Below are 57,671 nucleotides of genomic sequence, written 5' to 3'. Positions count from 1 at the left end.
ATCAGCGCCGATCAGATCGTTGTTGCTACCGGCTCCCGCCCGGTAATCCCTGAGGTCTACGCCAATTCCGGTGTGAAGTACTACACCAACGAAGACATCATGCGGATGGACCGCCAACCAGAAAGCCTGATCATCGTCGGCGGCGGCTATATCGCCATGGAATTTGCCCACGTATTCGATGGCCTCGGCACCAAGGTCACCGTGGTCAACCGCAGCGAGACCTTGCTGCGCCACCTCGATTCCGATATCTCTTCACGCTTCAACGAAATTGCCCGCGAGCGTTTCGATATACGGGTTGCTAACGGCACCAAGCTGGAAGAAACCGACAAGGGCGTAAAGCTGAAGCTCGATAATGGCGAAACCCTCGAGGCAGACGCCATCCTGGTAGCCACCGGCCGCAAGCCAAATGGCGATCTCATGGATGTGGACAAGGCCGGCATCAAGCTGCTGGACAATGGCCGCATTTCCACCGATGCTCATGGCCTCACGGATGCAGAAGGCGTCTGGGCGCTTGGCGATGTCTCTTCGCCCTACATGCTCAAGCACGTCGCCAACGCCGAAGCCCGCACCATCCAGCACAACCTGCTCCACCCAGAGGATCTGCAGGATCTTCCGCACGACAATGTTCCTGCCGCCATCTTCACCCACCCGCAGATCGCCTCTGTGGGCTTGAAGGAAGAAGAAGCGCGGGAGCAGGGCTTCGATGTCACCGTAAAGATTCAGAACTTCGGCGACGTGGCCTACGGCTGGGCCATGGAAGATACCACCGGTATTTGCAAGCTGATTGCGGACCGCAAGACGGGCCAGCTCTTGGGCGCCCACCTGATGGGCCCGCAGGCTTCCACCCTGATCCAGCAGCTGATTACCGTAATGGCCTACAAGATCGACCTGCGGGACTTTGCCCGCAAGCAGTACTGGATCCACCCAGCCCTGCCTGAGGTCGTAGAAAACGCCCTCTTGGGCCTCGAATGGGACTAAGGCACCGTAGCTAAGATTCCATAGTAAAAGCCGCCTCCCTGGCCACGCGCAAAGATTCATGCGCGGCGGTTAAGGAGGCGGCTTTCGCCGTGCCTAGGCCTTGAAGAAGGGCCCTAGCGATTAATCCTCATCTGGGATGGTCAGGATTTCATTGCCATCATCGGTGATGACCAAGGTGTGCTCGAACTGGGCGGTGAACTTACCGTCCCGGTTCTGCACGGTCCAGTCATCATCCCAAATATCGTAATCCAGCGAACCCAGGTTGATCATCGGCTCTACCGTCAAGGTCATGCCCGGTTCCAAGATGTCGCGGTACGTGGTGGAATCGTGGTGCAAGACCACCAGCCCATTGTGGAAGGTGGGTCCTACACCGTGACCGGTGAAATCGCGCACGACGTTATAACCAAAGCGCTTGGCATATGACTCGATAACGCGGCCGATAACGTTAATCTCGCGGCCAGGCTTTGCGGCCTTAATGCCGCGCATCGTTGCCTCTTTGGTGCGCTCTACTAATAGGCGGTGCTCCTCTGATACGTCACCGGCCAAGAAGGTGGCGTTATTATCGCCGTGCACGCCGTTTTTATAAGCGGTGACATCGATATTGACGATGTCACCTTCTTCAATCACGGTGGTATCCGGAATGCCGTGGCAGACGATTTCATTCAGCGAAACGCAGCTACCCTTGGGAAATCCCCGGTATCCCAAGGTAGATGGGTATGCGCCGTGATCACACATATACTCGTGCGCCACGCGGTCGACCTCATCCGTCGTTACGCCAGGCTTTACGGCCTTGCCGGCTTCCTTCAGCGCGTTGGCCGCGATCTTGCAGGCCTCCCGCATCTTCTCAATCACTTCGGGGGACTGTACAAAAGGCTCGCCGATGGCCTCTTGTACCTCGTCTTTCCACACATATTCCGGGCGCTCGATATCTTCTGGCACCGGCCGGATGGGGGTTGGTTTACCTGGCTTCAATTTTCCACGAGTACTCATAATTGCCCATGGTAGTCCTCATACCGCGTAGCGCAGTATCCGGGTATCGCGTCCGAGGCTGCGGATTACTCGACCATCGGCGCTGGGCCATCATTGGGACGCGAGCGGTAATCATCCAGCTTCCGCAAGAAGTTATCCGTAATGGCTACCGAGGATTCAGAGCCACCGCCCAGCACGACGAGCGTGGCGAAGGCGATATCGTCTTCTTCCCGGTAGCCCGTAAACCACGCGTGCGAGCCTTCATTGATCTCGGCCTCACCAGTCTTGCCGTAAATGGTTCCGCCTGCTTGTATTCCGCGAGCGGTACCGCTGGTGACCACCTGGCGCATCATGCCGCGCACGTTATTCAACACGTCCTCGGGAATCTGCGCCGGCTTATCCGAGGCCTTGGTCTCGCGGCCCTCAATAAGCGTCGGCGTTGGGGTCTTTCCCGCCGCCACAGAGGCAGAAACCATAGCCATGCCGAACGGACTGGCAAGGTCGTAGCCCTGACCATAACCGGCTTCGGTACGCTCCAGTACTTCCTTGCCCTCCGGAATCGAGCCGGTCGTAGTGGTGAGCCCGGGGATTTCATAATCCACCCCGAAGCCAAACTTCTTGCCGGTTTCCTTCAGCTCACCGGGTGCCAGCTTGGTAGAAATATCCGCGAAGGTGGTATTGCACGATTGGGCGAAGGCCCGGCTTAACGGCACATTGCCGAGCGAAAACGCGTTGTAGTTGGTCACCACGCGGCCATAGATATCCATCGTGCCAGGGCACGGAACGATGGTATCCGTGTTCAGGTTTTGTTTTTCTACGGCCGCAGCGGCGGTAAGGATCTTGAAAACCGAGCCGGGCGGGTATTGGCCTTGCAAGGCGACGTCGCCGTCTTCGTCCGCCTTCTCGGTCTGTGCGACGGCCAGGATATCGCCATTGGAAGGCCGGATGGCCACCAGCATGGCCTGGGCGTCCGAGCGCTGATCCACTGCCTCTTGGGCCGCGCGTTGGACGTCATAATCCAAGCCCACCTTGATGGAGGGGGCGGCCTCGGGCGCATGCTTTTCGACATCGGAAAGCGCCGCACCGTTCTCATTGACGACGGCAATGGACCAGCCGGTCTCGCCGTCGAGCTCGTCATTGACGGCCGAGCGCACGCGCGATAAGAGATCGGGTGCGAGGCCGCGGTCCCGGGTCACCAGCGCGGGTTCTTCATTAATGCGGACGCCGTCCATCCCCTCCATCTTGGCGCGGATGACGGACTCCTGCTCTTCTGTATAAAGGCCCACCGAATAGGCAGAATCTGCCTTTTCTAGCTTTTCGGCGAGCTCTTTGGCGTCCACCTCCGCGATCGAGTCGTCCTCGCGGTGCGCCGCAGCAAGGGCGCTGCTGACCTTGGAGGCCGTGGGGCGGACATCGGAAAGCGAGCTCGTATCCACGATGACACGGTAATTCAGCCCGGGGCTCATCAGCTCCACCCCGTTGGAGGAGACGACGCTAGCGCGCGTGGCTTCCAAGGCGCGCAGCTCCAAATGCTGGTGCGCACCCAGGTCCGGGTGAATAATGCTGGGCTTCCACCGCACCGTCCACTCATCTTCGGCCTTGGTCAAGGTCATCTGCGTGGTATAGCTCAGGCTGCGATCCTTGGGCAGATCCCACGTGACCTTATAATCCGCCGTGGCCACGGTTTCGTCCTGCTTTACCCCCTCGAGCTCAATATCGAGGCCCTCTGCCTGCAAACCCGAGTAAGAAGCATCGAGGGCCTGCGTGGCGTCATCGGGGGAATCCGTAAGCTCTGCCAAGCCCTCGTTATTTCGGCTCTCCATGCCTTCAATGAACTCTTCTGCCACCGGCTGTGCAGATACGGGCTTAGGGGTACAAGCAACCACACCAGTTGCAGCAAGCGAGACTGTAGCAACCAGTGCGAATAACTTCTTCATGCTTTGGCACATTAGCAGCGCACGCAGCAAAAAAGACTGCCCCACACCGAGGTGCAGGGCAGTCTATTAATAATTAGCGTAGAGGCGCGCGGCTTACTGCGTCACGCGGACATCGGCCTTAGCGCCGTCCACGGCTTCGAGGCCTTCCTCATCCGCAATGCGCATTGCCTCTTCGATGAGGGTTTCCACGATTTTGTCTTCCGGCACGGTGCGCACCACTTCGCCCTTGACGAAGATCTGACCTTTTCCGTTACCGGATGCCACGCCCAAGTCTGCGTCGCGGGCCTCGCCCGGCCCGTTAACGACGCAACCCATGACAGCAACGCGGATGGGAAATTCCATGCCCTCGAGGCCGGCGGTAACTTCCTCCGCCAGCTTGTACACGTCCACCTGCGCGCGGCCACACGACGGGCAGGAGACGATTTCCAGCTTGCGCGGGCGCAAGTTGAAGGACTGCAGAATCTGGTCTCCCACCTTGACCTCTTCTTCCGGCGGGGCGGAGAGCGAAACGCGAATCGTATCGCCGATGCCTTCTGCCAAAAGGGCGCCGAAGGCGACGGAGGACTTAATGGTGCCCATGAACTTCGGGCCCGCTTCCGTCACACCCAAGTGCAGTGGGTAATCGGTCTGCGCGGCCAGCTGGCGGTAGGCCTCCACCATCAGCACGGGGTCAGAGTGCTTGACGGAAATGGCGATATCGCCAAAGCCGTGCTCCTCAAACAGGCCCGCCTCCCAGATAGCGGACTCCACGAGCGCTTCTGGGGTGGCTTTGCCGTACTTTTCCAACAGGCGCTTATCCAACGAACCGCCATTGACGCCGATGCGGATGGGGATTCCCGCATCGCCAGCGGCCTTCGCCACTTCCTTAACGCGGCCATCAAATTCACGGATGTTGCCGGGGTTGACGCGGATTGCCGCGCAGCCAGCATCGATAGCCTGGAAGATGTACTTGGGCTGGAAGTGGATATCCGCGATGACCGGGATCGGGGATTTCTTGGCGATGGCCGGCAGCGCCTCCGCATCCACCGGCTTAGGGCAGGCCACGCGCACGATATCGCAGCCAGAGGCAGTAAGCTGTGCGATTTGCTGCAGGGTGCCGTTGATGTCATGGGTCTTGGTATTAGTCATCGACTGCACCGAAATTGGGTAGTCAGAACCAACGCCCACTGGGCCTACGTGCAATTGCCGCGTTTTCCGGCGCGGGTGCAATACTGGCGGAGGCCCGTCAGGAATTCCTAGACCGATAGGACTAGACATGAATGCTCCTTATTTCTAGCTCGTGGCTCGTTGCTAAATGTTATTGCACAATAAGTGTTGAACGTCCCCACTCTAGCACTAGATGGTTAAGCGCTAAAGTGCGCGCTCGCGCTGTACACGTGCGCTAAGCGTTGGGCGCTCTACTCACGCCGAGCGGCGGGCACAGGGGCTAACGAACCTAGCCAAATAGCCTGATCGGATTGACCACATCCGCGATGATTATCACTACGCCCAGCGCCATAAGTAAGGCCGCCATGACATAGGTAATGGGCATAAGCCTGGTGTAATCGGCCGGACCCAGCGGCTGCTTGCCCATCAATTTGCGAATGCCATCGCGGATCTTCTCATACAAGATGACCGCGATGTGGCCGCCGTCAAAGGGCGGCAGCGGAATGAGGTTAAACAGAGCGAGGAAGAAGTTCAGCGTCGCCAGCATCATGAAGAACGATGCCCACAGGGAACGCTCCACGAGTTCGCCACCAACCCGCGATGCACCGACGACAGACATCGGCCCGTTGACATCCCGCTCGTGGCCAAAGATGGAGGCCACCACGCCCGGTACCTTAGCGGGGAATTGTTTGATTCCTTCCACCGTGGCCTCGAGCGAATAGGTGGTGAAATGCCACGTTGCGGGGACCGCCTGCGTTGCTGAATACTTCTCGACGATGTCGAGGACCTCATTGCTCAGCCCGATCGAACCGGCGTCGACCAATTCGCCCTGTTGATTCAGGCGCTTGACCGTTTCCAATTCGATGGAGAAATCTTTTTCCTCACCGTCTCGCTCTACTGTAAGAGTCACGGTCTCGCCGGGGCGCTGCATGACCTCATCGCGCAATTGCGTAAAGGAATCTAGGTGCTCGCCATCGAGCGCGAGAATGATATCGCCTTCCTGCACACCGGCCTTACCAGCGGGCCCGTTCCCGGTGCATGATTCCAGCTCCTGGTTTTCTTTTTGGTCAGCGGTGCAGGTTACCTCTCCCACCCGCGGGCGCACATCGGCATCTGGGTTGGGTAGCCCCGCAGTCATCGCCACGAAATACAAGATGACAAAGCCGAGGATCAGGTTGACGCCGATACCACCTGCAAGAACGATGATGCGCTGCCACCAAGGCTTTTTGTACATTGCATAGGGCTTTTCTTCCTCCGTAAGGAATTCATCCTGCGCGGTCATCCCGGCGATATCGCAAAATCCACCCACCGGGAACGCGGCTAGGCCGTATTCGGTATGCCCCTTGCGGAAGGAGAAAACGCGCGGGCCAAAACCAATGAAATACCGGCGCACCCGCATACCAAAGGCGCGGGCAGTAAACATATGCCCTGCCTCATGGAGTGCCACGGTCAGCCCGATGCCAAGGGCGAAAAACACGATGCCCAGCAAATTTGCCATTAAAGAAAGCTTTCTAGTCAGCTAAACGGTCAATGCGCGCATTCGCGCGCCTGCGAGCCTCACCCTCTACGGCGAGGATTTCATCGAGGGTAGAGACTACACCAGCAAACTGGGAAGACTCCCCGAGGATCTCGCCTACAACATCAACAATCTCTGGGAAGTGGATGCGACCAGACAAGAAGGCCGCAGCGGCCTCTTCATTGGCCGCGTTATAAATCACTCCAGTTCCCTGCGCCGCGGCCTCGCGGGCGAGGGATACGGCGGGAAAAGAAACATCATCAAGCGGCTCAAAATGCCACGTATGCGCTTGTGAAAAATCGAGCGCCGGCTGCGCCCCCGGCACACGCTGGGGCCAATTCAGCGCCAGGGAGATGGGCAGCTTCATCGACGGCGGCGAAGCCTGGGCGATAGTGCAACCATCTTTAAAAGTGGCCATAGAGTGAATGACCGACTGCGGGTGAACTGTGACATCGATGCGCTCTGGCTCAATATCAAAAAGCAGCGTGGCCTCAATGAGCTCGAGCCCCTTATTGATCAAGGTGGCGGAATTCAGCGTATTCATCTGCCCCATGGACCACGTGGGGTGCTGCGCGGCTTGCTGCGGGGTAACGTCCCACATCTGCTCACGCGTCTGGCCGCGGAAGGGGCCGCCCGAGGCCGTGAGGACGAGCTTCGCCAGCTCGCCCTCTTCGCCCGCGCGCAGGCATTGCGCCATCGCAGAATGCTCCGAATCCACGGGGATGATCTGGCCTGGCCGCGCGGATTTCGTGACCAGCGTGCCGCCGGCAACCAAGGACTCCTTATTCGCTAGTGCGAGGTACTCGCCCATGTCCAGCGTGGCTAAAGTGGCCTTAAGCCCGAGGGAGCCCACTAGGGCATTGAGCACGGTATCGGCGGGAACCGAGCGCACCAGCTCTTCTGCAGCACCATCACCAGAAAGTACCGTACCGCCTAAAGCCGCAGAAACCTCCGCAGCCGCCGCAGGCTGGGCCACAGCAATGTGGTCAAACGAAAGATGGAAACTACGGGCCTGCTCAATGATCTGCTGCGGGTTAGAGCCGCCCGCGGCAATGCCCACGACCTCGAATTTATCGGGGTTATCCGCAATTACTTCTAATGCTTGCGTGCCAATAGAGCCGGTGGAGCCAAGGATAAGGATTCGCTGAGTAGTCACCCCTCTACCCTAGCGGTCATTTACCGCGCCCTGCTATGGGGTGGAGCCGGTCAAGCAGGCGGGGGTGTTTAATCGCCTTTGCAGCCACGATGTTTTAAAATAGGTGTCAGTCAAATGGCATTGGTGTGCCCCCTCGATTAATGGACACACGCGATAGCGAAGGAGAGCAAGTGTCTTCCCACAAGCCGGTACCGCAGGTTTATGACGGTGTTTCTACCGAAGATGTTCCATCCGCAGGCTTCGGTTGGTCCCGCATCAGCCGCTCTGGTGTGCAAATCGCGGGTTGGATCTCCGTGATCTTCATGATTGGTTTCAACTTTGGTAACCACAAGGGCCACGTGGAGACCGTCTGGCTCGTCGCCCTGACCGTCCTGTTGGTTGTGGGCCTGCTCATCTTCACCTTCGAGCCGAAGCTCAACCAGGTGCGCACCATCACCGCTAATAATAAGCCGGCCGACCACCAAGAACGGGACTGGACTTATGACCAGAAGACCGTTTCTGGCGCCTACACCGAGTTGACCGACTCCCAGCTGCGCGCGTTGAATATCGAGCCTTCCCGCGTAGCCCACCTGCGCGTTGACTCCGCGTCCGACGCTGCCGAGGTAAGCTCCGGCAAGCACGCGCTATAATCCTAGCTACGGAAAACCGCCGATCCTCCTCATTGCGAGGGGCTCGGCGGTTTCGTGGTTTTACCGGGTACGTAGCCGTACTGCGTTTGACTGCACCGCACGTGTAAACGCAGAATACAACGAGAAAACCACCTAAGCACTTATCCAAAAATGCCTAGGTGACTGTGACAGCGGGCTCTTAGGCCGACATGTCTTCTCGTTCATCGGCGGCAAGTTGGCCACAGGCTGCCGCGATTTCATCGCCCTTAGTATCGCGCACAGTGCACGGCACTCCTTGTGCTTGGACGCGGCGCACGAATTCATCAAGCCGCGTCTTAGGAGCTGCGTCCCACTCCGAGCCAGGGGTCGGGTTAAGAGGGATCACGTTAACGTGCACCTTGGAGCCGAGCTTCTGGTGCAGCTTGCGGCCTAGCATATCGGCGCGGAAATCCTGGTCATTCTTATCCCGGATAAGGGCGTACTCGATAGATACGCGGCGGACGGATTTATCGGCGTAGTACCGTGCTGCGTCGAGGACCTCATCAACGGACCAGCGGTTATTTACCGGAACCAGGCTATCGCGCAGCTCATCATCCGGGGTGTGCAGCGACACCGCAAGCGTGCAGGCAAGGTCTTCGTCCGCGAGCTTGCGGATGGCAGGTGCCAAACCCACGGTGGATACGGTCACATTGCGCTGCGAGAGCCCAAAGCCCGTTCCATCCTGGCCGGTAATCTGGCGCACCGCCTGGACCACGCGCTTGTAGTTTGCCAGCGGCTCTCCCATGCCCATGAAGACCACATTGGATAAGCGCCCGCCTTCGGCCGCCATTGCTGCGGCTGCGTGGCGGAACTGTTCGACGATTTCGCCGGTAGAAAGGTTGCGGTCTAGTCCGCCCTGGCCGGTAGCACAGAACGGGCAGGCCATTCCGCAGCCAGCCTGGGAAGAAATGCACAAGGTAGCGCGGCCAGGATACCGCATCAGAACGGACTCCAATAAGGTGCCGTCGTGCAAGCGCCACAGGGACTTGGTGGTTTCCCCATCGTCGGTAGAAGTCGTACGAATAGGCTTCATGAGCTCAGGGAAGAAGGCCTCTTTGACTTCCTCGCGCTTGCCGGCGGGGATATCCGTCATCTCTTCGACGTCGTCAGTGAGATGCTCATAGTAGTGCTTGGCAATTTGCTTAGCACGGAATTTAGGTAGGCCAATTTCTGCGAGCTTATCGATGCGCTCGCTTTCAGAGAGATCTGCAAAGTGCTTGGGTGGCAGACCGCGCCGCGGCGCGGAGAAGTTAAGTTTTACTGGTTGAGCCATAATAACGCCCATCTTTCCACGGTTTACCGGTACTTTTCCAATTGGGAAGGCCTCAATTTATAGCCAAGTGGAATTTTGGAAGGGTTTACAGAAATAATGGACACATGACCAATCCGAAATACCCCGAAGATGACTTTTCCGCCTCCAATGATGAGGCCACCGCGGCAGGCGATAATGCCGCTTTGGCCGAAACCGGAAACAAGGAAGTCTCCACCGGTGCCGGCGCCGACGCTGGGACCACCGAGCCCGCTGCCGCACCACAAAAAGCCCAAGGCTCGTTCGCCGCTAGCACTTGGGCAGCGCTCATTGTCGGCTTCCTCTTGCTGATCGTGTTGATCATCTTCATCATGCAAAACCAGCAAGAAGTGCCGATGAACTTCCTGGGCTGGTCGGGGCAGTTCCCAGCGGGCATTGCCTACCTGATGTTTACCATCGGCGGCGCGCTCATCATGGCGCTTGTGGGTGTGTGGCGGATGCTTGAATTGCGCCGCCAATTGCGTAAGCAGGCCGAAGGCTAAAAGAGCCGTACCGCCGCTCTCCTCCCTGCCCTCGAGATATTTCCGGTGGCACAGGGGAAGCGGCGGTTTATGCGCAGCAGTCCTTATACGCGGTGACTGCGACTCGGTTTAGACCGCGAAATTTGCCATGAGGCTCATGGCCACCCAGGTAACCATGGCAGAGGGAAGCATGCCATCAAGGCGGTCCATCAAACCACCATGCCCGGGGAGGATGTGGGACATATCCTTAATGCCCAGCTCTCGCTTAAACTGCGATTCCACCAAGTCACCCAACGAGGCGCAAATCACAAGGCCGAGCCCCATCAAGGCGCCTATCCACGCCGAATGATGCAAGAGGAAATGGACGGACACGGCACCAACGATGACGCCGAAGCCAATAGAGCCGCAAAAGCCCTCCCAGGATTTCTTCGGGCTCACGGCCGGTGCCATGGGGTAGGAGCCAAACATCACGCCGACGATATAGCCGCCCGTATCGGAGGCGACCACGCACAGCATAAAGACCACGATGGAAGCAGCGCCGCTGGCCACCGGGGTAGAAATCAGCGATAGCATCGCAGCAAAGGTGGCGAAAAGCGGAATCCACGTCAGCACGAAAATGCCGACGGACATGTCCCGCAGATAATTGATGGGTGGGCGATGCCGCCCATTATGGAAAAGCCTGCCGAACATCAAAATGAGTACGGCGGTGACGTAGACGGCCACGAGGCCGGGCGCGCCAAGCGGCCAGGAAATCCACACCATGGCCTGGCCCAAGATGATTAACAGCGTGCGCGGGATATAGTACGAGTTCTCCCGCAGGCGGGTAAGAACTTCCCACATGGCCCCGCCGACGGCGACGGCTACCACCGCATACCAGGCCAAGGGGCCAGCCCACACGGCGAGGACAACGAGGGCGCCGAGCCCCACGCCTACTCCAATAGCCGCCGGTAAGTCACGGCCAGGGCCATTTTTCGGCTGCGGCAATCGGCGGTTCAAGGCGTCACTCACCGTGACCGGCTCCTTTCACTTGGCGTTGTATGCGCGTCGCGGGGCTTATCTATTTCCTATACAAAAATACTACGTACAGAAAAGCGCCGCCGGCCGAGGTGGGCGCGGCGGCAGCGGAAAAGGCCTAGACCTCCATCAATTCGGATTCCTTGTTTTCCACCAGCTTGTCAACCTGCTCGACATAGCCAGCGGTAATCTTTTCCATTTCCTTTTCTGCGGCAAGGACCTCATCCTCGCCCTCTTCGCCATCCTTTTGGAGCTTCTTCAGCTGTTCCATGGCCTTGCGGCGGATATTACGGATGGCAATCTTGCCGTCCTCGCCCTTGCTCTTGGCCAGCTTGACCATTTCCTTACGGCGTTCCTCGGTCAACTGCGGAACGGTCACACGCAGTACGTGGCCATCGTTGGTGGGGTTAACGCCCAGGTCCGAATTGCGGATGGAGTTTTCAATCTCTTGGATCATGGACTGCTCGTATGGCTTGATGAGCAACATGCGCGGCTCTGGCACGGAGATGGTAGCCATCTGAGTAATCGGGGTCGGCGCACCGTAGTACTCCGCGATGAGTCCGTTGAACATCGCCGGGTTCGCGCGGCCGGTGCGAATGGTCACCAGCTGCTCGCGGGTGTGCTCGACGGAAGCGGTCATGTGTTCTTCGGCTTCGAGCTGAATGTCATCGATCATGAGGCTGAATCATCCTTCAACGTTGAGGGGTAGCTGTATAAAAGGTAGCAGGTTCTGTGCCGTTTTAGAATTAGAACTGCACCAGCGTGCCGATAAGCTGGCCGCTTGCGGCGCGGGCAATATTCCCCTCTTCCAAGAGGTTAAAGACCAAAATCGGCATGTCATTGTCCATGCACAGGCTAAAGGCGGTTGCATCGGCTACCTTGAGCCCCTTTTCAATAACCTCGCGCGGAGTGATTCGGGTGTAGAGCTCCGCATCGGGGTTCGTCCGTGGGTCGTCGGAGTACACGCCATCAACACCCTTGGCCAGGAAGAGGACATCGGCTCCGATTTCCAGGGCACGCTGCGCGGCGGTGGTATCCGTGGAAAAGTACGGCATGCCCATGCCGGCACCAAAAATAACGACGCGGCCCTTCTCCAAGTGGCGGTCAGCGCGCAGTGGCAGGTATGGCTCCGCGATTTGCGCCATGTTGATAGACGTTTGCACGCGGCAATCAACGCCCTTTTGCTTCAAGAAGTCCTGCAGGGCCAACGAGTTCATGACCGTGCCCAGCATTCCCATGTAGTCAGACCGGGCGCGGTCCATGCCGCGCTGTGAAAGCTCTGCACCGCGGAAGAAGTTGCCGCCGCCGATCACCACGGCGATTTCGATGCCCTGCTCGGCCACTTCAGCGATTTGGCGAGCGACGTTATCGACAACGTCCGGGTCGATGCCAACCTTGCCGCCGCCAAACATTTCGCCACCGAGTTTCAGCATTACTCGTTTGTATCCGGTTCGCTTCTCGTCTGCAGAAGTCACGCCTTCATCGTCTCCTTTTGCGGGGGCTGATTTATTTCTTTTCTATCTTACCTACACTGCCCTCGCTTCCCCACACCGCACCGCGGCCCGGCAGCCGCCCCTTCCCCATTGCCCCTAGACAGCAGAAAAGCCCACCGAGAGGGTGTACCTCCCGTGGGCTTTAAAGGCTAAAAAGCGGCTGAGGCTTAAGCGCCAACCTCGTAGCGGACGAAGCCGGTGATGGTGGTGCCGACCTCTTCTGCGACCTGCTTGACGGTCTTCTTGTTATCGGACAAGGAAGCCTGCTCCAGCAGAACAACGGACTTGTAGAAGCCGTTCAGGCGGCCTTCCACGATCTTTGGAAGCGCAGCCTCAGGCTTGCCTTCCTCGCGAGTGGTGGCCTCAGCGATGGAGCGCTCCTTCTCGACGATCTCTGCAGGAACGTCTTCGCGCTTCAGGTACTCAGCGTTCATAGCTGCAATCTGCAGAGCGGCAGCGTGTGCGCCTTCCTTGTTGCCTTCGTAGGAAACCAAGACACCGACTGCAGGAGGCAGGTCAGCGGAGCGCTGGTGCAGGTAGACAGCAACGTTGTCGCCATCGACGGTGACTGCACGGCGTGCCTGCAGCTTCTCACCGGTCTTTGCGGACTCCTGGTCAACGAACTCGGAGACCTTCTGGCCGTCGATCTCTACGTTGTTGAGTTCTTCCGGCGAGTTAGCCTTGGCTGCGGCTGCAGCTTCAACAATCTTCTTAGCGAAGGACTGGAAGCCCTCGTTCTTTGCCACGAAGTCGGTCTCGCAGTTGATCTCAACCATGGTGTTACCGGATACGGCAACGAGGCCCTCGGTAGCCTCGCGGTCAGCGCGCTTGGACACGTTCTTTGCGCCCTTGATGCGCAGGAATTCAACGGCCTTGTCGTAGTCGCCGCCGTTTTCTTCCAGCGCCTTCTTGCAATCGAGCATGCCGGAGCCAGTTGCTTCGCGCAGTGCCTTCACGTCTGCAGCAGTGTAGTTCGCCATAGTTAGGGCGATCCTCCTTGAAAATCAGTCAGTGTTCGTTGAGACAGCGTAGCCGAAGAAGCGGTCTCGCGCCGTCTTTGGGTGGGGGTATCTACCCCAGTTTCCTTCATCAATGCGATTGTACGGAGGCTAGGTTTAGCCGCCTCCAGCATAGATAAAAGTAACCCCCACCGCCGTAGCACACGGTGGTAGGGGTTAGGTAAACAGCCTTGTACAGGAATTATTCCCTAGCTGCCCCACACCAAAATGTGCGTGGGGTATTCAATTAAGTGCAGTTAAGAAAGAATCCTCACAAGAGGCAGGCCTACTGTGCAGGCTTGTCTGCGGGTGCTTCCTCAGCCTTTTCTGCAGAAGCAGGATCGGATGCGGCTGCAGCAGCCTCAGCATCGCGCTGTTCCTTCTCTGCGGAATCGCCGGCAGCTTCCTTAGCGGCTGCGAGCTGGCGCTCCTCGCGAGCCTTCTTGCCCTCTTCGACGGCGGAAGCCACGATGCCGGACAGCAGCTTGGTGGAACGGATTGCGTCATCGTTGCCTGGGATCGGGAAGTCAACGTCATCCGGGTCGCAGTTGGTGTCCAGGATGGCAACAACCGGGATGTTCAGCTTGTGGGCTTCCTTAACCGCGATGTGCTCCTTGTTGGTATCAACAATCCACAGTGCGGACGGGGTCTTGGCCATCTCGGAGATGCCGCCCAGAACGCGCTCAAGCTTGGCGCGCTCGCGGTTGAGCATCAGAACTTCCTTCTTGGTACGGCCCTTGTAGCCGTCCTCGCGCTCATCCATTGCCTGAAGCTCCTTCATGCGCTTCAGGCGCTTGGACACGGTCTGGAAGTTGGTGAGCATGCCGCCCAACCAGCGGTGGTTAACATAAGGCATGCCGACGCGGGTTGCTTCTTCAGCAACTGCTTCCTGCGCCTGCTTCTTGGTGCCAACGAAAAGGATGGTGCCACCGTGAGCGACGGTTTCCTTAACGAACTCGTATGCCTCATCGATGTAGGTCAGCGTCTGCTGCAGGTCGATGATGTAGATGCCGTTACGGTCGGTGAAGATGAAACGACGCATCTTCGGGTTCCAGCGACGGGTCTGGTGACCAAAGTGCACACCAGCGTCGAGGAGCTCGCGCATGGTTACAACTGCCATGATTCGCTCGCTTTCTTTTAATTGTCTTTCGGTTTTCCAATTGTGCGGTGTTTTATTCCGCACCCTAGCAACGAAGGCCCTGCCAACACCTTGTTTCCAAGGACCGCGTCAGCTGTCGGACCGCCACACCCTTAACTCAGGATGCGACAACTTCGTCGCGCGTAGTCAATGCCTCCGTGAGGGTTAACTCCCAGCGGACGCACTGCTATGAAAGACAATAATCCCAGCCAGCTGGATTTTCCAAACCGAACAAGCACTTTTCCACAAGTTTCTTTGAGCGTTTTACCTCGGTTGTCACTTGAGTTTCTTCCGCCCCACCGCTGCTGGTTTATCCACAGCCGGTCCACCTTTCGCCGGGCATTATTGACCGCAGCGCACCACACTGTGCCACATGCACTTATTGCCACGACCACGAAATACCGCCGCTTGCCGATGCCCCCTTATCCCCACCCTCGCCACCATCCTCACTGGTGCGCTAGTGCTACTGTGCGCCGCGCCCGCTGCCGCATACGTCGATCCCGCCTCGGGTAAACCGCGCCCGGTGCGAGTGCTGCGCGGCTTTGATAAGCCCGAGCATAAGTGGAGTGCGGGACACCGCGGCGTCGATATGGCCCTAAGAATTGGCGGCCGCGTCGTCGCCGCCGAATCCGGCACCGTCGCTTTTGTCGGCACCGTCGCCGGAACCCCGGTCATCTCGATCGACCATGCAGATGGCATACGCACCACGTATCAACCCGTGCACGCGAGCGTCACCCAAGGCCAAGCGGTGCACGAGGGCCAAACTATAGGCAAGCTCGCCCACCCAGTAGACGGCACACCAGGGCTGCATTGGGGCGCCCGGATTGCCAAGGACAGCTACATTGACCCCTTAAGCCTGCTGGATATGCCGGTTATCCGCCTCAAGCCTTTATAAGAATCACTCAGGCCCGCGGGTGGGCCTGGGAATAAACCTGCTTTAGCCGCTTTGCGGAGACATGTGTATAGATTTGCGTGGTACTCAAAGACGAGTGCCCCAGTAACTCTTGGACCACGCGCAGGTCCGCGCCGCCTTCTAAGAGATGTGTAGCCGCAAGGTGGCGCACCCCGTGCGGGGTTAGGCCACTTGTGCCGGTGACCGTGGCGGCTTTGTCCACGATGCGCCGCACCTGGCGCTGGTCAATGCGCGCTCCCCTGCTGCCTACAAAGATGGCCTGGGTATCTCCCCGCGCCATTTCTTTACGCCCGCCGTCTATCCACTGCTGCAGGGCATCGGTTGCGGCGGCACCAAAGGGCACGACCCGTTGCTTATTTCCCTTACCAGTAACACGTGCGGTGGACCGCTTAAAGTCCACGTCTTCTATATCGAGGCGGACCAATTCCGCCACGCGCATTCCGGTGGCATAGAGCAACTCCAAAATCGCGCTATCGCGCTGAAAATGCGCTTCATCGACAGAAACGGCGTTGCCCACAAGTTCGCCCGCCTGTTGCGGGGCCATCACCGTCGGGAGATGCTGTCCCACCTTCGGTGTTACCAATCGTGCCGCAACATCGCGGCTTAGGTAGCCTTCCCTTTCCGCCCAGGTAGAAAAGGCTTTAACTGAGGCTGTCCTGCGCGCCAGCGTTGCGCGCGCCTTTCCTTCTGCGACCGCGTTTCCTAGCCACTGGCGCAGGTTATTGAGGTTAAAGTCCGCAAATGCATCGATGTCTTGGGCCAGGTTTTTTAAGTCCGCGCGGTAGCCACGCACCGTGGCCTCCGCACGGCCCTTGACGTGGAGTTGGAAGTCCGCGAAGTCCTCGATAGCCTCGTCCATCTGCCCGACCGGGCCACGACTTACTGCGGCCTTCCATTTATCACTCATACCCCACGAGTTTACTTGCTTTTCAGCCCATCTCTAAGCGAACCCAGTTATTTCCCTCCCGCACGATCACACACATTTTCTCTAAGGCAAGCAATAAGTGGACGGTGAGGGGCAGGCGGAATCCCGCGTCCCGCGCAATATCTTCAGCAGTAGCCGGAGGGCTTCCTGGCGGCGGGGTCGCATCAAAGACTCGCAGCTCATTCCGCGATAATCGCTGCGTTAAAGACGCCGCAAAATTCATTTCATACTGCGCCTCCGGATCAACCGTCCCGGCGCGGCCCACCAGGGCGCGGACTTCGTCGGCGCTGGCGACCAACTGGGCTCGTCCATCCTGGATGCGCTGGTGGCACCCGAGCGAACCGCTCGTCGTAATTGGTCCCGGCACGGCCATGGCAACGCGCCCCAAGGCTTCTGCCCAGTTGAGGGTATTAAGCGCGCCCGAGCGATATGCCGCTTCCATGACCACGATTCCTTGGCTTAGCGCAGCAACAAGGCGGTTGCGAATGAGGAAGCGATGCCGCTTGGGTGCAGTCTCTGGAGCGAATTCGAAGACGATGCAGCCATTATCGGCTATCTGATCAAAGAGTCCACCGTTGCGGGCTGGATAATTCTTATCGATTCCGCACGCGGCGACCGCGACAGTGCGCCCCGCATTGTGCAAGGCGGTCTCATGCGCCACGGTATCTACCCCCAAAGCCCCGCCGGAGACGATAGTCCACTGATGATTCACTAGGCCTGAGACCACGCTTTGGGTTGCCTGCCACCCGTAGCGCGAAATGGCGCGCGTGCCTACGATTCCAACGGCCTGCCCTACCTCGGGTTTAAGCGCTGAGCCGCGTACCCACAAGCTATGTGGCGGCACCGCTTGCTCATCGAATGTGGCCGGCGCATCCGCGCCATTCTGGTAGAAGCCAAAGGCAGAAGAAAACGCCTCGGCTGGCCACTCGGGGCTATCGGCAGTGATCAATCGCGCCCCCACGCGCTCTGCGGCGGCGAGGTCTTCTTTTTGCCGCACCCAATCAAACCGCGAGGCGGTGCGGGCTAAAAGAGGACCGATCCAATCGGCTCGGTGATAAATCCCGTGGGCAATCTCTTCGGCCGAATGATGTTCCAGCAAGGCCTGCAAGGAGGCGGACGGGCCTTCCACCACGCGATTGAGATATACCCATGTGGCAAGTGGAGTCGATAAATCAAGATCGCTCATGCCGAAATCCTCCCTACCGTCTGGCTCGAACGAAGGTCGAGGGCTTGGCCCACTTCCGCAAGATCGGGTGTGGAGCTGCCGTGCAAATCCGCCAAGGTCCACGACACGCGCAGGACGCGGTCGATGCCGCGCTGCGAAATCTCGCCCTCGGCGAGGTAGGCAGACAACATGATCATGGCGGACTCGGAAGCCGGGCGGTGCCGGCGCAAATATGACGAGGGCACGGCGCCGTTGACGCGCGCGGGAATGCCGTCGGCCGCCCAGCGCACCCGGGCACGGTCGCGGGCCGCGGCGACCCGCTCGGCAATGGCAGCAGAGGATTCTTCGCCCTCCGCATTGATGGTGGCTGACTGTCCGGAGAGGGTGACCACCATGTCCAAGCGGTCGCGCAACGGCCCGGAGAGATTCGATAGATAATTAAGCCGGTCATGCGGATTGCACGTACATTTAGAGGGATCTTCGGCGGCGCACCGACAGGGGTTGGCTGCCATAATCAGTTGGAATCGCGCCGGGTAGTCAATCTCCTGCTGCGCGCGTGCCAGGCGGACATGGCCTTCTTCCAAAGGCGCGCGCATGCCGTCGAGCACTGGGGCGCTTACCTCGCTGACCTCATCGAGGAAGAGCACCCCATTATGGGCCAAGCTCACCGCGCCTGGGCGAGGATGGCCGCTTCCTCCACCAAGGAGCGCCGCGCGGGTAACCGAAGAGTGCGGGGCGATGAAGGGTGCGTGGGACACCACTTCACCGGGAGTTCCCGTCAGCGAGTGGATGGCAGTGGTTTCTACCATCTGGTCTGGGCTTAGCGCCGGAAGAATGCTGGGCAATCGCGAGGCAATCATGGATTTCCCCGAGCCCGGTGGGCCGATCATTAACAGGTGGTGCCCACCGGCGGCGGCGACTTCTGCAGCCCACTTTGCATGGTGCTGGCCGGCTATATCGCAATAGTCGAGCCGTTCCTGTGTGGGTGCCGGTGCGAGTTGGTCAGAGCAGCACTCGGCCGCGCGGGGTAGGTCGCGCTCTCCTAGCGCCCACGCAAAGGCATCAAAGAGCGTGGCTGCAACCAGCACATTCATATCGGGAACGAGGGTAGCCTCGGCAGCATTTCCTGGCGGAATGACCAGCGTAGAAATGCCCTCCTCGCGGGCAGCGAGAAGCGCTGGGATGATACCGGGTACTGCTCTAACCGTGCCGTCCAGGCCTAGTTCCCCAAGCACCAGGGTTTCTTTAAGAACCTGACTGGGTGACTGCACGGAACGCGCGTAGTCAGCGCCGTGCTGTTCTACGTGGGCGGCGAGAATCGCAAGCGCCATAGGCAGGTCAAAATGGGATCCTGATTTTGGGAGCGAGGCCGGCGACATGGACACGATCACCTTGGTTTTCGGCCATGGCAGGCGGGAATTCGCGGCGGCGGTCTTGATGCGGTCGCGGGATTCAGATATCGCGGTATCCGCATGCCCCACCACATGGATTCCGGGCAGGCCGTGCCCTACGTTGGCTTCGACGTTGATGACGCGGGCGAGCACGCCGTGCAGGGAGACTGCTAAGCATTTACCGAGAGCCATCGTCGACCCCCGTAAAGTGCTCTAGTTCAAAACCCTCGCCTTTGACCACGAGGGCTATGACATCGAAGCGCACGGTGGCCAGTGGCTTGCCGTCTAGCCACTGGACGGCGGCCCTGCGCATGCGGGCAAGCTTGTGTGGAGTCACGGCCTCGGCTGTGCCATAGCTCGCGGTAGAGCGGGTTTTTACCTCTACGAAGACGATCGTGCCATCGGGCTCGCGGGCAATAAGGTCGATTTCTCCCACTCGGTAGGAGACGTTGGCGGCGATGATATCGGAGCCACGCTCGCGGAGGTAGCGCGCGGCGAATGATTCTCCCCGCTTGCCCAGTTCTTGCCTGTGCCGAGGGTGCTTCGTAGCGAGGTGATTATCGGATGCAAATTGCATGTGCGGCGTCCTTTTCTTTCGTGCTGTTTGTGCTGCACGCACAGAACATCGCAGGATGCGGGCCGGCTGCAAGCCCGAAAACCAGAAAACCGCCGCGGATGTGAATAACTTCGGCATCACGAAGAGTTATCCACAGCTGCGGCGGGATGAAGCGGGCGCCGAGTTGACAGGCGCCCAGTTCCCTAGTCCGGCATGATGAAATCCGGCTTATCCAGTTCCTCGATATTGACGTCCTTGTAGGTAATGACGCGGACGTAGCGCACGAATCGGGCGGAACGGTACATATCCCATACCCAGGCATCGGACATGCGCACCTCGTAGTACACATCGGGCCCGGCGGTATGGGGAATCAGTTCTACGGCATTGGCCAGGTAGAATCGTCGTTCGGTTTCTACGACATAAGAAAACTGGCTGACGACATCGCGATATTCGCGGTAAAGGGACAGCTCTACCTCTGCCTCGTAGTTTTCGAGTTCCTCTGCACTCACTGTGGACCTCCAAAATATGGGATAGCTCGCCCTAGCTTAGCGCGCAGAAACCACAATTTTCGCTAGGCACGCGCAGTGAAGTGGGCATGCGCGCGCTGCACATTGCTGTAGCTCATGCGGTGTTCTGGACTCGCCCCCAAGGCGGCAATCGCGGCCTCGTGTGCCTTGGTTCCATAGCCCTTATGCCCAGCCAATCCATAACCTGGAAAGCGCTCGTCTAGATCCCGCATGAGGCGATCTCGGCTTACCTTGGCCAGCACGCTCGCCGCCGCGATGCACCGCGCCGCCGCGTCCCCACCGATGATGGGCAGGTGGGGTTGGGTGAGGCCGGGGATAAAGAGGGCATCGGAAAGCACATAGCCTGGGCGCTGTTCCAGGCGCGCTATCGCCCGGCGCATGCCTGAGGTATTGGCGTGCTGGATGCCGCGCTTGTCGATGTCCCCCGCACCAATATGCACCACAGACCAGTCTACAGCCTTGTCTTTGATGATGGGGAAGAGCTTTTCGCGCTGGCGGGGCGTGAGCTTTTTGGAATCAGTTAAGGTATCCAATTCGCTCACGATGCGCTCGGGCAGGATGCAGGCGGCGACGGTGACGGGGCCGCAGCACGCACCGCGGCCGGCCTCATCCACCCCGGCGACGGGGCCGAGCCCCGCCCGGGCCAACGCCACTTCAAAGGTGCGCTGCTGTTTAAGCCGCCGCATCCTGGATATCCGGATCGTCGATGCCGCCAAAGCGCGATACGGGCAGGATCACGGCTTCTACCTTGCCGCGCACGTTGTCCACCGGTACGGTGCCTTGCAGGTGATCGCCTATGTGCGCGCGAGAGTCCAGGGAATTGGTGCGGTTATCCCCCATGACCCACATATTGCCTTCTGGGACGGTCACGGGGCCAAAGTACTGGCCACCGCAAGCCTGCGAGCCGGAGCTGGGATCGACCGGGATCTCGGGCGGATCCAACGTGAAGCTCTGGTCTATCGGTGCACCATCCACCATCACCGCGGAATCGCCCTCCTCGCACTTGACCGTCTGACCCTCGGTAGCGATAACGCGCTTGACTAGGATATTTTCCCCATTGGGCAAAAGCCCCACCGACGCCAAGGCGTTTTGGGCGCCGCGCACAAGCACGTTATCGGAGCGCTGCACCTCAAATTCCGTATTCCAGGACTCAGGTCCTTCAAATACCACGACATCGCCCGGGTCCGGGTCGTGGAAGTAATAGCTCATCTTCTGCACCGCGATGCGGTCATTATCGCAGCCGGTACAACCATGCAGCGTGGGTTCCATCGACGCGGAGGGGATGACATACATCCGGCCGACGAATGCCTGCAATAAAACTAGGAGCACGAAGCCGCCTATGACCGGCGCAAGGAAATCGCGCGTGCGCAGGCGCTGTTGCTGTGGTTTAGCTTTGGATGTCTGGGTCATCGACCCCACCAATGCGGTTGAACGGCCAGAATACGAACTGCACCTTTCCGCGCACGTTATCTACGGGGATCGTGCCGTGGAAGTTATCGCCCATGTGGTAGCGCGAATCGGCAGACGCGGTGCGGTTATCCCCCATGACCCAGATATTATCCTCAGGCACCTTCACTGGGCCGAAATACGGGCCACCGCAGGCTTCCGATCCGGTCGATTCATCCACTGGGTAGGTCGGCGGATCCTGCACGTAGTCCTGCTTGATGGGCTTGCCATCCACCATGACGGCGGGATCGCCCTCTTGGCAGGACACCGTCTGTCCGCCGGTGGCGATAACGCGCTTGACCAGGGTATTTTCATCTGGTGGCGCCAAGGAGATAAAGCTCAGCGCATCCTGAATGCCGTGAATGACGGCATTGGATGAGCGCGGGGAGACGTAACTCCCGTTCCAGTCGTCGGTGCCCTTAAAGACCACGACATCGCCTGGCTCTGGGCCCTTATCGCCGTAGTAAGAGACCTTTTCTGTAAAGATGCGGTCATTCGTGCATCCCTCACAGCCATGCAGCGTCGGCTCCATGGATCCTGAGGGAATCACGTATTGGCGGCCGATGAAGTTTTGGAATAGCCCCACGACCACCAGCACGGAGACGACGACCACGAGAGTCTCCAGCCACCACGGCATTTGTTTTTTCTCCGTGGTTGATTCCTCCGCGGCCGCTTCTTTGCCCTGTGAGATGCTTTCGTTATTCACCCGTCAGATCCTAGCAACTGCGTGCCCGCGATCCGGATTGGCTCCCGTGACTGCGGGGCGATTCACAGGAAATCGAAATGATTCGAGGAGTGCACAATAAAAATCTCCCTTCCTTTCCGGCACTGTGTATGCAGGAAAGGAAGGGAGATAGGCGCTGCCCAGGGCGGGCGTTAGAACTAGCGACGCTCCTTGATGCGAGCCTTCTTGCCGCGCAGATCGCGCAGGTAGTACAGCTTCGCACGGCGAACGCGGCCGCGGCGGGAGACCTTGATGGACTCGAGGTTCGGGGAGTGAACCGGGAAGGTACGCTCTACGCCGATACCGAAGGAAACCTTACGCACGGTGAAGGTCTCGCGGATACCGGAGCCCTGGCGGCGGATGCAGATGCCCTTGAAGAGCTGTGCACGCTCGTTGTTACCCTCAATAACCTTGACGTTGACGTCGAGTGTATCGCCGGGGCGGAAGGACGGGATGTCGTCGCGCAGCTGTGCTGCATCGACCTTGTCGATAATGTTGGTCATACCAATATTCCTTTTCAGTTTGGGACAGAGGACCCTGGCGGCCGGAGGCCTGACCGGTTCGTGCCCGTTACATAGAACGATGGATTATCTTTCCATAGGAACCGGCCAATTCCAAATTCCTCTACTTCGCGGATTTACTACCCTACCTGGGGCGAGCCGGGCGCGCAGCACGCCTTAGGCAGGCATGGGCGAGCGGAGGATGGAGTGGTGCTCATCGAGGATCTTTGCCGTGCCCAGGTGCCGCGCCCGGAAGACCAAGTACGACGCCACCACGGCACCCACCGTGATGCTAAAGAGGATAATGATGCTGCTCCAGAAGGTGCCATCATGAATGCCGTCGGTGGCGCGGGTGAACGCGTCCTTGGCGTAGGACATCGGGTGGAAAGGGTGCAGCAGGCTGAGCGCGCGCGGAATCGCCAGGACCGGCCAGACCCCGCCAAAGACCATCCCGCCCAGGGCGAACGCGCCGGCGGCAAAGATCGAACCGATCTTGCGCCCGAAGGTAATCAGGAAGAACTGGTAGGTCGCCGCACCCACGGCGGAAATCGCGGCGAGTACGAGCGCAATCATGGACCAGCTTGCCGGCTGCCACCCCAAGGTGGAAGACATCAGGGCCATAAACGCCAGTATGACGAAGTTCAGGCCGGTCAGCGCGGCAAAGGCGTCGAATACGCTGCGGGCCGGGCTGGTGACGCGGGCTCCCCGGCGCGCCATGTAGTACGGCAGCGTCATCGCCAAGAGCAGCATGACGAGGAAGCCAAATACGAGCACGAAGAGCATGGAGGCGCCGCCGGTAATATTCTTTTCGGTCGGGTCCGCTGAGTTGACCACCGTCTGCACGGGGTGGACATTGGATGCGGTGAAGTTAATGGGTACTGCGATATTTTGCGCGGAATCCTCTGGGCGGGAAATGGTAGGTGCCTTGGCGGCGCCTTCGGCAAGCTTCGTGGATAGCTCGCCGGAGCCTTCCTGGAGGCGGTCCAAGCCGCCCTTGAGCTCGGCTCCGCCTTCAGCCAGGCGGCCGGTGCCCTCCTTGAGCGCGCCCGTGCCATCGTGGAGACGAGAGGCGCCATCCTGCAGGCGGGTCGCACCGTCCTGCAGCTGCGAGGTACCGTCACTGAGCTTGCCAACTCCGCCGCGCAGCTCCTTGATGCCATCGGATAGGCGGTGCGCACCGCCGTTCAGTGAGGTCAGCCCGCCGAGGTATTCCGACTGCGGGTCGGACAGGTTGTAGTGCAGCTGCCCGGTGCCTGCGGAAAGCTTCTCCAGCTGCCCCACCATATTTCCACTAGAGGCGGGATCGAGCCTGGATACCAACGAGTAGAGCTGATCCGCTTGCTGGGTCATGCCGAGCCCGCGCAGGATGTCTACCAGCTGGGTAAGGCCAGGAACCACGGCTTGGGCTTGCTTCAGCACGGGGATGAGCATGCCGGTGAGCTGATTGACCCCGGCGTCGATCTGGCCTGCACCATCGGCAAGGCGGCCGGTACCGGCAAGGAGCTTGTCGGAGCCATCGGCAAGCCGGGAGGCGCCGTCATCGAGGCGCGCTGCGCCATCACTAAGCTTGCCCGCACCATCATTCAACCGCACGACGCCGTCATTGAGCCGCGTCGTTCCGTTGAGGAGCTCGGCCGTGCCGTTATTGAGCGTGCCCGCACCGTTGTCGAGCTTGTTGATGCCCTCAACCGCGCGCCCGCCGCCCTCTTGCAGCTTTCCAGCGCCCTCATCAAGGCGCCCCGCGCCGTCCGCGGCATTGCCCAGGCCGTCGCTCAACTTAGTAAGTCCCTCAATAACCTGGTCGGCGTACTTTTTGGAAATGGCGTTTTCCACGCTCGTTTGCACCTGCGGAATGAGGCTGGAGGAAATCACCGAGCCATTCGTGCCGTAATAGTCATTCGTAGCGAAGTTGATCTCCGGTTTTTCGGGCTTATCGCTGATGATGGTCACGGCCTGCTCGGAAAAGTTCTTCGGAATCGTCACGACCATCAAGTACTTGCCCTTGACCAAGCCCTCTTCGCCGTCGTCCTTGTTGACCTCAGAGAATTTGAGGTAGTCAGTCTCTAGCAAGCCCTCGACCACCTGGTCGCCATAGTTGGTGTGCTTGCCCTGCTTGTCCACGCCCGCGTCTTCATTGACCACTGCGAGGTCAATATTGCGCATGTACTTGGATGGATCCCACATGGCCCACATCATGGTTCCGGCCACGATGATGGGCGCAACGAGGAAGAATACGATAAGCACCCGCGACAAAGCGCTGCGCGGGCGCCAATCCAGAAGGCGGTGCCAGCCCAGCACTCCCCGACCCTTGTTCCCCTCGCCGCTTATCGAAGGCATCGCTGCGGTGTCCTCGGCACCGTGACCGCTATCGGCCGCACGACTCATAGTTGTCTCCTTATGGCAGTAGTTCGACGCCCCGTTGTCTCATCCACCCAGGAGTGCCTCGCTAAAGCGGGGAGAAGCAGGACGCCATTTACTTAGTTTTGCCAAACTTACCATTATTGAACGGGAGAGGCCGCATCGGCTGCGATGTCGCGGGAAAATTTCTTCTGCGCGTGCGCGGTTGGCGGGACGAATGCCCCGCCCCCACCACCGCAGCAGGCAGCGGCCCTCCACCGCGCGGCTGATGGGGCCGATGTCGGTAGCTAGAAGCCTGCCTTCTTCAGGGCATCCGCCATGGTCCCCTTGGCTGCCGGGCGCCCGCGGGAGCCACCGCGGTCGGAGTTGCGTCCGCCCTTCTTCCCCGCTGCGCGCGAAGGCTTTTGACCGCCACGCTTGCCAGATCCGCGCTGTGAGTCACCGCCGCGGCGCTTCGGCGCGGGCTGGCCTGGCTCATCATCCAGCCGCAGCGTTAGGCCGATGCGCTGGCGATCGACGTCAACCTCCATCACCTTGACTTTGACCACCTGGCCGGAGCGCACGACCTCGTGCGGATCGGAGACAAATTGATGGCTCATCGCAGAGACATGGACGAGGCCGTCCTGATGCACGCCGACATCCACAAACGCGCCAAAAGCCGCCACGTTGGAGACCGTGCCCTCCAACACCATGCCTGGGGTGAGGTCAGAGACCTTATGCACGCCTTCTTTAAAGGTGGCGGTCTTAAACTCAGGGCGCGGATCGCGGCCGGGTTTATCCAGCTCGGCGATGATATCGCTCACGGTTGGGATGCCGAAGGTCTCGTCTGCGAAATCGGCGGGATCCAGCTTGTCCAGCACCCGGGCATTGCCAATGAGCTCGCCGATGCCCAGCCCCGTCTGCTCCGCGATCCGCGTCACGATGGGATAGGCCTCGGGGTGAACCGCGGACGCATCGAGCGGGTCCGCTCCCCTATTAATGCGCAGGAAGCCGGCGGACTGTTCAAAGGCCTTCGGTCCCAGGCGCGGCACCTTCTTCAGTTCCTTGCGGGTGGCAAAAGAGCCATTGTCATTGCGGTAGGCCACGATATTGGCGGCGATGGTGGGGTTTACGCCCGCCACGCGCTCCAAGAGCGGCGCCGAGGCTGTATTGAGGTCAACGCCAACGCCATTGACGGCGCTTTCCACCACGCCGTCCAGCGTCCGCGCCAGCGACGTCTGGTTCACATCGTGCTGATACTGGCCCACACCGATGGCCTTCGGATCGATTTTCACTAGCTCTGCCAGCGGATCCTGGAGGCGCCGGGCGATGGAGACCGCCCCGCGCAGCGAGACGTCCATATCGGGAAATTCCTCCGCCGCCAGCTGCGATGCGGAGTAGACCGATGCTCCGGATTCGGAGACAACGACGGGCGTCGGACGCTGGCTGCCAGCCTGCTTGAGCAGGTCAGCAATCTCGTGCGCAAGCTTTTCCGTTTCCCTGGAGGCAGTGCCATTGCCGATGGCCATGAGGTCGACCGAGTGCCGTGCGCACAGCGTGGACAGGACCTGCACCGCCTGCGACCACTGGTTTTGGGGCTGGTGGGGATAAACGATGGTCGTATCGAGCACCTTGCCCGTTTTATCCACCACGGCGCACTTGGTGCCGTTGCGGTAGCCCGGATCGAGGCCGATGGTCGCGCGCTGGCCCGCGGGGGCGGCGAGCAGCACGTCGCGCAGGTTCGTGGCAAAGACCTCGAGCGCGCCTTCTTCTGCCACTTCTTTCAAGCGCATGCGCACATCCAGGCTGGAGGAAACATACAATTTGGTGCGCCATCCCCAGTGCACGGCATTATCCAGCCACGCGGAGCTGCGATCCAGATCGAAGCGATCCGCAATGAGGTCCTCGTAGTCGGCGTCATCACCGGCGTCCAGGTGCAGCTGGAGCACGCCCTCGTTCTCCCCGCGCAGTAGCGCCAGGATGCGGTGAGAGGGCAGCGAAGAAAAGGGCTCGTTGAAGTCGAAGTAATCCTTGAACTTCGCCCCCTCGGCTTCCTTTCCCTCTACCACCTGCGCTTGCATGGCACCCTGGTCAAACATGCGCTCGCGCACGCCTCCCACCAAGTCCGCATCGAGTGCGAAGCGATCGATGAGGATGGAGCGCGCCCCCTCGAGCGCCTTCTTGGTATCGGGAAAACCTTCCGTGAGATAGCTCTGCGCTAATTCCTCGGGCTGGGCCGCCGGCTGCGCGATCAGCTTGTCGGTCAAGTCTTCCAAGCCGGCGTCGCGGGCGATATCAGCCTTTGTCTTGCGGCGCTTTTTATACGGCAGATACAAATCTTCGAGCCGCGCCTTGGTATCGCAGGCAAGGATTTGGCTACGCAGGTCATCGCTAAGCTTGCCCTGCTCCTCGATGGCGGCAAGGATCGTCTCTTTGCGCTCTTCTAGCTCGCGCAGGTAGGTGGCCCGCTCTTCGATGGTGCGCAATTGCGCATCATCCAAACCACCCGTGACCTCCTTGCGGTAGCGCGCAATGAAAGGCACGGTATTTCCCTCCGCCAGGAGCTTCAGCGCCGTCGAAACCTGGGTTTCTTGAGCGCCGATCTCCGCCGCGATGGTGGCCGCAATATTCACGTAGATTCCTCACACTTCTATTTCACAGCTTGGCATGGGACCCACCCAATTTACCGCATGCCTTGTCCACTGCCCCGGTCTGCCGCCGCGGGGCACACAAAAATCCTCTCCCTCCCGCACGCTAAACGCAGGAAGAAGAGGAACGGACGTGCTCGGTTTTAGTGGATGACTACCTTGGCCCTATCGCCGCCGGAGCAGCTCACCCGCGAGGAATTACCCGAGCAGTACATCGTGTAGGTACCGCCGGTAGTCGGCGAATAGACGCTCAAGGTGGCATCCGTTCCGCCACCGGACATCCAGTTATTCATGAAGGTGTCATAGACGTTTTTGGCAAACGGATCTGACGTTTTGCTCGAGGCAGCATAATAGCTCGTGTAATCGCCCCATGAATGCCCATTGCCGCTGCTCACAGGCGCCTGTGCCGGGGCGGGCGCGGGGGCCTGCTCGGTCTTGGTTACGGTAGCTTCACTGCCCGACTTCCCGTCGTCCTTGTCCTCGACCTTTGTGGTGTCAACCTTTTGCTGGAATTGGCTTTCCTGCGCGGTGGCGCTGGAGTTATCGCCATTTCCCTTCACAAAAAAGAACGCCGCAGCGGCGATGGCTAAAAGCGCCACGACTCCCAAAATGATCGCCGCAACCATGGCTCCATTCCCGCCACGGCTCTGTTGGGGCTGAGAATACGCGGGGTACTGATTGTACTGCGGTTGTTGGTTGTATCCGCCAAAGTCATGTCCGTTGGGAGAAGTCATGCGAGAGAATCCTTGAAGAGCAAGTAAAAATGCGAGTGTGTGCTGCACTTACAGTATCACTGCCCTGCACCGATACAAGTCTTCTTAGGGCATTATCCTAATTTTCTTCGCTGGACTCTGCGCGCCATACCGGCTTGGCCGACCACGCGAATTCGGTATGGCCAATTTCCGTGCTCCCCAACCACGCGGCGGTGGGCGGCAGGCAAGTGGCAACCATGGGCGCGACGGAGGGCAGGGGTGCTGCGGTATCGCCATTGACGATGACCCGCCACAGCGGCGTCCCCTCCGCCGGGGTTTCATTGCTGAGTTCATATTCCTGGGCGAGCGGGCTATCTGCCGGCGGCGACGGGGCAACCACGGCGGCAAAGATGCTCTCCGGTACAAAGCCTGCGCTGCGCAATTTCTGTGGCATGCCTGCCTGGTATGCTTCCCATACTTCCTGGGGCATCAGCACAGAAAGATCCACGCTCACCTGCACTACTGTGCCTCTCCTTCAGATTCACGCTCGCGCACGTGCGCTAAATATGCCTTGTCCGCCTTGCTCAATTCCACGTGATCCAATAACTCGGGGCGGCGCTGCCACGTGCGCTCCAATGCTTGTTCCCTGCGCCACCGGTCCACCAGCCCATGGTTTCCAGAGGTCAGAACCTCCGGAACCGCAAGCCCGCGCCACTCCCGCGGCTTGGTATAGCTTGGACCCTCTAACAGGCCATCAGAAAAAGAATCCTCCTCATGCGAGCGCTTATTGCCCAATACCCCCGGAATAAGCCGGACGACGGCCTCTGCAATCACCAGTACCGCAACTTCCCCGCCGATGAGCACATAGTCCCCGATGGATACCTCCCGAACGCGGTAGCGCTTCTTTGCATCTTCAACCACGCGCTGGTCGATGCCCTCGTAACGCCCACAGGCAAAAACAATATGCTCCTCGGTAGACCATGCCCGGGCATCCGCCTGGGTAAAAGGCGCCCCAGCCGGGGTGGGCACCAAGAGCAGCGGGAGGCCTTCATCTTCGCTGCCGCTTTCTCGCTCGCCTTGTGCCGCCTCAGCGCCATATGCCTGGGCTTCGACGCCTTCTAGTTCATCGTGGCGCGGACGGTTTAGGTGCGGCAACGAGGACTCGAGGGTGGGAGCGGTGGTCCCAAGTGCGACATCGTCAAGCGCAGGGCCCCAAACCTCCGGCTTCATGACCATTCCTGGGCCGCCGCCAAAGGGCGAGTCATCGACCGATTTATGCGCATCCGTGGCCCACTGCCGCAGATCGTGCACGCCCACCTCAAGGCGGCCCTGCTCGATGGCTTTTCCTAAAAGAGCGTGGCGCAGCGGCTGCAGATATTCCGGGAAGATGGTCACTACATCGAGCCTCATAGGTCCAACAGCCCTTCCGGGGGTTCGATGGTGCAGGTGCCGGCTTCCACATCGACCTCTGGGACTATGGCATGGACAAAGGGCACCAAGGCGGAGCTACCCTTAGACAGCTCAACCTCTAAGAGGTCTTGGCTAGGCCCGTGCACGACGGAAGCTACAGCACCGATGTCTTCCCCGTCGCGGATAACGCGCAAGCCTTCGAGCTCATAATCATAAAAGCCCTCGTCGTCATCTTCTAATGGGGCGGCGAAAAATTGGGTACCGCGCAGACTATCCGCTTGGGTGCGATCAGCAATTTCCTTGCACGTCACCAAAAGCCGCCCCTTGTGGCTGCGCACCGCAGAGATGGTCAATTCGTGCTCCTTGCGGCCCTGCCTGCCCTGCAGTTTTTCTCCCACCGCAAAGCGCACCTCGGGCTCATCGGTGGTGGGCTCTACCACCACTTCTCCCTTGATTCCGTGCGACTTAATGACGCGCCCAATCATCAATTCCATGGCGCAGAGTTTACCGCATGCACCCCGTTGCCTTTATCTCCTGCCGCGTTCCCCACAATCCGGCCGCTAAGGATTAGGCTTGTGGCATGAACGACTCACCCAGCCCAGCTTCCGAGCCACGCGGTGCACATCAGGAGGCACCGCACTCGCCCTTGATCGACCTTGACCTCGTAGCCTTGGCGCCTGCCACCGATCCTGAACGCAAGCGCCCTGGGGTCAAGCGGGTCTTAAACGGTGAGCGCGCAAACCTCATCCTTTTTAGCTTCGCACCGGGGCAAACCTTGCCGGACCACAAAGCCGCCCACCCGATTACCGTGCAGGCCATACGCGGCGAGGTGAATTTCACCTGCGGGGAGAAAACGGTCACCCTATCCCCGGGTAGGATTGTGCATTTGCCGGCCTATAAAGTACATAGCGTTGCCGCGCCCCTACCGGAGATGGATTCGAATTCGCCCGCAGAACAGGCGGACGCGCAGCCTGCACTGATGCTTCTAACGATGCTTACAGGCTAATTGAAATACAGACTATTAGGACAGATTTTGGATACAACGCAGTCTCATAACAAGCCTTATCACCACGGAAACCTCCACGACGAGCTGCTGCGCATCGCCGTGCAATTAGGCAAAGAAAAAGGCCCCGAGGCTATCACTATCCGCGCCGTTACCCGCGCGGCAGGAGTGTCCCCTACATCTGCCTACCGGCACTTTAAGGACCAGGAAGAGCTGCACGATAAGGTGGCCGAACTCGCCACCGATGAGCTCGTGCGCCGCCTGCACCGCACCACCAATGAATCTGGTGACCTCGCCTTCCCCGATCACCTCGTGCAGATAGGTTTTGCCTACCTCGACTTTGCCTTGGATGAAACGAATTTCTTCCGCTGCATGCTGGAGTGGAAGGCGCTGCGCTTTATGCTTGGCGTAGACCCTTCGACTCCCGATGATCCAAAAAGCGAGCACCTGAATATGATTCAGCGCTACTTCGATCTCTTGGCCCGCCACGCCCAGGCCCTCGGCCAAACGCCCAATAAAGAATATTTCCTACACAATAGCTTGCTGTCGTGGTCCGCCGTCCACGGGTTTACCGTACTTGCCATTGATGGGCCCCTGTCTAAACTGCCGCGGGAGGAAATCTATAAGCTGTTTAAGCCTGTCGTCGCAGGCAGCCTGCGCGGAATGGATTTTGAAGATCCGGGCGATGTATACGCCAATTACCCCGAATTACGGCCGCGCGATGAGGAGCGTTAGGCACTAGCGCGGTGCGGCCGCGCGGCGTACACGCGGCGTTTACGCGCGCAAAATCCCCCACTCGCCATCGCTGGTAAATACCGCGATGACGGGTGGGGGATGAAGTTTATGCAGCTTATACACAGCGCCCCTTATCAATAAAGGGGCGCTGGAAACCCAAGCAGATTACTCTGCGGACTCCTCAGAAGCTTCTGCCTCAGCATCTGCTTCGCCGGCAGCAGCGGCGGCAGCCTCAGCTGCAGCGGCCTCTTCAGCTTCCTTCTTCTTCTTTGCTTCTTCCTTGGCCTTCTTCTTTTCGGTGATGGCCTCGATGGTTGGGCCGTTATTAGCCTCAGCCAATGCCTCGTTGAAGAGGTCCAGCTTGGACTTCTTCTCCTCGGCAACCTTCAAGGTGCCTTCGGCACCCGGCAGGCCCTTGTGCTTCTGCCAGTCACCGGTGACCTTCAGCAGTGCCAAGACCGGCTCGGTGGGCTGTGCACCAACGGACAGCCAGTGCTGTGCGCGCTCGGAGTCGATCTTGATGAGGGAAGGCTCTTCCTTCGGGTGGTAGATGCCGATGTTCTCGATGACCTTGCCGCTGCGGCGGGTACGAGCATCAGCGATAACTACGCGGTATTCAGCGGCGCGAATCTTACCTACGCGCTGCAGTTTAATTTTGACAGCCATGATGGCTCCTTTTCTAGTCACTGGGCAGTTCAGACACGCGCTGTTTAGCACGCCGGTTCAACCCTTGGATTTTATCTGCGCGTGACGTACCGGCCGACCGTAGACGGGAACGGTGTTACGCAGAATGAAACGTCTCATTATCATCAGCAGTTCGCACCACTGCGATAACCCGAACCATTTTAGCGTGTGCAGGCAGTATTTTAAAATCTTCGCGTCTCCCGCATTTTACGTTGCCCCGTTATGCTTTCGAGACCTTTAAAGAGTACCCTTATTAGCCGAATGTAAACCTTTGCCACAGAAGGCTTTGAAATACGCCGCGTTTGTTTTCCATGAACAAGCGCACGAAATGACGTTTTATGACAAAAGATTCTCCACGCAACTTTCGATACCGCTATGACCTCGATGGTCTGCGCGGTATCGCAATTGGCCTCGTAGTTATCTACCACGTCTTTGTCGGTCGTGTATCTGGCGGCGTGGATGTCTTCTTACTGCTTTCCGGTTATTTCTTCTTAGGCTCGCAGCTGCGCTATGCCGGAAAGTCCAACGCCTCCTTGAACCCATGGTGGCCAATCTGGCGCACGTTGCGCCGCTTGGTACCAAGCCTCGTCCTAGTCATCGGTGTGACGTATATATTGGTGCGCCTTTTCACGCCGCAGCTCATGCGCACTGAATTTACCCAGCAAATTACGGCAACCATGCTGTATTACCAGAACTGGGAGCTGGCGCGTCAAAACGCTGACTACACTGCGGCCGCCGCCGATACTTCCCCGCTGCAGCATATGTGGTCAATGTCCGTGCAGGGCCAGTTCTACCTGATGGGCATTGCCTTTGCCCTCATCCTGGCCGCGATTATGAAATGGCGTCCGCAGCATTCTTCGCTGCGGACCAGCCGCTTCCCTACGGTCAACCAAATCGCCGGCCCCATTCTCATCGTGGTGACCATCGTGTCCTTTGCCTATGCCTCGCGCCATGGGCTGCACGGAACGCCGGAAAACTATTACTCCACGTGGTCGCGTGCCTGGGAGTTGACCCTCGGTGCGGTTCTAGCCATCTACGGTTCCGCATGGAAGATTCCTGCACGTTTTTATGACCTGTTTACCGGCCTCGGCCTTTTCATGCTGGTCTTTACCGGCGCCATCATCGCAGAGACCACCGCCTACCCAGGACCGCTCTCGCTTTTGCCTTTGGGCGGTGCCGTGCTCATCATCTTGGGCGGTGGCGGCAAGATCTCCAAGGCCATGGCCTCTAAGAAGGCACGCTGGCTGGGCGATATCGCCTATCCGCTGTATCTATGGCACTGGCCGCTGCTTATTTTGTCCACCTCCTACTTGGGCCAGCAGACCCCGTCGTGGTGGCTGGGTATCATTATCATTGCCATCTCCCTGCTGCTTGCAGATATCACGCATCGCTTCATCGAACGCCCCCTGCGCCAGCACCGCAAGCGCCCCTTGGCAGAGGACCTCCCAGCCCACAAGGCAATCTCTAGTCTGTCCACCCGTGCCGGTGCCGGTCGAGCCATCGGCGGTGTCGTGGTCGCCAGCTGCGTCACGGCGCTGCTTCTCATTCAGCCGCTGTGGCTGCGCACCCTTAATATCGCCGACGCGGAAACACTTAATCCCCGGCTATATCCCGGCGCTACCACGTTCATCAATGACATCACCCCGCCGGACGGAGTAGAGATCAAACCTGATCCCGTCGTTGCTGGAGGAATCGAGCCACCGGTTGCTGCAAACTGGTGCTTCGTGCCCGATACTCAGCCCGCTGATTTCTTCTTTGAAACGCGCAGGGACGGCAAGACCCCCTGCATTTTCGGCGACACTACTGCCGAAAAGGAAGTCTATTTGGTGGGAGGATCCCACGCGGAGCAATACTCCTCTGCCCTCGACCGCCTGGGCCGAGAGATGGGTTTCAAGCTGGTTCCCCTCTTGCGCCAAGGTTGCCCCATCGAGCTTGGCGATGACGTCACGGTCAGCCCCGATTGCGCCGAGTGGGGTGAACTGGTCATGGACCGCATTGCCGAAGCCAAGCCAGAGTTGGTTATCTCCAATACCACCCGCCCGCAAAACGAGTTTGGGCATGGCCCCGATGCGGTGCCCGCCGGCTACCAAGCCTTCTGGGATGAGCTGTCCAAGCGCGATATTCCTTTCTTGGGCTTCCGCGATAACCCGTGGGGATTCGACGAGGACGGAGAGCCGCGCGAATTCGATGAGTGCTACGTTGCCAACGAGGACGCTGTGGGCTGTGGCATGCGGTTCGAGCAGGTCTACCAACCTTATGATCCAGGCGCTGTAGTCCTATCGCAGTATGAGAACATGCTGTCCCTCGATACCGCGCCGTGGTTCTGCGATACTAATGGCGATTGCCCGGTCATCATCGGCAACACCATGGTCTACCGCGATATGCACCACATCACCAATGCCTTTGCGGATTCCGCGATGCCGATGATCCGAGAAGCCCTCACCCCCTTCTTGAACGGCGAAAAGGTCCAACAAGAGGCGCCAGAAATCTCCCCTGAAGAGGCGGAGGCAGCACTAGAGGAATCGCCAGCTTCCCCCACCACCGGTGGCGCGCGGCGCGCCAACCCAGTGCCGTACCCCAATACCCCGGAAAACGATCCGGTGTAAACGCTCCCCGCGACGGCACGCACAAAGGTGGCCCATTACCTGTAAGCAATGGGCCACCTTCTATTTATTTCTCTGCGCGGCTACTTTTTACCCTTGCCAAAGTTGAGGTTATCGAGGTCGATATTCTCCATGCCTTTAGGCATCTTGGGCATACCGGGAATCTTTCCACCGCCGAGGCCACCGGCACCGCCAGCGCCTCCCATCTGCTGTTGCAGCTGCTGTAGCTCTTCCATCGACGGCATACCGCCGCCCATGCCTGGCATACCGCCCGGCATCTTGGGTCCGCGGTTGCCACCGCCGCCCTTGCCCTTCTTGCGCTTGCCGTTCTTGCCCTTGCGGCCCTTAGGCTTTTTCTTGGTGGCAGAACGTCCGCCACCTCCCATGCCAAATTGGCCGGCCATCTTGGACATCATCTTCTTGGCCTGGTTGAAGCGCTCGATGAGCTGGTTGACCTCGGAAACGCTCACACCGGAACCATTGGCGATGCGCTTGCGGCGCGATGCGTTCAAAATCTTCGGGTTCTCGCGCTCTTCTGGGGTCATACCGCGGATGATGGCCTGGATGCGATCCAGCTGCTTTTCATCCACCATGGCGGCCATCTCATTCATCTGCTTGCCGCCAGGCATCATCTTCAGCAAGTTGCCAATCGGACCCATCTTGCGGATCATCAGCATCTGGTCCAAGAAGTCATTCAGCGTCAGCTCGCCGGAGCCAAGCTTAGAGGCCGCTTCCTCGGCCTTCTGGTGATCCAGGGTGGCTTCCGCCTGCTCAATTAGGGAGAGCAGATCACCCATGCCCAGGATGCGGCTGGACATGCGCTCTGGGTGGAAGACATCGAAATCATCGAGCTTCTCACCGGTAGAGGCATACAAAATCGGCTTGCCGGTCACCTCACGAATGGACAGAGCTGCACCACCGCGAGCGTCACCATCCAGCTTCGTGAGAACCACGCCGGTAAAGTCCACGCCATCGCGGAAGGCCTCCGCCGTTTGCACGGCGTCCTGACCAATCATGGAGTCGATGACGAACAGCACTTCATCCGGGTTTACGGCGTCGCGGATATTGCGCGCCTGCGTCATCAAGGTTTCATCAATGCCCAAGCGGCCGGCGGTATCGATGATGACCACATCGTGCTGCTTCTGCTTCGCCTCAGCAATACCGCGCTTGGCGACGTCCACCGGGTCCCCGTGCGAGGTACCCATCTCGTGGTCATTGGAATCCAGGGAGGTACCTGGGTCTGGGGCAAAGGTAGGGACCTCCGCGCGCTCGCCGACGATCTGCAGCTGCTGCACAGCGCCTGGGCGCTGCAAATCACAGGCCACGAGCATCGGGGTGTGCCCCTGCTTCGTGAGGTGCTTGGCCAATTTACCGGCCAGGGTGGTTTTACCAGCACCTTGCAGACCGGCCAGCATGATGACGGTCGGAGGATTCTTGGCCAGGTTCAACCGGCGGGTTTCGCCGCCTAGGATCTCAATGAGCTCCTCATTGACGATCTTGACCACCTGTTGGGCGGGGTTGAGCGCCTCAGATACTTCCGCGCCGCGCGCGCGTTCCTTGATGCGCTTGATAAACCCGCGCACCACCGTCAGAGAAACGTCAGCTTCCAGCAATGCCAAGCGAATCTCACGAGTCGTGGCGTTGATATCCGCCTCAGTTAATTTGCCCTTGCCGCGCAGGCCCGCCAGGGCTGACTGTAGGCGGTCTGATAGTGAGTCAAACACTACGGATGCGCTCCCTTAAATTAGATCGATCTAAAGTTCAATTATTCAATCTTAGTCCCTAGCCAGGGCCCTGGTCACATTCCCCACCACCTGGGCGCGAGAAACCGAAGCTCCAAAGAACACATGCACAATCATCGTTGCACCCAAGATTTCATGGCGCAGCCACATAAACTCCGGCAAAGCCTCCACCAGATAGCCCAACGCGCCTATCCTCTCCACGGTGCGAATCTCTAAGATTCCGCCCACGTTAAACGCCGCCGTCGTGGGCTCACCTGCGATCTCGGGAAGCTCGGTGTACGTCCGCGAATTATAGGACTGGATAAACCTGTCCGGTTCCGCGGCCTCTCTAAGCGTCTTTTGCACGGTGCGGATGACAAACTCCGCCTGATAACCACCAGCATCACCGCGCACGAAATTGGCCCGCACAATGGTCCACCCTAGGGCGGAAATCAACGCAAAAATGCGCTTAAAATCCGCCTTATTGGCGCCGGACCAGGTTACTGTGACCACTTCCTCCTGCCAATCAACCGCAAGCCCTACCCCATACTCGTCCTGCGGAACACGCACTAAGGGGCGGGTCACTATGCGTGGCTTATTGGCCTCCAAGGCGCGGGCCACGATAAGGGCCTGCGCCTGAGCGGTGCGAGCGGACCAAACCCCAGGGCCCGTCGATAAGGCATCCGCCTTGGATAAGGTGGCAAGCAGCGAAATGGTCAATTGGTCATAATGGCACGCATTTAATAGGGCATCGCGCGCGGCGTCCGAACTCGGATCCATCGTCGCCGCCAATCGCGCCAGGCTCGTATGCTCTGCCACCACGGTTTGCACGCGAGATATATCCGCAAGGTTAAACCGCATGCGCGCGGCCTGCCGTGCCACCAGCTCTGCCCCTACCTGCTCGTGCGGGCGGTCATGGCCCTTGCCCAAATCGTGATACAACGCAGCCAAGAGGAGGAGATCTGGGCGGGCCACCGAGGTCCGGACCTCGGCGCAGCGCGTCACGGTGGCAACCAAGTGATAGTCCACGGAATGCATGTGGCTGCGTTCCCTGGGCAGTAAACCGCGCACATGACCCCATTCGGGGACCAAGCGCTCCCACAGGCCATAGCGATCCAGCTCCGCAATCACCCGCGGGGTATGAGAAGGCGAAGACAAAATGGCGAAAAAGTCATCGACGGCCGCCCGCGGCCACCGCTCCGGTGGAGCCGGCAGCTCCTGCAACGCCCGCCACGTCGCAGGTAATACGGAATAACCCGTCCGTGCTGCGGCCGCCGCGACTCGGGTCAACAGCCATGGATCCGCACGATTGGGCGTACGGGCCAGGGAGATAACGTCGCCATCGGCCACAACGTCCACGTCGAGGGGACGCCGCACGCGGCTCCTTCCCTGCGACTTACTAGCGCTGCGGCTACCCAAAACGTCGCGGGCTGTGGCCAAGCTACGCTCTACCGCTTCATCGACAGCAGAGGCCGCAGTTACCAATGCCGCCGTTAGCTCATAGCGGCTGTTAAAGCCCATTTCATCAGCAACATCTGCGGCAAAGTCCGGATCCAAAATATCGCGGTGGCGGCGAGCCTTTACGTGCAGCAGGGTCCGTGCATCGAGTAGCAGCCGCCGCTCTTCTTCCAGCACAGGCAGATCGCACAGATTTCCTAGGGCTAAAGCGCGCAGGAGCTGAATATCGCGCAATCCCCCTCGCCCGTTTTTTAAGTCTGGGTTGGTCATGGTGGCAACGGCGCCAGAACGGTTCCACCGGGCGATGGCGATAGCGACGAAGCTATCAAAGCCCCGCTGCAGCTGCCGCCGCCACGCGTGCAGGAGGCGCTGACGGGCGTCATCGACAAGCGGCTTCTCGCCGGCGATATACGTCAGGTCCAATTGTGCGAAGCCAGCCGAGGCGTCCTGCAGAGCGATCTCGGCGCACTCCTGCGGGGTGCGCAGGGCGAAGTCCAACCGATACTTGGCATCCCACACCGGATACCACAAGTCCTCTACCAAGCGGGGATCTGGCTCGTGGTCCTCCGGGAAGATCAAGATGACATCAATATCGGAATAGGGAGTCATCTCCTGCCTGGCTAAAGAGCCAGTTGCAGCTAGCGCCGTGTGCGGCGGCAGGTCTAAGTCCTGGAGCACGCGCACCGCCCCGGCATAAGCCTCGCTGCGAAGAGCGGATGCTGCCACCATCTGTAATTACAGGGCGGTCTCGCCGCGCTCCCCGGTGCGGATGCGGATGACGTCTTCTACCGGGGTAATCCAAATCTTGCCATCGCCAATCTTGCCGGTATAAGCGGCATCCACGATGGCATCAATGAGGTCTTCCACCTGGTCATCAGCGGTCAAAACCTCCAACTTCACCTTGGGCACAAAGTCCGTCGCGTATTCGGCGCCGCGGTAAACCTCGCTGTGCCCGCTCTGCTGCCCAAAGCCTTGGCTTTCGGTCACTGTAAGGCCGTGTACATCCTGCTGTTTTAACGCCTCCCGGATATCCGGCAGAGTAAACGGCTTAACAATGGCGGTAATTAGTTTCATTTAATCCTCCTAATGAAAAGTATAATTCGGTGGCCAAGCGCGGCGCGGATATGCTGCGTTCCAGTCTAGCCCGGCCCAACTTCCGGATGTGCCCGAATTACGGTGGCGATCTGCAATTACAACTGCATCCACTGCGTTAAACACCGCGGCAGCGCAAAGGAAACGCGGGCCGCACACCCTCCATGGAAAAGGTACGAACCCGCGCTGCACACTAGGGTAGGAAATCCCTAGATTTCGTCTTCATTGGCGAAGACGGTCTGAATTTTCTCATTATTGTGTTTGGCGTGCTTGACGTCAGTAACCGCAACGCCATAGATGGAACGTCCCAGGTAGAACGAGCCCACCGAGCCGATAATCCAGACGCCAAAGCATGCGATGAGGCCCTTGATAAGAAGCGCCAAAGAAAAGCCATCTTGACCAAAATCCACGACTAGCTTGGCGAGGATAATAAGCGGAACCGCCAACCCCACGGTCGGGCCCATCAGGTTGGCACGTGTCAGGGCATCCGGTGCGCGCCACAAGGAGACCACGGTTGCCACCACAAGGATGGTAGCCACAATGAGCAGAACCGAAGCAATAATCTCGTAAACAGCCATGGCTTATCGCCGACCTTTCGAAATAATGCGGGCCATAGACAAGGTCGGCAAAATACCGGCCGCGATGGCGCCAATCAGGGCAATGTCATAGGCCAGTGGGGCATTGTTGATCATTGACCAACCGAGGTACATGCAGATCATGCCGTAAAAGACGATGTCTGACATCACCGCGCGGGTGAGCTCATCGCGAGTGCGCAGCGCCAATAGCACCCCGCACCAGGCGGCCCCGCCCATGATGAACACGCACACCAGTACAACCCAACCGAATGGGGACAATGTTGCAAAATCAATCATCGGTCGGTCTCCTTCCTGCGTTGAATTTTCCGGGCGAGGTGCTTGGGCTTTTCGACGTCCGCCTGGCTCTCCGAAAGCGGAGTGTCCTCCGCCCGCGCGAGATCCGGCGAGCGCATATAGCGGCCCAGGGTATCCAAGGGGAATTCGTAGAAAGCCTCATCGAGCTCCGTCGTATCCCCTTGCCCAGGAACGCCATAGTCGATGCTCTTAACGCGCGGTGCCAAGTGCTCTTCCATATCGGCCAAGTCAGCCACGATCGCGGCAGGATCGGAGCCCTGTACCGCTTGTACTAGCACGATGCGGGGCAAGCCCTTGCGCGGTGGTTCGCGCAGTCCCAAGGACAGCGTGCCAGGGGTAGCGGTAATGGAGGAGGTGAACCAGAAAATCTCCCAGGCGCTGGTAACGCGCAGTGGGTACCGGATGATCACCGGGTGGTATTCGTTATCGGACTTAAATGCTGACATCGCCAGGGTGAACCCAGCAACGAAAATCTCCTTGATGAGCCAGAGTGCATAAGCTACGGCATGCATTTATCGGCCCTCCTGAATGTCATCGATATTAGGTAGTGCGGCTGAGTCATCGCCCAAGATGGTGTCAGTATAAGCCGTCGTGTCCAGCAGTTGTTCGGCTGCGGTTTCCACCACATCAATAACCACGCCGGAAAAAATGAACATGCCCAGCGAGACCAAGATGAGCGCTGCGGAAGGTGCCATCAGCTTCTTGCGGATGATGAGCTCATCGGGAACCTTGTCCGAGGGCAGATCGTGTCCCCAGAAGGCTTCGCGCCAGACGCGCAACATCGCCAAGAATGCCGCGAAGGAGGCGATGATGATGGCGGCAATGGCAATCCAGGCCCAAGCGCCGCCATTGCGGGCGACCTCGAAGACGATCATGAGCTTGCCCCACATGCCGGAGAATGGCGGGAAGCCCACCACAGAGAAGGCACCGGCGGCAAAAATCCAGGCGATAATGGTATCGCGGCGTGCGAGGCCGGATATTTTGGTCAAGTCACCCGTGCCATAGGTCTCTTCGATAGCACCGGACGCCAGGATCAACGAGCCAACGGTCACCATGTGGTGAATCGTGTACATGATACCGGCGGCCAAGGCGCGACTTGGGTCTTCCGAGGTAAAGGCCAGCATCACCAAGATGAACGGCATACCGTTGAGCATCTGGTAACCCAGCACGCGGCGAATCGTCTTTTCGGTTAGACCACCGAAGGCACCGATCATCATCGAGATCAGCATGAGGACGATGATGAGTACGTTCCACCGCTGCTCGAGATCGAAAAGCTGCACGTACAGCCGGTAGAGCATGTAGACGGCGACCTTCGTGTGCAGGCCGGAGAAAAGGCCCATCACCGCGGCCGACGTGCCTGGATAGGTGCGCGGCAGCCAAGACTGCACCGGGAAGACACCGGCCTTGGCGGTAATCGCAATAAGGATAATGCCCGCGGCGACGGTCACCGGGCCGTTGCCGGCGGCGGCTCCCTGCAAGGCAGCCAGGTTGACCGTGCCCGTGACGGAATAGATATAGCCGACACCAACCACCAGCAGCGTGGAGGCAAAAAGGTTAACGAGGACGAACGCGCGTCCTGCCGCCAAGCGCGACCACGTGCCCGACATGGTGATAAGGCCGTAGGACGGCAACAGCATGACCTCAATGAACACGAAGAAGTTAAAGAGGTCAGCGGTCAGCAGCGCACCGCATACACCGGTGATAAGAATCAGCGTGAGCGAAGGGTAATAACGAGATTTCGTCTCCCCGCCCACGATGGCGAACCAGTTAGCGCCAAAGGCCACGATCATCGTGGTGATGATCATCAGCGCGGAGAAGGCATCCGCAACGAGCGGAATACCCACATTTCCTACGTAGAGGCCCACGGTATGCGCCACTACCCCATTGTTCATGGTGTAGATCAACAGTCCCAGGCCGGCGAAGACACCGACTCCGGGGATGATGAGCATGATCGCATCGCGAACGGCGCGCCACGGCGCCAGCAAGGCAAGAGCCGCGGCAATGAGCGGAATGCCCGGGAAAAGCGGAAGAAGTTGGGCTACAACATCAGCCATTATTTTTCATCCTCCTTCTTCCTATTTACCCCGCGCTCAGCCACGGGGGTGTCGTGGTCTACCCGGCCAATGCGATCGAGCTCATTCGCGGACTCTTCCAAAATCGCGCGGTTCTGAGCATCGCGGCCCAAGGTAGAAAATGCGTGGTCAATGGTGTTGTCATCGACGGGTTCCACAACATCGGTGTCATCGTTTTTGCCCATCGCAGCCATGGTCAACAGGATGGTCGAGGTTGCCATGGAGATAACAACGGCCGTCAGCACGAATGCCTGCGGTAGCGGGTCGGCCATCTGATCGTGGGGTACCTCTGAGGGAAATGCTTCGCCTCGGTAGGAGTACACACCAGTGGCCAACAAGGTCAGGTTGGCACCGTGGCCGAATGCCATCATGCCCAACACAATGCGGACCAGGCCGCGTTGTTGAATGAGGTAGACGGCGCCCCCGAAGAGGATGGCGATAGTTAACGCGAGAATCATTACTTCTCCCCTCCTCGGTTGGCGTTAGAACGGCGACGTTGCTTTGTCTTTGCCTCTTTGGGGCTGAGCAAAGCGAGCGGATCCGTCGACGGGTTGATTGGGTCTGGATACGGATCGTCCGCATCCTCAACGGCGATGCGCGGCGTGGCCGGCAGGGCCGAGTCATCATCATGAATCCACGGCAGGAAGTCCCGCTCAGTACCTGGCCTGAGGTAGCCGCCCAAGGCGTTGATGGCCATCGTGAGCATGCCCAACACGGCCAGGTAAATACCGAGGTCGAAGATGAGGGACGTCGTCCAGTGCTGGCCAAAGGCTTCGCCGTGCAAGGCAGTGAGGAAACCACCATTGCCAAAGCCGTCGTGCCAGTAACCAATAAAGCCTGCCAATAGCGCCGTAATGATGCCGATGCCGGTCAGATGCACTGGGGTCATCCGGCCAAAGACGATTTCATCGGAACCGCGGGACAGATAGGTCAGGCCAATGGCCGCACCCATAATCAGCGCCGCGGGGAATCCGCCGCCGGAGGCATTGTGCCCGCGGAAGAAGACGATGACGGACATGATGATGAGCAAAGGAATGACAATATTGATTCCCTTGCGCAGCGGCACGGAGTTCAGCTGCGACTGACCGAAAGGCGCTGGGCGCGTACCCGAGCTGAACGGGAAGCGCGGCAGCGTCGTAGTAATGGCTGCAATAACGACGGCGGCCATGCCCAGCACGGACAGCTCGCCCAAGGTATCGAGTGCACGGAATTCCACGATGATGGTGGCCACGACGTTATCGCCACCCGTGATATCCGGTGCCTCGTCGAGGTACCACAGCGCCAAGTCCGAGCGTTCGTGGCGGCCCATCAGGCCCCAGACGCCGAGGAAGGCAGCGATACCGGCCAATACGGCGATAACGATGGAGCCTACCCTGCGGGATTTATCAGTAACCGGCTGGAAGGTCTCCGGCAGGTAACGCAGCACCATCATCATGACGACCACGGACAGGGCTTCCACCATGAACTGGGTCAGCGCGACGTCCGGTGCGCCCAAGAGGAACATTTGCAAGGTAACGCCCGTACCTGCGATGCCGATCATGACGGCGCCGGTTAGGCGGTTCTTGGTGCGTACCAGCCCGAATACGGACAAGGCAATGATACCCAACGGCAGCAGGTCCCACGGGTTATCGAGACCATCGACGCGCGGTTGCAGCGGTACGCCGTCGACCCCCTCGCCAAACAAGGTAGTCCCCGCCAGGACGATAATCACAATGACGATCGGCAGGATGTGACGGGACGGGTTGTGGGAATCGGACATCTTGCCCAATACCTGGCCGAGCTTGGCGCAGCCATCTTGCAGGCTTTGCAGGAGCTCGTTGCCGCTGCGCGGCATGAAGTTGCGTCCCTCGAAGGCCGGCCACATCTTCTTGCGGGCAAAGAGACCGGCAATACCGGCCACCAGCACGAGAATCGAAATGATGAATGGAACGTTGATTCCATGCCATACCGCAAGGTGAGAATGCGTTTCCATGCCCACGGCGCCAACGGCATGCTCCAAAGGCTCATCGAAAATACCCAAGACGAAGACGAGCGGCAGGGACATAAAGCCCGGCAGCGCCGCGGGAAGCCACAGGGCAACTGGGGCTTCGTGGACATCGTCCATAGAGCGCGGCCCATCGAAGAATGCACCGAAGACGATCTTCGCCGAGTAGGTGAAGGTAAAGAAGGCACCGATACCTGCCACGGCAAGCAAGATTGCTTGCCCTGCGCCGCCAATGGGGGCGTCCTCAAAGGCGGTGAGCATTCCTTCCTTGGACACGAAGCCCAGCAGCGGAGGAACCGCAGCCATGGAGGCGGCGCCGATGACGACAGAGCCAAACGTCCACGGCATCTTATTCCACAGCGGGCCAAGGCGACGGATATCGCGCGAACCCGCTTCATGGTCAATGACGCCGATGAGCATGAACAGCGAGGACTTAAAGAGCGCGTGGGCCAAGGTGTGCACCAGTGCTGCCCCAATAGCGAACGGGGTACCGACACCGATGGTGGCCACAATCCAACCCAGGTGAGACACGGTGGAATATGCGGTCAGCTTCTTCAGGTCCGTCTTTTGCACCGCGAATACCGCGGACATAACCGCCGTGCCCATACCGACGACGATGAGCACCCAGTTCCACACCGCGACATCGTAGAAGACCGTGGAGAAGCGAATGAGCAGGTAAATACCCGCCTTGACCACGGCCGCGGCGTGCAGGAACGCCGAGACAGGCGTAGCGGCGGCCATGGCTTCTGGCAGCCAGAAGTGGAATGGGAATTGAGCGGACTTGGTAAAAGCAGAAGCCGCGATAAGCACGGCAACGCTCGCGGTCACGCCGGGGCGCTCATCCCATACCGAGGATGCGAGGATCTCAGAAATGGTGGTCGAACCGGTGGTCACTGCGGCGATGCCCAATGCCGTCAATAGCGTAAGGCCACCGATAAAGGTCAGGATTAAGGTGCGCTGCGAACCTGCCTCTCCCCCGGAGCCAGAACGCGCAATGAGCATGAAGGAAGCCAAGGAGACAAGCTCCCAGGCGAGGAATAGGACAACAACGTCATTGGCCAGAACCAGCAACAAGATGGACAGCGTGAACGCCGTCATCAATGTATAAAAGCTCGTATTTCCCTCATTTTTCGGGAGATACGCTGCCGAGTACGTCAGCACGACAGCGCCAATGACAAGAGCCAACATGGCGAAGAAGATGCTCAATGCATCTCCACGCAGAGCGAAACTTACATCAACCCCCGGTGCAATAAAATCGCGTACCCAGGTGGCTTGGAAACTGAGTTCCTGCCCCGCTGCAATGGCAGAAAAATCCTTAGCAATGAGCACCGCTGCGATGAGAAAGAGGACGGCTAATGGATAGCCCGCCTGTCGGTCCATGACCTTTACGGTCACCGGTGCCAAGATCACTGCCAATGCTGCGAGGAGGACAGCAAAAAGTAGCGTCACGAAATACTTGCCTCACGAACCTTGGTCTTGGATTGGTGCGAATTTCGCACCGAATCACTAAATACAGCCCTACCAGATTACCATTGCTCACCAGCTCAATGCAGATCACAGCAATCCAGGGCTCCCCATGCTCGCAGGACATACCTGCAAGGCACATAGGCGCGAAAAACTCCCCAGCACCCGCGACTACTTCATTTAATGAGCAGCCAGGTACTGGGGAGTTATCTAAAACGGTTGAGGGAGAAGACCCTATTTCTCACCTAGCAAGGCATCGACGAATCCTTCGACTTCGAATGGCGCAAGGTCATCGGCACCCTCGCCCAAGCCCACAAGCTTGACTGGAACGCCCAACTCCTCTTGCACTTGGAAGACGATGCCGCCCTTCGCCGTGCCATCCAACTTGGTGAGCACCACGCCGGAAATATCCACGACCTCGCGGAAAATGCGAGCCTGTGCCAGGCCGTTTTGGCCCACCGTGGCATCGAGGACCAAGAGGACCTCATCAACCTCGGTCTTCTTTTCTACGACGCGCTTGACCTTGCCCAGCTGATCCATCAGGTCAGTCGAGGTGTGCAGGCGGCCGGCCGTATCGACCAAGACGACATCGACCTGCTGTTCCACACCGGTGGCCACGGCATCAAAGGCCACGGAGGCTGGGTCTGCGCCTTCCTTGCCACGCACGGTTTCGGCGCCCACGCGGCGTCCCCACGTTTCTAGCTGGTCTGCAGCCGCAGCACGGAAGGTATCTGCCGCACCCAACAGGACGCTGTGATCCATCGATACGAGAACGCGGGCGAGCTTACCGGTGGTGGTGGTCTTACCGGTGCCGTTGACGCCTACGACCATGACAATGGCGGGCTTTCCGTCATTGGGCATCGCGCGAATGGAGCGATCCATTTCTGGGTGGCACGCCTCGATGAGGCATTCACGCAGCATGGCGCGGGCCTCTTCCTCGCTCGACACGCCACGCTCAGCAATCTTGTCGCGCAAGGAATCGGTGACCTTCATCGTGGACTTGGTGCCCAGATCCGCCATGATGAGGGTATCTTCGATTTCCTCCCAGGCGTCTTCGTCCAGATCGCCGGCGGAAAGAATTCCCATCAAGCCTTGGCCGATGGCGTTCTGGGAACGAGAGAGGCGCCCGCGCAGACGGCCGAGGCGGCCTCCCGCCGGAGCGATGTCCTCGGTGGGCTGGGCCGCCGCAGCAGGTTCGCCTTCTGGCACCGGAGTTTGTTCCTTGGCTGCTTCCGCAGCATCCGTTTGTGCATCGGCTGCAGCCGCAGCTTCTTCTGCTTCCTCGTGGTTATCGACGCGTTCTTCGATGTGGTCTGCGTCTTTATCATCTACCACCTCATCGAAGACCGGGGATTCATCCTCTACCTCGGCGGCCTCGACGGATACAACGTCTTCCGGGTCTTTTTCTTCATGGTCTGGCTCGCCGCGGTGGTAGTCGTTCGCACTTTCTGCCGCAGGTTTCTCGGCGGCGGCTGGGGCGGAGTGCTCGCTGTCCTCTACTTCTTTATCCTTTGCTTCCGCCTTTGCGGAAGCAGGTGCGGAAGCTTGCGCGGAATCCGGCTTGTCAGAATGATCCTTTGCCTCATCTGCGGCGGATTCCTGGCGGTCACCAGAGGCTGCAGCAGCGGCGCCGACTCCCCCAGCTGCGGCCCCAGCGGCAGCCGCAGTACCGGCAGCGCCTTTGCCTTCAGGCTTATCCGCCGCAGGCTTGGGTTCCGGTTCCGGAGTGGTGGCAGGATCGGACTCGGCCTTAGCTTTATCGCCATCGCCGTCCGCTGCAGGTTGCTCAGGTTCTGCGGACTTCTTTGACTGCTCGTCAGATGCAGATTCTTGGCGCTGCGGTTCTTCCTCCTTGGCCGCCTTATCGGGGGCAGCGTTCTTATCCTTAGCCGGTTCAGGTCGCTTGGCCGCCGGCGGCTCTTCACCGTTGAGCTGGGCATTCGCGATATCGGTGGCGCTGGGCTCTGACTGCTCCGAAGATTCCGGCTGCTGCGGCTGCTTAGCCTGCTGCGGTTGAGTCTGCTGCGGCTTCTCCTGCGCTACCTTTTCGGGTTCTTTTGAGCCTGCTGGGGCAAAGTTGAAGCCAGACTTCGCCTGGTAATTGCCGGACTTTTGCTCCTGGGTTAGCTGTTTGGGCTCTTCCTTGGGTTTTTCGAAAGAAACCTTCTTGGATTCACCGCGCTTTTTGCCGATTGCAATGAAGACGACAATCAGCACAATGACAACGACTGCTATGCCGATCCATAACCATAAAGAATTCATGCCTCTATAGTGCCAGCCTTTCGGGCTTGCGGCACATAAGGGCGGCGAAATCTTCTATTCCGTTGATTGCGGTGCATCAACTCCAAGCCGCGTCGCATCCTGGCTCGCTTGCTCGGCTCCCGGCGCGAGTCCGGCTGGATTCATGCGCTGGGAGATGACCCGGGTGATGCCATCGCCGCGCATGGTCACGCCATAGAGGACATTGGCCACATCCATGGTCGGCTTTTGGTGCGTGATGACAATGAGCTGGGAATCTTTCCGCAGTTCCTCGAATAAGGCGATGAGCCGGCGCAGGTTGACATCATCAAGCGCTGCCTCGACCTCATCCATGACGTAGAACGGGCTGGGGCGCGCACGGAAGATCGCCACGAGCATGGCCAGCGCGGTAAGGGATTTCTCGCCGCCGGAAAGCAGCGACAGGCGCTTGACCTTCTTGCCTGGCGGCCGGGCTTCGACCTCGATGCCGGTGGTGAGCATGTCTTCTGGCTCGGTAAGGATTAACCGGCCCTCTCCACCCGGGAAGAGGGTATTGAATACCTTGGGAAACTCTGCTTCCACATCCCGCCAGGCATCGGTAAACAGCTGCAGGATCTGCTTATCCACGTCCGAAATCACCCCGGCGAGATCCTGGCGGGCTTGGATGACATCGTCTAGCTGCGTAGAAAGGTAGCTGTAGCGCTCTTCCAGCGCCTTATATTCCTCCAAGGCCAAGGGGTTGACCTTGCCCAAGGAGTTCAAATCCTTTTCCGCCTGCTGCAGTCGCGACTTTTCCGCGCTGCGGTCGAAGTCTTCGCCCGGGGTGAAATCGCGCAAAAGGTCAGCGATAGCGATGCCCAGTTGTTCGCCAATCTTTTTTTCGGCTTCATCTAGGCGCACCTGCGCCTGCGAACGAGCTAGCTCTGCTTCATGCGCCCGTGCTGTTAGCCGGTCGCTATTTTGACGTGCGGCCGATACCGCCTGCTTGGCCTGCTGCAATTGGGAATTTAAGGAGTTGCGCTCGTGGACAAACTCATCGCGCTCGGAGGTGGCGCGGCTTAAAAGCTGGTTTGCCCGGGCTGCCAAGTCCTGTGCGTGCCGTGCCACCGCTGATGCCAATTGCCCCTGCGCCTTGCGGCGGGCCATGGCCTGTTCATGGCGGGCCTTCGCTTGGCGCTCGTGTTGGGCCTGGCGCCGCAAATTATCGGCCTTGCCGGCAACTTGACCCACGCGCTCTTGCGCCGAGCGGGCCGCGACTTGGGCCTCCATTTCCATGGATTTTACCTCTTCCAGCGCGGCCGAGGCGGCATCCCTATCGGCGGACGAGGGCTCGTCTGGTTGATCGTCGGCATCGACGCGGGCGAGCCTATCGCGGGCATCGGCAAGCTCCTGGTTGGCTTTCTGCAACCGGATCTCGATCTCGGTGGCGCGCTGCGCGGACTTTTCCAGCTCCGCCTTATTTGCCTCGTACTGCTTCTCCAGGCGGTGATGATCGCGCTTCCAGGCATCAACCTCGGTATCGTGCTCCCGCAATGCTGCCTTGGCGGATGCGGCCGTCACGCGGGCATCCTCGGCGGCAATCTTTGCCCCCTTCAAGGTGCCAGAAAGCTCGTGCAGGGCTTGATTTGCCTGCTCTAACTCCTCTTCAGCCTCCGCGATGCGGGCGGTGACCTCCACGGTGGACGAGGAACCGGTGCCGACCTCGACCCACCCTTCGCCGATGACAACCCCGGACGCGGTCACGGCGCGCAGGCGCGGATCATCGGCCACGAGGCGCCGGCCGTGGGCAATATCGGGGACGAGGGCGACATCGGCAAGCAGCCGGTGCAACGCCACCGAAACCTCAGGTTGCACCGTGACGTGATCCAGCAACCAGGAAGCTTGCGGCGGCAGATCGGCATCGACGCGCCACGAACTCGCGGGCGCTGAAGCCGCCGCATCTAGCAGCGCCGAGCGCGGGCCCTTCTCCAGATCCGCAATCAAGCCCTCGGTCAACTGCCCCGCCTGCGCCTCTGCGAAGGTGCCCAACGCGGCCGCAACCGCCGATTCATAGGTGGTGGAAATATACGCGGCCAATGGCTGGAATTCTTCGCCCACCTCGACCGACTCGGGGATGGTCTGGGACAGCGTATCGATGCGGGACCGCAACGTATAGACACTGCGCTCGCGCTCGCGCTGGGCATCGCGGAGCTGATCCAAGCGCTTATCGGCAGCACCGGACTCGCTGGCAGCCCGCGTATGCGCCTCCTCCAAAGGCTGGCGCTCCGCGGCATAATTATCCAACTTCTGCGCTACCTCAGCGGCTTCTGCCTGCGCATTCTGGGTGCGGCGCTGCAGCGAAGCCACGGCCTCTTCCTGCCGCGCCAGCTCTTCTTCCGCGCTGGCTACCTGCCCCGCCGCCTTTTCTTCGGCGGCAAAAAGGCGCACAACTCCCTCGCGGCGGTCCGCAATGGCGCGCACCTGTGCCATATGTTCGTGCTCGGCGGCCTCGAATGCTTGCCGACGCTCCGCCACTTCCTCCCGAATGCTTTCTAACCGCTCCGCAGCTTCTTCTGCCGCTACCACGAGCTCCTCGTGTTCCTCGTCCGCGCGCGTCGCCTTGGCCTCAAGATCATCCGGATCCTGGCCGGCATAGGCGACCTGGGACCCGGCATTATCCGCCCGCTCCTCTGCGATGCGCTGGGTCGCCGCAATGCGCTCGGACAAGGTCGAGAGATCAAACCACAGTTTTTGGGCCGCTTCCGCTTGCGGATTGACCTCCTCCAGCTGGGTTTCCAGCTCCATTTGGTGCTCGGTCGCTTCTTCGAGCTGCGCCGTGGTCTCTTCCACCTGGGTAGATAAGACCGTCGCGGTCTGCTCGGCAGCGGAAAGCTTCTGCCGCAGGCCGACGATGCGGCCTCCGGCCAGGCGCAGGCGCGCATCGCGCACATCAGCCTGCACCGTGGCCGCGCGCTGGGCAGCTTCTGCCTGCCGCGCCAAGGGCTTGAGTTGTTTTCCCAGCTCATCAGTCAAATCCTGCAGGCGGTCCAAATTGGCCTGCATGCCCGTGAGTTTGCGCTGGGCTTTTTCTTTGCGGCGGCGGTGTTTGAGGACACCTGCGGCTTCCTCGATATAGGAGCGGCGATCCTCGGGGCGCGATTCTAGAATTTCAGAAAGCTTGCCCTGCCCCACGATGATGTGCATCTCTCGGCCAATGCCGGAATCAGAAAGCAGCTCCTGGATATCCATCAACCGGGCCTTTGCCCCATTGATTTCGTATTCGCTCGCGCCGTCGCGGAACATGCGGCGGGTAACAGATACCTCGGAGTACTCGATGGGCAGCGCACCATCGGCATTATCGATGGTGAGCGTGACCTCGGCTCGGCCCAGTTGCTTGCGGTCGCCTGCCCCGGCGAAGATGACGTCTTGCATCTTGCCGCCGCGCAGGGTCTTTGCGCTAGCCTCTCCCATGACCCAGGCAAGGGCATCGACCACGTTGGATTTGCCGGAACCGTTCGGGCCGACAACAGCGCAGATGCCCGGCTCAAATTTGAGAGACGTCGCCGACGCGAATGACTTAAAGCCTTTGAGCGTCAGCGATTTCAGGTGCATTTGGGATAGTGTAGCAAGCCTTTAAGACACGAGTTGCAGCAAGCATTGGGTTGGCTATTAGCGCTCGACAAAGCCGCTTTCGCCCTTCGCAGCAGCCCACTGCTCGACCACTAAATCGACGCTGCCGGGGCGGCGGGTGGTGCTCGGTTGCTCCTGCAATAGTTCCAAGAGCTTCTCGCAGTCTGTGCGCGGGCCCTCAGCAACAACCTGCACGCGGCCGTCTGCCAGGTTGGTCGCATGCCCAGAAAGGCCTAATTCCAGTGCGCGCGACCGCGTCCACCAGCGAAAGCCCACTCCTTGCACGTTGCCGTGCACAAAAGCCGTCATTCTTTCCATGTCACTGCACCATCCTCATTAGTAGCGATCGGCCTCGCCGCGATCGCGCAAGATTTTACGGTCCGCAGCGCTGCGGCGGGTCACTGGGTCAGAACCGTCCCAGCACTCCACGCCGGGCACACCCGGAAGCATATCGCGGTGGAAGACCGGATCGACTCCCTTACTGCGCTGCTCGTTGAAGTTCTTCAGCAATTGAATGGCCACGCCGGATAACGGAACAATGGCGATGATATTCAGGATCACCATCGTCGCCGCACCGGTATCCGCCAGGGCGAAGACCAATGGCAGGGACCCGACGGCACCGAACCAGACAAAGAACAGCACCACGAGGCGGAAGGTATTGAGCACCGTCTTATTGGTGGTGAGGTATTCCAGGTTGGCTTCTGCCAAATAGTAATTGCCCAAGATGGAAGAAAAAGCCAGGAAGAACAGGATGAAGCTGACGAAGTGAATGCCCCAGTGGCCAACCTCGGCGGACAAGGCCGCCTGGGTAAGGGAAACGCCCTCGGCCTCTTCACCGTAGGCAACTTCCGGGCCAAGCAGGATCAGGAAGGCGGTAATGGTACAGACCACGATGGTGTCGAAGTACACGCCCAAGGTCTGCACCAGGCCCTGCTTTACCGGGTGGGAGACGGTGGCGGTCGCCGCCGCGTTAGGAGCAGAACCTTCGCCGGCCTCATTGGAAAACAGGCCACGCTGGATGCCCTTCATCATAGCGGTGCTGATGCCCGCACCGGCGATTTCCTTAAAGCCAAGCGCGTGGCCGATGATATCGCCCAGCATGCCCGGGACCTTGTCAAAGTTCGTAATGACCACGAAGCCACCTATGAGCAGGTACGCCAGGGCCATAAACGGAACGACTACCTGGGTGATATTGGCAATGCGCTTCACGCCGCCAAAAATGATGAGGCCCGCGGCAATCGCGATGATGATGCCAATGATGGAGCCAAAGGTGGCATCGTCTTCGCGGCCGAAGGAAAAGGCCACGGCCTCTACAATGGCGTTGGTCTGGAAGGAGTTATAGACCAAGCCAAAGGTAAAGACGATAGCAATAGAGAAAAGAACGCCGAGCGGGCCCCAGCCCAGGCCACGCTTCATGTAGTAGGCCGGCCCGCCGCGGTACGTATCGCCATTGCGGACCTTCCACAGCTGCGCCAGGGTGGATTCCACGAAGGCGGTCGCACCACCAAGGAGGGCGATGATCCACATCCAGAAGACGGCGCCAGGTCCGCCTACGGAGATGGCCACCGCGACGCCGGCAACGTTGCCGGTGCCCACGCGCGATGCTGCGGAGATGGTAAATGCCTTAAATGCGGAGATTCCCCCGCTTCCTGCGCCCTCATCCTCATCATCGCTGTTGGGTCGCTCGACCACGGCGCGCAGCATATCGGGTACTTTGCGAATCTGCACCACCGCGGTACGAGCGCCAAATAACAGGCCTGCACCGATAAGCAGCCAGGGCAGGATGTATGTCCACACGCCATCGTTAAATGTCGTGACGACATTTTCGAGAAATTCCATGCGAATTAATTTACTGCCTGAAGGTGCACAACGTGAACCTCACGGGTGCGAGATTATTGGCAGTGGGGGCAATAATGGCTCGAGCGTCCCCCGATAACACACCGCTCAATGGGCGTGCCGCAGCGGGAACATGGCTGGCCAGCGCGGCCATAAGCTGCAAGCGAGCGCGCGAAATAGCCGGATTCACCATTGACGTTAACGTACAAAGAATCAAAGCTCGTTCCCCCCGCTTTGAGGGCGGCAGACATCACGGTCTGCGCCGCGCTTAATAGCGCCACGGCGTCTTTTTGCCGCAGCGCAGAAGCTTTCTTGCGCGGTGAAATGCGTGCTGCCCACAGCGCTTCATCTGCGTAGATATTGCCAATGCCAGATACCAGCGATTGATCCAATAGCGCCGTTTTTGCCGCGGTTTTCTTCTGCCGCAGGCGGCGCGCAGCGCTAGCGATATCAAAATCGGGTTCCAGGGGATCCAAGCCGATATGGGAGATCTTGGACCACGGCGCATATAGCCAGTATCCAAAGGTGCGCTGGTCCACAAAGTGCAGGTCGGTGCCATCGCTGAGCCCTACCGTGATGCGGCGGTGCGGCGAATCGGTAGGGCCGATGCGCAACTGACCCGACATGCCTAAGTGAATAAAAAGCACGTCGCGGTGGCTATCCATCGGGTCCTCCCCCACGAATTCCAGCCACATGAATTTGCCGCGGCGGGCCACCGCGGCGATTTCCTTGCCCACGACAAGGCCCGCCAGCGGTTCATCTTGGCCGCGGTTCGCCCGCGGGTGCGCAATGTCTACCGCCGTAATTTCTTTGCCCACGACGTAGGTTTCCACCCCGCGGCGCACCGATTCTACTTCGGGCAACTCTGGCATTATTTAGCCTTCTTTATGGGCGGTCCCTTGCACCAGCAACGGGGTTTCGCGCAGGGTTTGGCATGCTTCTTGCGCGGCCTGCTGCTCCGCTAATTTCTTATTGTGGCCCTGCCCATTTCCCACGGTCAGCCCGGCGACGGTGGCAACCGCGCTGAAGGTTTGATCGTGTTCTGGGCCGGTAGCGGTAGCCGAATAGACCGGCATGGGTGCTTTCAACTCAGCACACAGCTCTTGCAAGGTGGTCTTCCAGTCCAAGTGGCGCCCGCTGACGGAGGCATTATCGATCTTTTCCGCAAAGAGGCGCAGGATGACATCGCGGGCGGTTTCAAAGCCGTGCTCGCGGTAAATGGCACCAAAAATCGCCTCGGTGGTATCCGCAAGGATGGAATCCTTATCCCGCCCACCGGTGGACTGCTCGCCCTTGCCCAATAAGATATGCGGACCCAGGTTAATCTCACGCGCGATATCGGAAAGCCCATAGCGCGAGACAATGGAGGCGCGCATCTTAGAGATATCGGATTCCGGGCGCGATGGATACGTCACGTACAGCTTCGCGGCCACCGATAGCCCTAAGACGGCATCGCCCAAGAACTCAAGGCGCTCGTTATTAGGCAGGTGGCCGTTTTCATTGGCAAAGGAACGGTGTGTGAGCGCCAAGCGCAGACTGTCCGGTTCCAGGGCAACGCCGAGCGATTCCAAGAGCGAGCTGTGGTCCACCGCCGCAAAGGCGGCCTCCCATGCCTCGTGCCCGGTCAGCTTCTTCTTGCGGCTCATAGGAACTTCTCCAGACCTGCCCAGCGCGGGTCTATCTTCTCCTCTTCCTCTTCTTCCCCGGAGATTCCGGTGGTCAAACCCTCTGGGGTCTGAATATCGCAGCCGTCTTCGCAGACGGGGGCGAAGGGAAGGTTCAGGCCGACTTCATCAATCACCGCCTGGAGTAGATCCAGCTCATCGTCTTGGATTTCGGGGATTTCATCGCCCGAACCGGCATCGTCAGAATCGGCGTCATCGCCGCTGACAAAGGATTCATCGGCGGCAAAAACCTGGGTCACGTGCAAATCCAGCTGCGGGTGTAGCTCTTTTAAGCAGCGCGCACACTCGCCCGTGAGAACACCCGAGATATCTGCATCAACCAGAACGCCTGAACCCAGCGGGGTCAGGGTCGCGGCAACGGTGAGATCTTCGCCTTTGGGGATGGCGATCATTTCCACGCCGATCCTTTCCGGTGCAGGGCCCGTCTGGGTGCGTTGTTCCGGCATTACGTCAGCGCCTTGGGCGTTTAATAATTCGCCCACATCGAACTTCAATGGAGATGTCATAACAGTTGGTAGTCTACCCTGCCTCGCAAACTCCGCGTAGTTGCTGGCACGACCGCATTTTCTGGCAAGAAACTGAAGGTTTGGGCATAAAGCGCTATGGCTTGCCGGTTTTCCCTTTCCTGCAGGCCGCGGCGGCCTTAGCCTGAAAGCATGACTTACCACTTGGCCGCGGCCTCAGGAGATTTGAGCGCTATCGCTCCTAGATTCGGAGTGTTGTGCTGCCTTCCCGCCACCTTCTTGGTCATCTCTGGGTTAGTCCTCCATCGCCTGCCCAAGGCTGACCACTCTGGCATCTACGGCGACAAGGGCCTGCGCCTTTCCTCCGCCCTCATCCTCAGCATGTGTGCGGGGCTTATCTCCGGCGCGATTTTGGTCATTCCCTCCGGCCTCGACCTCACGGTGCTTACCGGCGCCCTTGTATTTTCCGCCAGCGCCGCCGCCATTACGTGGCTCTCGCGCGAAGCCCTTGCCTGCGCGCTGCTTTGCGTCGGCGCCATGTTCCTGACCGCAGGCGCGGTTATTAGTCTTAGCGCGATGTTCTTCCCCCAAGACTTTATGAGCGGCTCGATGACCTCGCTCACCTCCTACTTCACCACGGCCCTGGTCACCTTCCTCTTACCCGGCCTGGTCAGCGCGGGGATTGTAGCCTTCGTAGCGGTCCAGAGCCAGCGCCCTCACCCTGCTACGAATACTGCTGACGCCGCGCTTGCCGATGCCCCCTCATCGTCCCCCACGCCGCGCTACTCCAACTCTCGCAGCTCGGTCTAGCCTCCCACAAGCACAATAAGTCCTGCTACACGGTGACGCGATTTTCGCAAATCACCCGTGCAGCAGGACTTTTTAAGCGTCGTGCCTTGTAACTTACGCCTTTAGCGCTCGGTGTAACGGCGCTCGTAGCCGTCGCCCTCACCGTAGCGCGGGGTGCTAGCACCACCGCGGGAAGAACCGGCGTTCGTGGACGGCAGGTAGTCGCCGCCGCGAGAGCGCACGCCGGCCCCACCGCGCAGGGCGGAACGATCGGAGTTTACGGTGCGCAAGAGGCCACTGAGGGAGCTTTCAAATTCGCTGAGCTTGCTATCTACAAAGTCATCGCACTCCGTGCGCAGCCGGTTGGATTCGGTGTATGCGGTCTCCACGATCCGGTTGGCTTCTTCGTTGGCGCGGCGCACAACTTCAGATTCGGAAACCAAACGCTCTTGTTCCTGGCGGCCCTCAGCCACCGAGCGCTCGTATTCCTCATTGGCCTGAGCAATGGTGCGGTCCGCATCTGCGCGGGCTTGCTCAACAGTGTTTTGAGCGCGTGCCTCGGCATCGGCCACTAGCCGCTGCGCATGTTCTTCTGCCTGCGCAACCGTGGTATCGGCCTCTTGGCGCGCCTGGCTCACCATGTCGGTGGCCTCCGCAGACGCCTCATTAATGGTGTTATCCGCACGCTCTTCGGCGCCGCGGATAATCTCGTCTTGCTTGTCTAAAACGTCCTGCGCATCGTCGATTTCTACGGGCAGCGCGTTGCGCAGGTCATCGAGAAGCGCCAGCATCTCATGGCGGGGGACCAAGCAATTGGAGGTCATGGGAAAGCCAGAAGCCTGCTCCAAATGCTGAACTAATTCATCAAGGGATTCAAAGACACGGTACATGCTGGGAATTCTACAACGCGCCACCCCGCATTGTGTGGAGGGCGCGCCTTGGATCCTCAGGCCGATGCAACGAAGGCTAAAGCTCTCCGAGTTCAATTCGCTTCCCGTGTGCGATTAACCCATTTTCCCTCCACATACCTGCGGCACTGGCGCATACAGCTGCCGTGCCATCGCAGCAATGCAAAAGCTCCCCGTCTCCCCGCGGGTGCGGGGAAATGGGGAGCCGTGAATGAAGGGGAGTTTAGATAACGCCCTGTGCCAGCATGGCGTCAGCCACCTTCTTGAAGCCGGCGATATTGGAGCCAGCCACGTAGTCGCCTTCACGGTCGTATTCCTTGCGGGTGCGGGGAAATGGGGAGCCGTGAATGAAGGGGAGTTTAGATAACGCCCTGTGCCAGCATGGCGTCAGCCACCTTCTTGAAGCCGGCGATATTGGAGCCAGCCACGTAGTCGCCTTC

The 57,671-nt window shown here is 59.4% G+C and carries 53 protein-coding genes (1 of these 53 running past the window's edge); 8 read left to right on the top strand and 45 right to left on the bottom strand.

What is annotated here, in order from left to right; translation table 11 throughout:
• Positions 1-978: the 3' portion of a mycothione reductase gene (gene mtr / locus MHX65_RS07265; protein ID WP_239269488.1), read on the top strand. The gene continues 423 nt to the left of window position 1, outside the view; only the last 978 of its 1,401 coding nucleotides appear in the window; its start codon lies beyond the left edge, outside the window; the stop codon is at positions 976-978.
• 120 nt (positions 979-1,098) lie between these two features.
• Here mtr and map read toward each other — a convergent pair whose 3' ends face one another.
• The 5 genes from map to dxr all read right to left on the bottom strand — a co-directional run bounded on the left by map (position 1,099) and on the right by dxr (position 7,702).
• Positions 1,099-1,968 (bottom strand): type I methionyl aminopeptidase, encoded by an 870-nt coding sequence (map, locus tag MHX65_RS07260; protein ID WP_005283598.1) that lies wholly within the window; start codon positions 1,966-1,968, stop codon positions 1,099-1,101.
• 65 nt (positions 1,969-2,033) lie between these two features.
• On the bottom strand, positions 2,034-3,884 hold the full coding sequence (locus MHX65_RS07255; RefSeq protein WP_239269487.1) for a penicillin-binding transpeptidase domain-containing protein: 1,851 nt from the start codon (positions 3,882-3,884) through the stop codon (positions 2,034-2,036).
• A 93-nt stretch (positions 3,885-3,977) separates the two neighbouring features.
• Positions 3,978-5,141: a flavodoxin-dependent (E)-4-hydroxy-3-methylbut-2-enyl-diphosphate synthase gene (gene ispG / locus MHX65_RS07250; RefSeq protein WP_239269486.1), complete on the bottom strand. Its 1,164-nt coding sequence runs from the start codon at positions 5,139-5,141 to the stop codon at positions 3,978-3,980.
• Positions 5,142-5,319: 178 nt separating this feature from the next.
• Entirely contained in the window at positions 5,320-6,528 is a 1,209-nt protein-coding gene (locus MHX65_RS07245) for a M50 family metallopeptidase (RefSeq protein ID WP_239269485.1), read from the bottom strand.
• Between the two features lie 13 nt (positions 6,529-6,541).
• Positions 6,542-7,702 (bottom strand): 1-deoxy-D-xylulose-5-phosphate reductoisomerase, encoded by a 1,161-nt coding sequence (gene dxr / locus MHX65_RS07240; RefSeq protein WP_239269484.1) that lies wholly within the window; start codon positions 7,700-7,702, stop codon positions 6,542-6,544.
• A gap of 140 nt (positions 7,703-7,842) precedes the next feature.
• Between dxr and MHX65_RS07235 the strand changes: the two genes are divergently transcribed.
• On the top strand, positions 7,843-8,331 hold the full coding sequence (locus MHX65_RS07235; protein ID WP_239269483.1) for a DUF2631 domain-containing protein: 489 nt from the start codon (positions 7,843-7,845) through the stop codon (positions 8,329-8,331).
• A gap of 178 nt (positions 8,332-8,509) precedes the next feature.
• Here the strand turns inward: MHX65_RS07235 and rlmN are convergent, their stop codons facing one another.
• Positions 8,510-9,622 carry a 23S rRNA (adenine(2503)-C(2))-methyltransferase RlmN gene (gene rlmN / locus MHX65_RS07230; protein ID WP_239269482.1) on the bottom strand — a complete coding sequence of 371 codons (1,113 nt, stop codon included), beginning with the start codon at positions 9,620-9,622 and terminating at the stop codon, positions 8,510-8,512.
• Between the two features lie 104 nt (positions 9,623-9,726).
• Here rlmN and MHX65_RS07225 point away from each other — a divergent pair, with 104 nt between their 5' ends.
• On the top strand, positions 9,727-10,140 hold the full coding sequence (locus MHX65_RS07225; protein WP_239269481.1) for a LapA family protein: 414 nt from the start codon (positions 9,727-9,729) through the stop codon (positions 10,138-10,140).
• Between the two features lie 108 nt (positions 10,141-10,248).
• Here MHX65_RS07225 and MHX65_RS07220 read toward each other — a convergent pair whose 3' ends face one another.
• From MHX65_RS07220 to rpsB, 5 genes are all read right to left on the bottom strand, one after another.
• Positions 10,249-11,127: a phosphatidate cytidylyltransferase gene (locus MHX65_RS07220; protein ID WP_239269480.1), complete on the bottom strand. Its 879-nt coding sequence runs from the start codon at positions 11,125-11,127 to the stop codon at positions 10,249-10,251.
• 124 nt (positions 11,128-11,251) lie between these two features.
• Positions 11,252-11,809, bottom strand: coding sequence for a ribosome recycling factor (gene frr, locus MHX65_RS07215; protein ID WP_005278690.1), 558 nt, complete (start codon positions 11,807-11,809; stop codon positions 11,252-11,254).
• Positions 11,810-11,879: 70 nt separating this feature from the next.
• The gene (gene pyrH / locus MHX65_RS07210; RefSeq protein ID WP_239269543.1) at positions 11,880-12,566 is read right to left on the bottom strand and encodes a UMP kinase; all 687 of its coding nucleotides are present in this window, start codon (positions 12,564-12,566) and stop codon (positions 11,880-11,882) included.
• 227 nt (positions 12,567-12,793) lie between these two features.
• Positions 12,794-13,606, bottom strand: a complete 813-nt coding sequence (gene tsf, locus MHX65_RS07205) for a translation elongation factor Ts (RefSeq protein WP_239269479.1) — start codon at positions 13,604-13,606, stop codon at positions 12,794-12,796.
• 304 nt (positions 13,607-13,910) lie between these two features.
• Positions 13,911-14,744 (bottom strand): 30S ribosomal protein S2, encoded by an 834-nt coding sequence (gene rpsB / locus MHX65_RS07200; RefSeq protein WP_005278684.1) that lies wholly within the window; start codon positions 14,742-14,744, stop codon positions 13,911-13,913.
• 391 nt (positions 14,745-15,135) lie between these two features.
• On the opposite strand from rpsB, the gene MHX65_RS07195 reads away from it, so the two are divergent.
• On the top strand, positions 15,136-15,657 hold the full coding sequence (locus MHX65_RS07195) for a M23 family metallopeptidase (protein WP_239269478.1): 522 nt from the start codon (positions 15,136-15,138) through the stop codon (positions 15,655-15,657).
• A 7-nt stretch (positions 15,658-15,664) separates the two neighbouring features.
• Here MHX65_RS07195 and MHX65_RS07190 read toward each other — a convergent pair whose 3' ends face one another.
• From MHX65_RS07190 to rimM, 15 genes are all read right to left on the bottom strand, one after another.
• Entirely contained in the window at positions 15,665-16,582 is a 918-nt protein-coding gene (locus MHX65_RS07190) for a tyrosine recombinase XerC (protein WP_239269477.1), read from the bottom strand.
• 22 nt (positions 16,583-16,604) lie between these two features.
• Positions 16,605-17,786, bottom strand: a complete 1,182-nt coding sequence (gene dprA, locus MHX65_RS07185) for a DNA-processing protein DprA (RefSeq protein WP_239269476.1) — start codon at positions 17,784-17,786, stop codon at positions 16,605-16,607.
• Positions 17,783-19,348 carry a YifB family Mg chelatase-like AAA ATPase gene (locus tag MHX65_RS07180; RefSeq protein WP_239269475.1) on the bottom strand — a complete coding sequence of 522 codons (1,566 nt, stop codon included), beginning with the start codon at positions 19,346-19,348 and terminating at the stop codon, positions 17,783-17,785. Before MHX65_RS07180 ends, dprA begins: the two co-directional genes overlap by 4 nt.
• Positions 19,335-19,733 (bottom strand): YraN family protein, encoded by a 399-nt coding sequence (locus MHX65_RS07175; protein ID WP_239269474.1) that lies wholly within the window; start codon positions 19,731-19,733, stop codon positions 19,335-19,337. The genes MHX65_RS07180 and MHX65_RS07175 overlap by 14 nt, the downstream gene beginning before the upstream one ends.
• A gap of 182 nt (positions 19,734-19,915) precedes the next feature.
• Positions 19,916-20,221, bottom strand: a complete 306-nt coding sequence (locus tag MHX65_RS07170; protein ID WP_005278666.1) for a DUF2469 domain-containing protein — start codon at positions 20,219-20,221, stop codon at positions 19,916-19,918.
• Between the two features lie 62 nt (positions 20,222-20,283).
• Complete coding sequence (locus MHX65_RS07165; protein ID WP_239269542.1) at positions 20,284-20,934, bottom strand: ribonuclease HII; 651 nt, start codon at positions 20,932-20,934, stop codon at positions 20,284-20,286.
• Positions 20,912-21,649 (bottom strand): signal peptidase I, encoded by a 738-nt coding sequence (gene lepB, locus MHX65_RS07160; RefSeq protein ID WP_239269473.1) that lies wholly within the window; start codon positions 21,647-21,649, stop codon positions 20,912-20,914. Before lepB (MHX65_RS07160) ends, MHX65_RS07165 begins: the two co-directional genes overlap by 23 nt.
• Positions 21,627-22,322 (bottom strand): signal peptidase I, encoded by a 696-nt coding sequence (lepB, locus tag MHX65_RS07155; RefSeq protein WP_239269541.1) that lies wholly within the window; start codon positions 22,320-22,322, stop codon positions 21,627-21,629. The genes lepB (MHX65_RS07160) and lepB (MHX65_RS07155) overlap by 23 nt, the downstream gene beginning before the upstream one ends.
• Before the next feature lie 245 nt (positions 22,323-22,567).
• Positions 22,568-22,912, bottom strand: coding sequence for a 50S ribosomal protein L19 (gene rplS / locus MHX65_RS07150; RefSeq protein WP_005278655.1), 345 nt, complete (start codon positions 22,910-22,912; stop codon positions 22,568-22,570).
• 174 nt (positions 22,913-23,086) lie between these two features.
• A complete protein-coding gene (locus MHX65_RS07145; RefSeq protein WP_239269472.1) occupies positions 23,087-25,294 on the bottom strand; it encodes a YhgE/Pip family protein in 2,208 nt (735 codons plus the stop codon).
• A 260-nt stretch (positions 25,295-25,554) separates the two neighbouring features.
• The gene (locus MHX65_RS07140) at positions 25,555-27,879 is read right to left on the bottom strand and encodes a Tex family protein (protein WP_239269471.1); all 2,325 of its coding nucleotides are present in this window, start codon (positions 27,877-27,879) and stop codon (positions 25,555-25,557) included.
• A 158-nt stretch (positions 27,880-28,037) separates the two neighbouring features.
• Entirely contained in the window at positions 28,038-28,628 is a 591-nt protein-coding gene (locus MHX65_RS07135) for a hypothetical protein (RefSeq protein WP_239269470.1), read from the bottom strand.
• A gap of 97 nt (positions 28,629-28,725) precedes the next feature.
• On the bottom strand, positions 28,726-29,100 hold the full coding sequence (locus tag MHX65_RS07130) for a hypothetical protein (protein WP_239269469.1): 375 nt from the start codon (positions 29,098-29,100) through the stop codon (positions 28,726-28,728).
• A gap of 5 nt (positions 29,101-29,105) precedes the next feature.
• A complete protein-coding gene (trmD, locus tag MHX65_RS07125) occupies positions 29,106-29,996 on the bottom strand; it encodes a tRNA (guanosine(37)-N1)-methyltransferase TrmD (protein ID WP_239269468.1) in 891 nt (296 codons plus the stop codon).
• Positions 29,993-30,490: a ribosome maturation factor RimM gene (gene rimM / locus MHX65_RS07120; protein WP_239269467.1), complete on the bottom strand. Its 498-nt coding sequence runs from the start codon at positions 30,488-30,490 to the stop codon at positions 29,993-29,995. The genes trmD and rimM overlap by 4 nt, the downstream gene beginning before the upstream one ends.
• 86 nt (positions 30,491-30,576) lie before the next feature.
• Between rimM and MHX65_RS07115 the strand changes: the two genes are divergently transcribed.
• Together MHX65_RS07115 and MHX65_RS07110 are read left to right on the top strand one after the other, a co-directional pair.
• Entirely contained in the window at positions 30,577-31,002 is a 426-nt protein-coding gene (locus MHX65_RS07115) for a cupin domain-containing protein (RefSeq protein ID WP_239269466.1), read from the top strand.
• A gap of 27 nt (positions 31,003-31,029) precedes the next feature.
• Positions 31,030-31,734 (top strand): TetR/AcrR family transcriptional regulator, encoded by a 705-nt coding sequence (locus tag MHX65_RS07110; protein WP_239269465.1) that lies wholly within the window; start codon positions 31,030-31,032, stop codon positions 31,732-31,734.
• A 165-nt stretch (positions 31,735-31,899) separates the two neighbouring features.
• Here the strand turns inward: MHX65_RS07110 and rpsP are convergent, their stop codons facing one another.
• Positions 31,900-32,400, bottom strand: a complete 501-nt coding sequence (gene rpsP / locus MHX65_RS07105) for a 30S ribosomal protein S16 (RefSeq protein ID WP_005283672.1) — start codon at positions 32,398-32,400, stop codon at positions 31,900-31,902.
• 356 nt (positions 32,401-32,756) lie between these two features.
• Here rpsP and MHX65_RS07100 point away from each other — a divergent pair, with 356 nt between their 5' ends.
• Positions 32,757-35,024: an acyltransferase family protein gene (locus MHX65_RS07100; protein ID WP_239269464.1), complete on the top strand. Its 2,268-nt coding sequence runs from the start codon at positions 32,757-32,759 to the stop codon at positions 35,022-35,024.
• Positions 35,025-35,104: 80 nt separating this feature from the next.
• On the opposite strand, the gene ffh is transcribed toward MHX65_RS07100, so the two are convergent.
• The 16 genes from ffh to MHX65_RS07020 all read right to left on the bottom strand — a co-directional run bounded on the left by ffh (position 35,105) and on the right by MHX65_RS07020 (position 55,576).
• Entirely contained in the window at positions 35,105-36,745 is a 1,641-nt protein-coding gene (gene ffh / locus MHX65_RS07095; RefSeq protein ID WP_005278622.1) for a signal recognition particle protein, read from the bottom strand.
• Positions 36,746-36,796: 51 nt separating this feature from the next.
• Positions 36,797-38,929, bottom strand: coding sequence for a [protein-PII] uridylyltransferase (locus tag MHX65_RS07090; protein ID WP_239269463.1), 2,133 nt, complete (start codon positions 38,927-38,929; stop codon positions 36,797-36,799).
• Positions 38,930-38,935: 6 nt separating this feature from the next.
• Complete coding sequence (locus MHX65_RS07085) at positions 38,936-39,274, bottom strand: P-II family nitrogen regulator (protein WP_005278617.1); 339 nt, start codon at positions 39,272-39,274, stop codon at positions 38,936-38,938.
• 227 nt (positions 39,275-39,501) lie between these two features.
• Positions 39,502-39,870 carry a Na+/H+ antiporter subunit G gene (locus tag MHX65_RS07080; protein ID WP_239269462.1) on the bottom strand — a complete coding sequence of 123 codons (369 nt, stop codon included), beginning with the start codon at positions 39,868-39,870 and terminating at the stop codon, positions 39,502-39,504.
• A gap of 3 nt (positions 39,871-39,873) precedes the next feature.
• Complete coding sequence (locus MHX65_RS07075; RefSeq protein WP_005278611.1) at positions 39,874-40,164, bottom strand: cation:proton antiporter; 291 nt, start codon at positions 40,162-40,164, stop codon at positions 39,874-39,876.
• Positions 40,161-40,694 (bottom strand): monovalent cation/H+ antiporter subunit E, encoded by a 534-nt coding sequence (locus tag MHX65_RS07070; RefSeq protein ID WP_239269461.1) that lies wholly within the window; start codon positions 40,692-40,694, stop codon positions 40,161-40,163. Before MHX65_RS07070 ends, MHX65_RS07075 begins: the two co-directional genes overlap by 4 nt.
• Positions 40,695-42,236, bottom strand: a complete 1,542-nt coding sequence (locus MHX65_RS07065; protein ID WP_239269460.1) for a monovalent cation/H+ antiporter subunit D family protein — start codon at positions 42,234-42,236, stop codon at positions 40,695-40,697.
• The gene (locus MHX65_RS07060; protein ID WP_239269459.1) at positions 42,236-42,712 is read right to left on the bottom strand and encodes a sodium:proton antiporter; all 477 of its coding nucleotides are present in this window, start codon (positions 42,710-42,712) and stop codon (positions 42,236-42,238) included. Before MHX65_RS07060 ends, MHX65_RS07065 begins: the two co-directional genes overlap by 1 nt.
• Positions 42,712-45,687, bottom strand: a complete 2,976-nt coding sequence (locus MHX65_RS07055) for a DUF4040 family protein (RefSeq protein WP_239269458.1) — start codon at positions 45,685-45,687, stop codon at positions 42,712-42,714. Before MHX65_RS07055 ends, MHX65_RS07060 begins: the two co-directional genes overlap by 1 nt.
• A 249-nt stretch (positions 45,688-45,936) precedes the next feature.
• On the bottom strand, positions 45,937-47,964 hold the full coding sequence (gene ftsY, locus MHX65_RS07050; protein ID WP_239269457.1) for a signal recognition particle-docking protein FtsY: 2,028 nt from the start codon (positions 47,962-47,964) through the stop codon (positions 45,937-45,939).
• A 54-nt stretch (positions 47,965-48,018) separates the two neighbouring features.
• Entirely contained in the window at positions 48,019-51,531 is a 3,513-nt protein-coding gene (gene smc / locus MHX65_RS07045; protein WP_239269456.1) for a chromosome segregation protein SMC, read from the bottom strand.
• A gap of 57 nt (positions 51,532-51,588) precedes the next feature.
• Positions 51,589-51,867 carry an acylphosphatase gene (locus MHX65_RS07040; RefSeq protein WP_239269455.1) on the bottom strand — a complete coding sequence of 93 codons (279 nt, stop codon included), beginning with the start codon at positions 51,865-51,867 and terminating at the stop codon, positions 51,589-51,591.
• 18 nt (positions 51,868-51,885) lie between these two features.
• Positions 51,886-53,388: an alanine/glycine:cation symporter family protein gene (locus MHX65_RS07035; RefSeq protein ID WP_239269454.1), complete on the bottom strand. Its 1,503-nt coding sequence runs from the start codon at positions 53,386-53,388 to the stop codon at positions 51,886-51,888.
• A gap of 53 nt (positions 53,389-53,441) precedes the next feature.
• Positions 53,442-54,257 (bottom strand): bifunctional DNA-formamidopyrimidine glycosylase/DNA-(apurinic or apyrimidinic site) lyase, encoded by an 816-nt coding sequence (gene mutM / locus MHX65_RS07030; RefSeq protein WP_239269453.1) that lies wholly within the window; start codon positions 54,255-54,257, stop codon positions 53,442-53,444.
• 3 nt (positions 54,258-54,260) lie between these two features.
• Entirely contained in the window at positions 54,261-55,031 is a 771-nt protein-coding gene (gene rnc, locus MHX65_RS07025; protein ID WP_239269452.1) for a ribonuclease III, read from the bottom strand.
• Positions 55,028-55,576, bottom strand: a complete 549-nt coding sequence (locus MHX65_RS07020) for a YceD family protein (RefSeq protein ID WP_239269451.1) — start codon at positions 55,574-55,576, stop codon at positions 55,028-55,030. The genes rnc and MHX65_RS07020 overlap by 4 nt, the downstream gene beginning before the upstream one ends.
• 150 nt (positions 55,577-55,726) lie before the next feature.
• On the opposite strand from MHX65_RS07020, the gene MHX65_RS07015 reads away from it, so the two are divergent.
• A complete protein-coding gene (locus tag MHX65_RS07015; RefSeq protein WP_239269450.1) occupies positions 55,727-56,344 on the top strand; it encodes a hypothetical protein in 618 nt (205 codons plus the stop codon).
• Positions 56,345-56,445: 101 nt separating this feature from the next.
• On the opposite strand, the gene MHX65_RS07010 is transcribed toward MHX65_RS07015, so the two are convergent.
• Both MHX65_RS07010 and MHX65_RS07005 read right to left on the bottom strand, forming a co-directional pair.
• Positions 56,446-57,213: a DivIVA domain-containing protein gene (locus MHX65_RS07010; protein WP_239269449.1), complete on the bottom strand. Its 768-nt coding sequence runs from the start codon at positions 57,211-57,213 to the stop codon at positions 56,446-56,448.
• Between the two features lie 241 nt (positions 57,214-57,454).
• Positions 57,455-57,671: hypothetical protein (locus MHX65_RS07005; protein ID WP_239269549.1), on the bottom strand; the 217-nt coding region annotated here is incomplete at its 5' end.

Origin of the sequence: Corynebacterium sp. ACRPS, assembly GCF_022346005.1 — a bacterium.
In the GTDB taxonomy this organism is placed as follows: Bacteria; Actinomycetota; Actinomycetes; order Mycobacteriales; family Mycobacteriaceae; genus Corynebacterium.
The sequence above is the reverse complement of the archived record's forward strand: the minus strand, read 5'-3'. Positions and strand labels throughout refer to the sequence as shown.

Bases quoted from the DNA above. Each gene is read 5' to 3' on its own strand.
- map (WP_005283598.1), bottom strand. From the start codon at position 1,968: ATGAGTACTCGTGGAAAATTGAAGCCAGGTAAACCAACCCCCATCCGG.
- MHX65_RS07255 (WP_239269487.1), bottom strand. From the start codon at position 3,884: ATGAAGAAGTTATTCGCACTGGTTGCTACAGTCTCGCTTGCTGCAACT.
- ispG (WP_239269486.1), bottom strand. From the start codon at position 5,141: ATGTCTAGTCCTATCGGTCTAGGAATTCCTGACGGGCCTCCGCCAGTA.
- MHX65_RS07245 (WP_239269485.1), bottom strand. From the start codon at position 6,528: ATGGCAAATTTGCTGGGCATCGTGTTTTTCGCCCTTGGCATCGGGCTG.
- MHX65_RS07235 (WP_239269483.1), top strand. From the start codon at position 7,843: ATGGACACACGCGATAGCGAAGGAGAGCAAGTGTCTTCCCACAAGCCG.
- rlmN (WP_239269482.1), bottom strand. From the start codon at position 9,622: ATGGCTCAACCAGTAAAACTTAACTTCTCCGCGCCGCGGCGCGGTCTG.
- MHX65_RS07225 (WP_239269481.1), top strand. From the start codon at position 9,727: ATGACCAATCCGAAATACCCCGAAGATGACTTTTCCGCCTCCAATGAT.
- frr (WP_005278690.1), bottom strand. From the start codon at position 11,809: ATGATCGATGACATTCAGCTCGAAGCCGAAGAACACATGACCGCTTCC.
- pyrH (WP_239269543.1), bottom strand. From the start codon at position 12,566: ATGCTGAAACTCGGTGGCGAAATGTTTGGCGGCGGCAAGGTTGGCATC.
- tsf (WP_239269479.1), bottom strand. From the start codon at position 13,606: ATGGCGAACTACACTGCTGCAGACGTGAAGGCACTGCGCGAAGCAACT.
- rpsB (WP_005278684.1), bottom strand. From the start codon at position 14,744: ATGGCAGTTGTAACCATGCGCGAGCTCCTCGACGCTGGTGTGCACTTT.
- MHX65_RS07195 (WP_239269478.1), top strand. From the start codon at position 15,136: ATGCACTTATTGCCACGACCACGAAATACCGCCGCTTGCCGATGCCCC.
- MHX65_RS07190 (WP_239269477.1), bottom strand. From the start codon at position 16,582: ATGAGTGATAAATGGAAGGCCGCAGTAAGTCGTGGCCCGGTCGGGCAG.
- dprA (WP_239269476.1), bottom strand. From the start codon at position 17,786: ATGAGCGATCTTGATTTATCGACTCCACTTGCCACATGGGTATATCTC.
- MHX65_RS07180 (WP_239269475.1), bottom strand. From the start codon at position 19,348: ATGGCTCTCGGTAAATGCTTAGCAGTCTCCCTGCACGGCGTGCTCGCC.
- MHX65_RS07175 (WP_239269474.1), bottom strand. From the start codon at position 19,733: ATGCAATTTGCATCCGATAATCACCTCGCTACGAAGCACCCTCGGCAC.
- lepB (WP_239269473.1), bottom strand. From the start codon at position 21,649: ATGACCCAGACATCCAAAGCTAAACCACAGCAACAGCGCCTGCGCACG.
- lepB (WP_239269541.1), bottom strand. From the start codon at position 22,322: ATGCCGTGGTGGCTGGAGACTCTCGTGGTCGTCGTCTCCGTGCTGGTG.
- rplS (WP_005278655.1), bottom strand. From the start codon at position 22,912: ATGACCAACATTATCGACAAGGTCGATGCAGCACAGCTGCGCGACGAC.
- MHX65_RS07145 (WP_239269472.1), bottom strand. From the start codon at position 25,294: ATGAGTCGTGCGGCCGATAGCGGTCACGGTGCCGAGGACACCGCAGCG.
- MHX65_RS07135 (WP_239269470.1), bottom strand. From the start codon at position 28,628: ATGACTTCTCCCAACGGACATGACTTTGGCGGATACAACCAACAACCG.
- trmD (WP_239269468.1), bottom strand. From the start codon at position 29,996: ATGAGGCTCGATGTAGTGACCATCTTCCCGGAATATCTGCAGCCGCTG.
- rimM (WP_239269467.1), bottom strand. From the start codon at position 30,490: ATGGAATTGATGATTGGGCGCGTCATTAAGTCGCACGGAATCAAGGGA.
- MHX65_RS07115 (WP_239269466.1), top strand. From the start codon at position 30,577: ATGAACGACTCACCCAGCCCAGCTTCCGAGCCACGCGGTGCACATCAG.
- rpsP (WP_005283672.1), bottom strand. From the start codon at position 32,400: ATGGCTGTCAAAATTAAACTGCAGCGCGTAGGTAAGATTCGCGCCGCT.
- MHX65_RS07100 (WP_239269464.1), top strand. From the start codon at position 32,757: ATGACAAAAGATTCTCCACGCAACTTTCGATACCGCTATGACCTCGAT.
- MHX65_RS07090 (WP_239269463.1), bottom strand. From the start codon at position 38,929: ATGGTGGCAGCATCCGCTCTTCGCAGCGAGGCTTATGCCGGGGCGGTG.
- MHX65_RS07085 (WP_005278617.1), bottom strand. From the start codon at position 39,274: ATGAAACTAATTACCGCCATTGTTAAGCCGTTTACTCTGCCGGATATC.
- MHX65_RS07080 (WP_239269462.1), bottom strand. From the start codon at position 39,870: ATGGCTGTTTACGAGATTATTGCTTCGGTTCTGCTCATTGTGGCTACC.
- MHX65_RS07075 (WP_005278611.1), bottom strand. From the start codon at position 40,164: ATGATTGATTTTGCAACATTGTCCCCATTCGGTTGGGTTGTACTGGTG.
- MHX65_RS07070 (WP_239269461.1), bottom strand. From the start codon at position 40,694: ATGCATGCCGTAGCTTATGCACTCTGGCTCATCAAGGAGATTTTCGTT.
- MHX65_RS07065 (WP_239269460.1), bottom strand. From the start codon at position 42,236: ATGGCTGATGTTGTAGCCCAACTTCTTCCGCTTTTCCCGGGCATTCCG.
- MHX65_RS07060 (WP_239269459.1), bottom strand. From the start codon at position 42,712: ATGATTCTCGCGTTAACTATCGCCATCCTCTTCGGGGGCGCCGTCTAC.
- ftsY (WP_239269457.1), bottom strand. From the start codon at position 47,964: ATGAATTCTTTATGGTTATGGATCGGCATAGCAGTCGTTGTCATTGTG.
- smc (WP_239269456.1), bottom strand. From the start codon at position 51,531: ATGCACCTGAAATCGCTGACGCTCAAAGGCTTTAAGTCATTCGCGTCG.
- MHX65_RS07040 (WP_239269455.1), bottom strand. From the start codon at position 51,867: ATGGAAAGAATGACGGCTTTTGTGCACGGCAACGTGCAAGGAGTGGGC.
- MHX65_RS07035 (WP_239269454.1), bottom strand. From the start codon at position 53,388: ATGGAATTTCTCGAAAATGTCGTCACGACATTTAACGATGGCGTGTGG.
- mutM (WP_239269453.1), bottom strand. From the start codon at position 54,257: ATGCCAGAGTTGCCCGAAGTAGAATCGGTGCGCCGCGGGGTGGAAACC.
- rnc (WP_239269452.1), bottom strand. From the start codon at position 55,031: ATGAGCCGCAAGAAGAAGCTGACCGGGCACGAGGCATGGGAGGCCGCC.
- MHX65_RS07020 (WP_239269451.1), bottom strand. From the start codon at position 55,576: ATGACATCTCCATTGAAGTTCGATGTGGGCGAATTATTAAACGCCCAA.
- MHX65_RS07015 (WP_239269450.1), top strand. From the start codon at position 55,727: ATGACTTACCACTTGGCCGCGGCCTCAGGAGATTTGAGCGCTATCGCT.
- MHX65_RS07010 (WP_239269449.1), bottom strand. From the start codon at position 57,213: ATGTACCGTGTCTTTGAATCCCTTGATGAATTAGTTCAGCATTTGGAG.